This is a genomic window from Aestuariibacter sp. GS-14 (genome assembly GCF_006494365.1).
GTDB lineage: Bacteria > Pseudomonadota > Gammaproteobacteria > Enterobacterales > Alteromonadaceae > Alteromonas > Alteromonas mangrovi.
The window spans coordinates 1-57671 of the sequence record NZ_VHIP01000016.1 but is presented as its reverse complement, the minus strand read 5'-3'; the positions used below and the strand labels follow the sequence as shown (position 1 = coordinate 57671).

Annotated in this window: 50 protein-coding genes, 1 tRNA gene and 1 pseudogene (1 of these 52 running past the window's edge); 37 read left to right on the top strand and 15 right to left on the bottom strand. The window is 48.4% G+C overall.

Annotated features, from left to right (window positions below):
- The 6 genes from ubiG to FJ444_RS18685 form a co-directional block, all read left to right on the top strand.
- Positions 1–28: the 3' end of a bifunctional 2-polyprenyl-6-hydroxyphenol methylase/3-demethylubiquinol 3-O-methyltransferase UbiG gene (ubiG, locus tag FJ444_RS18710; RefSeq protein WP_140960983.1), read on the top strand. Its footprint begins 743 nt before the window's first position; 28 of the gene's 771 nt are visible here — the last part of the coding sequence; its start codon lies beyond the left edge, outside the window; the stop codon is at positions 26–28.
- Between the two features lie 57 nt (positions 29–85).
- Positions 86–700 (top strand): glutathione S-transferase family protein, encoded by a 615-nt coding sequence (locus FJ444_RS18705; protein ID WP_140960980.1) that lies wholly within the window; start codon positions 86–88, stop codon positions 698–700.
- Between the two features lie 397 nt (positions 701–1097).
- Positions 1098–2030, top strand: coding sequence for a triacylglycerol lipase (locus FJ444_RS18700; protein ID WP_140960977.1), 933 nt, complete (start codon positions 1098–1100; stop codon positions 2028–2030).
- A gap of 1 nt (position 2031) precedes the next feature.
- Complete coding sequence (locus tag FJ444_RS18695) at positions 2032–2991, top strand: lipase secretion chaperone (RefSeq protein WP_140960974.1); 960 nt, start codon at positions 2032–2034, stop codon at positions 2989–2991.
- A gap of 144 nt (positions 2992–3135) precedes the next feature.
- Positions 3136–3429, top strand: a complete 294-nt coding sequence (locus FJ444_RS18690) for a hypothetical protein (RefSeq protein ID WP_140960972.1) — start codon at positions 3136–3138, stop codon at positions 3427–3429.
- Between the two features lie 265 nt (positions 3430–3694).
- Complete coding sequence (locus FJ444_RS18685; protein ID WP_181405230.1) at positions 3695–4723, top strand: serine hydrolase; 1029 nt, start codon at positions 3695–3697, stop codon at positions 4721–4723.
- Between the two features lie 116 nt (positions 4724–4839).
- On the opposite strand, the gene FJ444_RS18680 is transcribed toward FJ444_RS18685, so the two are convergent.
- The 3 genes from FJ444_RS18680 to FJ444_RS18670 all read right to left on the bottom strand — a co-directional run bounded on the left by FJ444_RS18680 (position 4840) and on the right by FJ444_RS18670 (position 7843).
- On the bottom strand, positions 4840–6417 hold the full coding sequence (locus tag FJ444_RS18680) for a cisplatin damage response ATP-dependent DNA ligase (RefSeq protein WP_140960966.1): 1578 nt from the start codon (positions 6415–6417) through the stop codon (positions 4840–4842).
- Positions 6418–6419: 2 nt separating this feature from the next.
- Positions 6420–7442 carry a ligase-associated DNA damage response exonuclease gene (locus tag FJ444_RS18675; protein ID WP_140960964.1) on the bottom strand — a complete coding sequence of 341 codons (1023 nt, stop codon included), beginning with the start codon at positions 7440–7442 and terminating at the stop codon, positions 6420–6422.
- 77 nt (positions 7443–7519) lie between these two features.
- Positions 7520–7843 carry a hypothetical protein gene (locus tag FJ444_RS18670; RefSeq protein WP_140960961.1) on the bottom strand — a complete coding sequence of 108 codons (324 nt, stop codon included), beginning with the start codon at positions 7841–7843 and terminating at the stop codon, positions 7520–7522.
- Positions 7844–8043: 200 nt separating this feature from the next.
- Here FJ444_RS18670 and FJ444_RS18665 point away from each other — a divergent pair, with 200 nt between their 5' ends.
- From FJ444_RS18665 to pdeM, 3 genes are all read left to right on the top strand, one after another.
- Positions 8044–8946 (top strand): glycosyltransferase, encoded by a 903-nt coding sequence (locus tag FJ444_RS18665; protein WP_140960958.1) that lies wholly within the window; start codon positions 8044–8046, stop codon positions 8944–8946.
- A gap of 95 nt (positions 8947–9041) precedes the next feature.
- A complete protein-coding gene (locus FJ444_RS18660) occupies positions 9042–11519 on the top strand; it encodes a ligase-associated DNA damage response DEXH box helicase (protein WP_140960956.1) in 2478 nt (825 codons plus the stop codon).
- Positions 11516–12244: a ligase-associated DNA damage response endonuclease PdeM gene (pdeM, locus tag FJ444_RS18655; protein ID WP_140960953.1), complete on the top strand. Its 729-nt coding sequence runs from the start codon at positions 11516–11518 to the stop codon at positions 12242–12244. The genes FJ444_RS18660 and pdeM overlap by 4 nt, the downstream gene beginning before the upstream one ends.
- Positions 12245–12267: 23 nt before the next feature.
- Here the strand turns inward: pdeM and FJ444_RS18650 are convergent, their stop codons facing one another.
- Genes FJ444_RS18650 through folM form a run of 3 tightly spaced genes read right to left on the bottom strand, consistent with a single transcriptional unit; the run spans position 12268 to position 14974 of the window.
- The gene (locus FJ444_RS18650) at positions 12268–13161 is read right to left on the bottom strand and encodes a carbon-nitrogen hydrolase (RefSeq protein WP_140960951.1); all 894 of its coding nucleotides are present in this window, start codon (positions 13159–13161) and stop codon (positions 12268–12270) included.
- Positions 13154–14209, bottom strand: coding sequence for an agmatine deiminase family protein (locus FJ444_RS18645; protein ID WP_140960948.1), 1056 nt, complete (start codon positions 14207–14209; stop codon positions 13154–13156). The genes FJ444_RS18650 and FJ444_RS18645 overlap by 8 nt, the downstream gene beginning before the upstream one ends.
- A gap of 57 nt (positions 14210–14266) precedes the next feature.
- Positions 14267–14974 carry a dihydromonapterin reductase gene (folM, locus tag FJ444_RS18640; protein ID WP_140960945.1) on the bottom strand — a complete coding sequence of 236 codons (708 nt, stop codon included), beginning with the start codon at positions 14972–14974 and terminating at the stop codon, positions 14267–14269.
- Between the two features lie 143 nt (positions 14975–15117).
- On the opposite strand from folM, the gene folE reads away from it, so the two are divergent.
- Complete coding sequence (gene folE / locus FJ444_RS18635; protein WP_140960943.1) at positions 15118–15801, top strand: GTP cyclohydrolase I FolE; 684 nt, start codon at positions 15118–15120, stop codon at positions 15799–15801.
- A gap of 71 nt (positions 15802–15872) precedes the next feature.
- Here folE and FJ444_RS18630 read toward each other — a convergent pair whose 3' ends face one another.
- Positions 15873–16067: a hypothetical protein gene (locus FJ444_RS18630; protein WP_140960940.1), complete on the bottom strand. Its 195-nt coding sequence runs from the start codon at positions 16065–16067 to the stop codon at positions 15873–15875.
- A gap of 602 nt (positions 16068–16669) precedes the next feature.
- A complete protein-coding gene (locus FJ444_RS18625; RefSeq protein ID WP_140960938.1) occupies positions 16670–18622 on the bottom strand; it encodes an alpha-amylase family glycosyl hydrolase in 1953 nt (650 codons plus the stop codon).
- Between the two features lie 373 nt (positions 18623–18995).
- On the opposite strand from FJ444_RS18625, the gene FJ444_RS18620 reads away from it, so the two are divergent.
- Together FJ444_RS18620 and FJ444_RS18615 are read left to right on the top strand one after the other, a co-directional pair.
- Complete coding sequence (locus FJ444_RS18620; RefSeq protein WP_140961098.1) at positions 18996–20216, top strand: MFS transporter; 1221 nt, start codon at positions 18996–18998, stop codon at positions 20214–20216.
- A complete protein-coding gene (locus FJ444_RS18615) occupies positions 20203–21084 on the top strand; it encodes an ROK family protein (RefSeq protein ID WP_140960935.1) in 882 nt (293 codons plus the stop codon). Before FJ444_RS18620 ends, FJ444_RS18615 begins: the two co-directional genes overlap by 14 nt.
- On the opposite strand, the gene FJ444_RS18610 is transcribed toward FJ444_RS18615, so the two are convergent.
- Complete coding sequence (locus FJ444_RS18610; RefSeq protein ID WP_140961096.1) at positions 21081–21470, bottom strand: VOC family protein; 390 nt, start codon at positions 21468–21470, stop codon at positions 21081–21083. The two genes, FJ444_RS18615 and FJ444_RS18610, sit on opposite strands and share 4 nt — an antisense overlap.
- A gap of 46 nt (positions 21471–21516) precedes the next feature.
- Positions 21517–22458, bottom strand: a complete 942-nt coding sequence (locus FJ444_RS18605; RefSeq protein WP_140961094.1) for an aldo/keto reductase family oxidoreductase — start codon at positions 22456–22458, stop codon at positions 21517–21519.
- A 150-nt stretch (positions 22459–22608) separates the two neighbouring features.
- Between FJ444_RS18605 and FJ444_RS18600 the strand changes: the two genes are divergently transcribed.
- The 7 genes from FJ444_RS18600 (at position 22609) to FJ444_RS18570 (ending at position 29957) form a co-directional block, all read left to right on the top strand.
- Complete coding sequence (locus FJ444_RS18600) at positions 22609–23124, top strand: lipocalin family protein (RefSeq protein ID WP_140960933.1); 516 nt, start codon at positions 22609–22611, stop codon at positions 23122–23124.
- A 121-nt stretch (positions 23125–23245) separates the two neighbouring features.
- On the top strand, positions 23246–23809 hold the full coding sequence (locus FJ444_RS18595) for an alkylphosphonate utilization protein (protein WP_140960930.1): 564 nt from the start codon (positions 23246–23248) through the stop codon (positions 23807–23809).
- A 181-nt stretch (positions 23810–23990) separates the two neighbouring features.
- A complete protein-coding gene (gene fdhD / locus FJ444_RS18590; protein ID WP_140960928.1) occupies positions 23991–24776 on the top strand; it encodes a formate dehydrogenase accessory sulfurtransferase FdhD in 786 nt (261 codons plus the stop codon).
- Positions 24766–27027, top strand: a complete 2262-nt coding sequence (locus tag FJ444_RS18585) for an FdhF/YdeP family oxidoreductase (RefSeq protein WP_140960925.1) — start codon at positions 24766–24768, stop codon at positions 27025–27027. Before fdhD ends, FJ444_RS18585 begins: the two co-directional genes overlap by 11 nt.
- 88 nt (positions 27028–27115) lie before the next feature.
- Positions 27116–28147, top strand: a complete 1032-nt coding sequence (gene pyrC / locus FJ444_RS18580; protein ID WP_140960922.1) for a dihydroorotase — start codon at positions 27116–27118, stop codon at positions 28145–28147.
- 6 nt (positions 28148–28153) lie between these two features.
- Positions 28154–29527, top strand: a complete 1374-nt coding sequence (gene dbpA / locus FJ444_RS18575) for an ATP-dependent RNA helicase DbpA (RefSeq protein ID WP_140960920.1) — start codon at positions 28154–28156, stop codon at positions 29525–29527.
- Positions 29528–29543: 16 nt separating this feature from the next.
- Complete coding sequence (locus FJ444_RS18570) at positions 29544–29957, top strand: ACT domain-containing protein (protein ID WP_140960917.1); 414 nt, start codon at positions 29544–29546, stop codon at positions 29955–29957.
- Here FJ444_RS18570 and FJ444_RS18565 read toward each other — a convergent pair whose 3' ends face one another.
- Both FJ444_RS18565 and FJ444_RS18560 read right to left on the bottom strand, forming a co-directional pair.
- Positions 29958–30677, bottom strand: a complete 720-nt coding sequence (locus FJ444_RS18565; RefSeq protein WP_140960915.1) for a transporter substrate-binding domain-containing protein — start codon at positions 30675–30677, stop codon at positions 29958–29960.
- A gap of 90 nt (positions 30678–30767) precedes the next feature.
- Positions 30768–31742, bottom strand: coding sequence for a S9 family peptidase (locus FJ444_RS18560; protein WP_181405229.1), 975 nt, complete (start codon positions 31740–31742; stop codon positions 30768–30770).
- A 342-nt stretch (positions 31743–32084) separates the two neighbouring features.
- Between FJ444_RS18560 and FJ444_RS18555 the strand changes: the two genes are divergently transcribed.
- From FJ444_RS18555 to FJ444_RS18545, 3 genes are read left to right on the top strand one after another with little or no spacing between them, the layout of a single operon-like run.
- Positions 32085–33668, top strand: a complete 1584-nt coding sequence (locus FJ444_RS18555; protein ID WP_219993923.1) for an NAD(P)/FAD-dependent oxidoreductase — start codon at positions 32085–32087, stop codon at positions 33666–33668.
- 15 nt (positions 33669–33683) lie between these two features.
- Positions 33684–34082, top strand: coding sequence for a cytochrome c (locus FJ444_RS18550; RefSeq protein WP_140960910.1), 399 nt, complete (start codon positions 33684–33686; stop codon positions 34080–34082).
- 17 nt (positions 34083–34099) lie between these two features.
- The gene (locus FJ444_RS18545) at positions 34100–34624 is read left to right on the top strand and encodes a RidA family protein (RefSeq protein ID WP_140960908.1); all 525 of its coding nucleotides are present in this window, start codon (positions 34100–34102) and stop codon (positions 34622–34624) included.
- 10 nt (positions 34625–34634) lie between these two features.
- Here the strand turns inward: FJ444_RS18545 and FJ444_RS18540 are convergent, their stop codons facing one another.
- On the bottom strand, positions 34635–35480 hold the full coding sequence (locus FJ444_RS18540) for a CPBP family intramembrane glutamic endopeptidase (RefSeq protein ID WP_181405228.1): 846 nt from the start codon (positions 35478–35480) through the stop codon (positions 34635–34637).
- Between the two features lie 157 nt (positions 35481–35637).
- On the opposite strand from FJ444_RS18540, the gene FJ444_RS18535 reads away from it, so the two are divergent.
- The gene (locus tag FJ444_RS18535) at positions 35638–36255 is read left to right on the top strand and encodes an RraA family protein (RefSeq protein WP_140960903.1); all 618 of its coding nucleotides are present in this window, start codon (positions 35638–35640) and stop codon (positions 36253–36255) included.
- Between the two features lie 13 nt (positions 36256–36268).
- Positions 36269–38110 carry an ABC transporter ATP-binding protein gene (locus FJ444_RS18530; protein ID WP_140960902.1) on the top strand — a complete coding sequence of 614 codons (1842 nt, stop codon included), beginning with the start codon at positions 36269–36271 and terminating at the stop codon, positions 38108–38110.
- Between the two features lie 725 nt (positions 38111–38835).
- Here FJ444_RS18530 and FJ444_RS18525 read toward each other — a convergent pair.
- Both FJ444_RS18525 and FJ444_RS18520 read right to left on the bottom strand, forming a co-directional pair.
- A complete protein-coding gene (locus tag FJ444_RS18525) occupies positions 38836–40641 on the bottom strand; it encodes an acyl-CoA dehydrogenase (protein WP_140960901.1) in 1806 nt (601 codons plus the stop codon).
- 184 nt (positions 40642–40825) lie between these two features.
- On the bottom strand, positions 40826–41587 hold the full coding sequence (locus FJ444_RS18520; RefSeq protein ID WP_140960900.1) for a DUF6174 domain-containing protein: 762 nt from the start codon (positions 41585–41587) through the stop codon (positions 40826–40828).
- Positions 41588–41972: 385 nt separating this feature from the next.
- Here FJ444_RS18520 and FJ444_RS18515 point away from each other — a divergent pair.
- The 13 genes and pseudogenes from FJ444_RS18515 to FJ444_RS21515 all read left to right on the top strand — a co-directional run.
- Positions 41973–42049: transfer RNA gene (locus FJ444_RS18515), tRNA-Trp, on the top strand.
- A 56-nt stretch (positions 42050–42105) separates the two neighbouring features.
- On the top strand, positions 42106–42483 hold the full coding sequence (secE, locus tag FJ444_RS18510) for a preprotein translocase subunit SecE (protein WP_140960897.1): 378 nt from the start codon (positions 42106–42108) through the stop codon (positions 42481–42483).
- Positions 42484–42487: 4 nt separating this feature from the next.
- Positions 42488–43036 carry a transcription termination/antitermination protein NusG gene (gene nusG, locus FJ444_RS18505; protein WP_140960895.1) on the top strand — a complete coding sequence of 183 codons (549 nt, stop codon included), beginning with the start codon at positions 42488–42490 and terminating at the stop codon, positions 43034–43036.
- Between the two features lie 208 nt (positions 43037–43244).
- The gene (rplK, locus tag FJ444_RS18500) at positions 43245–43673 is read left to right on the top strand and encodes a 50S ribosomal protein L11 (RefSeq protein ID WP_140960892.1); all 429 of its coding nucleotides are present in this window, start codon (positions 43245–43247) and stop codon (positions 43671–43673) included.
- A 4-nt stretch (positions 43674–43677) separates the two neighbouring features.
- A complete protein-coding gene (gene rplA / locus FJ444_RS18495; protein ID WP_140960890.1) occupies positions 43678–44373 on the top strand; it encodes a 50S ribosomal protein L1 in 696 nt (231 codons plus the stop codon).
- Between the two features lie 311 nt (positions 44374–44684).
- The gene (gene rplJ, locus FJ444_RS18490) at positions 44685–45203 is read left to right on the top strand and encodes a 50S ribosomal protein L10 (protein WP_140960888.1); all 519 of its coding nucleotides are present in this window, start codon (positions 44685–44687) and stop codon (positions 45201–45203) included.
- A gap of 56 nt (positions 45204–45259) precedes the next feature.
- The gene (gene rplL / locus FJ444_RS18485; protein ID WP_140960885.1) at positions 45260–45634 is read left to right on the top strand and encodes a 50S ribosomal protein L7/L12; all 375 of its coding nucleotides are present in this window, start codon (positions 45260–45262) and stop codon (positions 45632–45634) included.
- Between the two features lie 284 nt (positions 45635–45918).
- On the top strand, positions 45919–49947 hold the full coding sequence (gene rpoB, locus FJ444_RS18480) for a DNA-directed RNA polymerase subunit beta (protein WP_140960882.1): 4029 nt from the start codon (positions 45919–45921) through the stop codon (positions 49945–49947).
- Positions 49948–50023: 76 nt separating this feature from the next.
- Positions 50024–54205, top strand: a complete 4182-nt coding sequence (gene rpoC / locus FJ444_RS18475; protein ID WP_140960879.1) for a DNA-directed RNA polymerase subunit beta' — start codon at positions 50024–50026, stop codon at positions 54203–54205.
- A gap of 288 nt (positions 54206–54493) precedes the next feature.
- On the top strand, positions 54494–54868 hold the full coding sequence (rpsL, locus tag FJ444_RS18470; RefSeq protein ID WP_140960877.1) for a 30S ribosomal protein S12: 375 nt from the start codon (positions 54494–54496) through the stop codon (positions 54866–54868).
- A gap of 74 nt (positions 54869–54942) precedes the next feature.
- The gene (gene rpsG / locus FJ444_RS18465) at positions 54943–55413 is read left to right on the top strand and encodes a 30S ribosomal protein S7 (RefSeq protein ID WP_140960874.1); all 471 of its coding nucleotides are present in this window, start codon (positions 54943–54945) and stop codon (positions 55411–55413) included.
- 26 nt (positions 55414–55439) lie between these two features.
- Positions 55440–57536 (top strand): elongation factor G, encoded by a 2097-nt coding sequence (gene fusA, locus FJ444_RS18460; protein WP_140960872.1) that lies wholly within the window; start codon positions 55440–55442, stop codon positions 57534–57536.
- A 61-nt stretch (positions 57537–57597) separates the two neighbouring features.
- Positions 57598–57671 (top strand): annotated as a pseudogene (locus FJ444_RS21515) (elongation factor Tu); the annotation flags it as partial.

Here is a 57671-nt window from a genome sequence, read left to right as displayed (position 1 = left end):
GCTTTATAAGCGTTACTTTAATGATTAATCTGATAGTAAATCAGATCAACAGACCTTAGGCTGTCAGATAACAGGGAGTCAAACTATGTCATACACCATTTACGATTCGTCCCGGGCGCCGAATCCGCGCAGGGTACGCATGTTCCTGGCGGAAAAAGGCATTGCGGCGAACTATGTGCAACTCGACATTCAAAAAGGGGAAAACCGCACACCCCAGATGCTGGCTAAGAATCCGATGGGAAAGTTACCCATTTTGGAATTGGCAGATGGCACCTGCATAAGTGAAACCGACGCCATTTGTACGTACATAGAAGCCATGCATCCCGAACCGCCGTTAATGGGAACGACACCGCTGGAAAAAGGCATTATTGGCATGTGGCAGCGGCGTGTTGATCAGAGCTTAATGTTACCGGTTACCCAGTGCTTTCAGCATACCACCGGCTATTTTAAGGATCGTATGACCCCTGTGCCTGCTTTTGGAGAGCAAGCGGGTAAAGATGTAGTGGCATTTCTGGATATTCTCGACGCTCGTTTGGGTGAGAGTGACTGCATTGCCGGCGATACCTTCACTATTGCCGATATTATTGCGCTATGTGCGATTGATTTTGCTCGCGTAGTTAAAATTAGAATGGCCGAGCATCAGGAAAATCTGAAGCGTTGGCATCAACAGGTTAGCGCAAGAGCCAGCGCATCAGCTTGAATTAAATACCCACAATTTTCCAGTCTGGTTTCAAAAGCCGGGTGCCCATTCCTAATAAAGAGACATCATTTATACCGATGTCTCGACGTATTTATTATCTCAAATGTATTTCTGCTATCCATGATGCGCATTCATATGGTGAATGATATGGCTAATGGGCCGTGCCACCCGCATATTTCGTGAATAATGCGCTAATTTATAAGGAAAATTCAATAAATACTACCAGTCTTGCCGCTATCGTGTAGCAAAAATGGCATGTCCCAAAAGTAATATTTCACTTGAAAGTTGCAAAAATTAATGGAATGTTAACAAAATAATAACAATGGTTAGACCTCTGATGAGATCCTAACGACAGAATATTAATGACAACTGAAAATATACAAGACAGGACACACACATGAAAAAAGCACTCTATTTCGCTTGTTTGGCATGGTTGTTTAACGCTGCAGTACCTGCCTACGCGGCCCCTGATACCTCAACCAAATATCCGATTGTGCTTGTGCACGGCTTGTTTGGATTTGATGACGCCCTGGGCGTTGATTACTTTTACAAGGTACCCAACAAACTGACACGCTACGGCGCGAAGGTATACACCGCTACAGTGTCACCTGCCAATTCCAGTGAAGTACGAGGCGAGCAGTTGTTGGCCTATGTGCAGGAGGTATTAGCACATTCAGGCGCTGAAAAGGTTAACCTGATTGGTCACAGTCATGGTGGTCCAACTATCCGATACGTCGCCAGTGTTGCGCCCGAGCTGGTTGCATCAGCCACCTCGGTTGCAGGTGTGAATCAGGGCAGTAAGGTGGCGGATATTGTTCGGGCAGGTTTGACTGAAGACTCTCCTCAGGAAGGCGTTGCCGCCACAGTATTTAATGCTTTTGCTAGTGTGATTGAGCTGGTCACGGGATCGGACCCGCGAGCGTTGCCAACAGACAGCGTAGCCGCACTGGACTCACTTACCACAGAAGGCGCTGCAAAGTTTAACGCTCGCTATCCAGAGGGCATGCCAAGCGGTTACTGTACAAATGACGGTGATATGCTGGCCGAGAATGGCGTTTACTATTTTTCATGGAGTGGTGGTAAAACGCTGACTAATGCACTGGATGTAAGCGACTCGTTTATGGTGTTAACCGGCTTAGCGTTTGATGAAACCAACGACGGCTTGGTGTCCAGTTGCAGTTCACAGTTAGGGTACGTTATTAATGACCGCTATCGCATGAATCACCTGGACGAGGTAAATCAGGTCTTTGGTATTCATCACTGGTTTGAAACCGATCCGGTACAGGTATTTGTAGAGCAGGCACAGCGCCTTAAGTCAATGGGCCTGTAACGTGCGAAAGAGCGTAATACTGATTGCGCTTTTGGTGCTGGTGGTGGGGTTAAAGCTCACCACCACGTCAAGGCAACAACAACTCGAAAACGATGTTGAAAGGGCAACATCGGATAACAATCTGGAGCCAACCGAATTGGTTGTTTCAGATGACACCACGCAACCTCACCATTCAATTAACCCTGTTCCCCCCGAGCGCCTGTTTACATTGCATGCGGGGCTAAAGGACGAGTTTGACGCTTTTATTTTTGCGCGAGAAGGTCTCGGACCAGACGCTATGCTGGCTGAATATCGGGAAAACAAAATTCAACAAGGTTACGACGGAGAACAGCTCGCCGCTTACATGGATTTGTTCACACGGTACGTGGAATACAAAGTGGCTTTGCTGGCCCTCGAACCAGAAGATGGCCTTGCTACACCGGACCTGGAAGCGATTACTGCAAGAATGGACGCGCTAACACAGATGCGCTACGACTACTTTTCGGAACCGGAGTATGAATGTCTGTTCGCCGAAGATGTTGCGTTTGATCTGGCTGCGTTTGAGCGCCTGAGAATATCTCAGGATCCTTATTATTCCGAAGCGCAAAAAGCGGCGCTTATTGAGCAGCAGTTGGCTGCGCTGCCCGAGTCTCAAAAGCAAGGTTTTACCGACTCGATGGAAGTCAAAGCATTGCGTGAACTAGCCATTCAATATGAAGGCGAAACTTTGTATAACGCCGCATCGGCAGAGTTCGGCGCCGAGGTGGCAGCTCGCCTGCAGGCAACTACGGAGAAACGTCAGGCCTGGCAGAAAAAGGTAAAGAGTTACAAGCAGTGGCACAATGCATTGCAACAAGACCAGCAAATGACTGATGCAGAGCAACAACAGGCTATTGAACAATACATGGCAACACATTTCAGTGACGCAGAGAAAAAGCGCTTGCGGGTTTTTCTGGAAAACCCCGACTTACTTGGCATATAACAAGTAAGAATAAGGGGGCTCGGTATTCCCAAACTTCCCAAGTGTGTACAAACGGGTAAAAAGTCCGGCGTATCAGCACTAAAATCCTGAATTAATACCATAAACTCACGGTGATACTATCTGGTACAACGTGGAGTGATGGTTTTGTTCAAATACACTGTTCTGACTGGCATTATTATTTTGCTGTTAGGTGGCTGTTCAACGAATTCTGCACCGCCTTATGAGCGAGGGAAAAGCCCCGAAAGCCGAACCGAATACAATGGAATAAAGGGTTTGGCACAAAAGCAAAAAGATCAGAACTACCTCATGTCTTTGGCGTTGCAGCGTCAATGCGACACTGCGCGCATCGATCTGGCTGTCGCAAAATCCACGGGTGATGAATATGGAGAACAAGCCAGTCAGGCAATTATTCAAAAGACGTGTGTGACGACCCCCTAGGCGTAAATCACAATCAGATATTCTGCTTAGATAGCGTATGTGATTCACTGGAAATACTTGTTTCAATTGCACTAAAACATCTTCAAGGCAAGTGGAGTAGGAGAGCATTAAAGCCTCATGCTTAACACCTCCCTTCTGGGTTAAAAGCAAAGGTTTCAAGGAGAGATTGATGTGTTATTCGACTATTTTAAAAAAACGTAAAAGACGGCGTCTTTTTACGATGTTCATAGCTTGCGTTTTCGTTTTGGGATGTTCAACGCCTAATATGACTGAGCAGGATAAACAGGTTGAAATAATCAATGAAGAAGTTGGTAAGCTCATTGCTGACACTAAGATTAGCGCAGTATCCGTAGCATTCGTAACAGAAGGCGCCGTGAGTACATATCATTACGGCGAATTTGTCGATGGTTCAATTCCATCCGACAATGCCCTGTACGACATAGGTTCTATTACCAAAACGCATGTTGGATTAATCTTAGCGCAAGCCGTATCTGATGAACTCATAGAACTTGATGCGCCAATCTCTCGATACCTCGAAAGGGTTAATAAAGACGCATTACAATATCAAGGCGTAGAAATCACAGTCAGGCATTTAGCGACACATATCTCTGGACTACCAACAGATCTATCGTGTGACGGGGCTAACCTCTTACCAGATGAAAGGTTGACATGTTTTATTGCCCACGATGATGAAAATCTAATCAACATATTAAACGGATATACACTTCAAGAAAAACCAGGAAGTAGATATCGTTATTCAAACGCAGGCGTTCGGCTCATCGGTATCGTACTGGAAGCGCTATACAATGCGCCGATAGAGCAACTTCTCAAGCGCTATGTCTTTAAGTTAACAGGGCAAATCGAGACTTATGCTCAATTTTCTGAAAGTGAACGTGCAAGGTGGAGACGTGGGATACATGAAAACGGTGTCCCTACACCTGACGCGTCTGACTACTTTAATGCAGCGGGAGGCCTAAAATCCACAGTGCCAGATATGGGCAGATACCTAAGTTATTATCTCAACAGCAACAATAAGATAGCTGAAAAGGCACTAACTTTGCTGGCTGGAGACGAAGACGGGTTAGGCAGAGCCTATATTTGGAATACGTTTAGATTAGATTCAGAGGGGCAGTATTATCACGGCGGTGGTACTTTCGGCACGTCAGCCTGGATATCCATTTATCCCAAAGAAGGACTAGGTATATTCCTTGTTACACCCTATGTATCTGAAACCGCACAAGAGCAGCTAAATATAACGGCCAATACAATCATCGAAAAGTATCGTCAGAGGTGAGCTTAACAAGCCCAAGCAGCGGACAAATTTCCGTTAGGCATTTTTGTGTTGGTTTACATCAAACTTCTCAAAGTTGTGTTTCTGTGTTTGGTTCGTAGCGCCTACCAATTCCAGCATCACCGAATCAACCGTTTCACTGCATCCAGGGTATCAGCTTCGCTGGCCGGTTTATCCCAGCGGATGCGGTGAACGCGAGGAAAGCGCAGGGCTACGCCGGATTTGTGGCGGCTTGATGGATGCACTGCGTCGAAGGCCACTTCCAAAACCAGGGCTTTCTCGACTTCACGTACCGGCCCGAATCGCCCGGTTGCGTGTCGCCGTATCCAGTTGTCGAGCTTTTTCAATTCTTCGTCTGTGAAGCCAGAATAGGCTTTGCCAATCGGCAGTAATTTGTCGCCTTCCCACACGCCAAACGTATAGTCGGAGTAAAAGCTTGAACGCTTGCCGTGACCGCGCTGGGCGTACATGACTACCGCATCTGCTAACAGCGCTTCGCGTTTCCATTTAAACCACTGACCAACGGGTCTGCCTGCGGTGTAAGGGCTAGCCAGGCGCTTTAGCATTAAGCCTTCAACGGAAGGATTGTCAGCGGCTTGCCGATACGCTGCTTCAAGCTGCTCTTCATCGTGAATCGCCATAATCGGCGACAGTTGAAAGGCCGGTTGTTGATTGTTGGCTACCCACTTTTCCAGGTACTCACGTCTCACATCGAGGGAATGCCGGGTAACGTCTGATTGCTGGTACTTCAAAATGTCGTAAAGCATGACGCCTGCTGGGTGGGATGCAAGCAATGCCTTGGTGGGTTTCTTGCGGTTGAGTCTCTGTTGCAACGCATTAAAGCTATCGATATTACCGTCTTTCATGATCAGTAATTCACCGTCTACCACGCCATGAAAATGCAGTTGTTCCAACACATCGGGAAAGGCGTGACTGATATCATCACCGGTGCGGCTGTATATGGCTTTTCCATTGGCATTGCATACCAACTGTACGCGAATACCGTCATATTTGTGCTCAATTTGCCATTCGTCAGGTTGGGCTTTAATAGCCTCAAGATCGTCATCTTGCACCGGGTGTGACAGCATCACCGGGTGAAACGTCACAGCGTTGGATATATCGGGTTTAGGTTGTTTGCCGTCCAGCCATGCAAACAATTCAGCGTAGGGGGGAGAAAGGGCGTGCCACAGTTGTTCGATATCTTCAACAGGTACATTGCCATAAGTCGCCAGGACTTTTTTCACACTGCGTGCCGACATACCGACGCGCAGTCCCCGGGTACCTAATTTGATAAGCGCCCATCGTTGCGGTGGCGTCATAATCGACAGGTAGTCGGCAAGTAGTGCACTGACTTTTTGTTTAGACACCTGTTGGAAGGCTGTTACCAGTTCGTTCAGCGTAGGCAAAGCTGCCGTTTGCTCGGTAGCATCAGGCCATAAGTGCGCTACCGTTTCACTGACTTCGCCCACGTAGTCATAACTCATCGCAAACAGATCCGGGTCAACCCGGCTTAACATGAGTTCTTTTACGGTATGTCGTTTAAAAAACTCAAAGCGCAGCGTGCTGGCCAGCGCAGCAATGGCCCAGCCGCGATCCGGGTCGGGTGTATTCTTTAAGTAAGCCAGTAGCAACCGCTGTTTCTCATTGCTGGCTGTGGTGTAGTAGAGGTTTTCGAGTAATTCACTGAATGCTTGCATGGCTAATCCTGCGTATCGGATTCATAACCCACCATACTCAGCGCCTGAGCGGTGCGGCCTTGCTGTGTTAACGCATGCAATAGCGCATCTTCACGGCCATGGGTGATCCACACTTCATTAGGGTTCACCTCTTCAATGGTGTCGAGTAGAGCTTGCCAGTCACAGTGGTCCGACACAACCAACGGAAGCTCAACCTGCCTTTGTTTGGCTCTGGCGCGAATTTGCATCCAGCCTGACGCCATGGCTCGCCTCACATTAGGCAGGGTACGTGACCAGCGGTCGCTCAATGCAGAAGGCGGTGCCAGCACAATGTTACCAGCCAGTGATTGCTTGTCGTTCACCTCGGCGACGTCAATTAACTCCCCCAGCTCAATGCCCTGGCGTTCATATAAATCACACAGTTTACGCTGTGCACCATGCAGATAAATGGGCGCGGTATAGCCTATCGCCCGCAATGCCAGTATGACTCGTTGACACTTACCCAAGGCATAAACACCAACAAGGTGACAACGTTTCGGAAAAACAGCTAATGAATCCAGCAGCTTCGACATTTCCTGCTCGATAGAGGGATGCTTAAACACCGGCAGTGCGAAAGTGGCTTCAGTTATGAATACATCACATTGCACGGGTTCAAACGGGAGGCAGGTAGGGTCTGACTGTCGCTTATAATCTCCTGATATCACCACCCGGGTGCCCCGATAGCATAGTAGGATTTGCGCGGAGCCCAGTATGTGGCCTGCCGGATAAAACACACAGGTAACTGGGTCGTGCGATGAACCCAACGAAATCTGTTCGCGGTAGTTTACCGCTTGAGTCGACCCAGCCATGCCTTCGCCATAGCGGCTCTGCATAATAGCCAGCGTACTTGCTGTGGCAGTTACCGACTTATGACCGCCAATGGCATGGTCCGCGTGCGCGTGGGTAATTAATGCGTGTTCTACGGGGTGAAGCGGGTCGATGTAGCAGTTGGCAGGTTCACAATAGAGTCCTTGTCGTTGTTTGTGTAACCACTGTGAAGCATCCAAAGTAAATTCTCTCCCAGTCTGGTGTTATCGTATATACAACGTTTATACGCCTGAGGAGATATTTGGATTGACGCGTGTTAGTAACCGCTTTTTACGATGTAATATTCGCCGTTGTACGTAAGTGACACGTGCAACGCTGCGACTTCCTCAGATGTCTTTCTGCCAATTTTCTTAGCACTTTCCAGGCAGGTGTCCCTGGGATACGCCATCCCGTCAGCAAAGGGGGCTTCAAACAACACATTCTGCGCAAAGCGATAGCACTTATTTTCACTGTCAAAATGCAATAAAGTCTGCATCGGGAAATCGCCCTGGGTACGGCCAATGGTAGGCAAACTGTTGTCATTACACGCAATGAGTGTAAAGGCCAGTAATGGTATCAGGGCGTATCGATGCTGCATCATTGTGGATTATTCTAATGTTATGGTTTGCCTGGAGTTTATCACAACACAGAGTGAGCGTTTAGTTTGAAAGCATCCTAACGATCCTTCAGAATTTCTTTTAAAATAGCTTGCATACACGCATAACTCGTTTAGTATGAAAAACGTACAGCAGTATAGTACTAAAGTATTATCCTGATAATAACAATAAATAAGGATGTTTTATGACTACATCATCGAACCGGCTCTGTGTCATTTCTGTATCAGATTATGAAGCAGGCGAGCAAAAAACCTGGCACGACGAACTGGCGTTGCTGGAGGCACTATCAAACCAAGATATAGAAGAAGGTTTTGATGTGGTGTTGGTAGAAAGTACTCAGGTGAAGGATCAGCCTGTCCCCGATCAGCTTTATGCTTTTGTTCCCCATCTTCAAATACTCTACTATGACTCCATTCAGTCAGCAGTGCTAAAAGACTACGGTGTTAGTCAGTGTAAGCATGAATATATAGCGGTACTGGAGTCAGATTGTACACCTACAAATAACTGGCTGCGCGAGTTAATGTCGGGTCTTTTATCCGGAGACTATGCGGCATCAAGTGGTCGAACTTATTATGGTGAATTCAGCAGCTATCGGCGGGTTTGCAATCTGTTGCACCGCGCATGGGACGACCCGGGTAAATCGGGGCCAACCAGTAAAGTGTCGAACAATGGTGCAATCTATCGCCGTGACATTTTAGAAGTATTTCCTTACCCGCATGCCGCGACCCCCTTTCTGTCGGCTGAGTTGCGCAACGATAAAATCAGAGCTGCAGGCCATGTGTTTTATATCGCTCGCGAGGGGGCTATGCAGCATGCTATTGGTGGGCTGGCTTTTTTATGGGATTTACAGCGCAATAAAGGACATCAGTGTATGTCGGTTAGCGCGCACAAAAGCCTATCGCTGTTAATGAAAGAAAAGCTAAAGTTGGATTGGTTCCACGCTAAACGTATTGGAAAACAATACTTACGCTGGTACGACTGGCCACTGTTTGTGTTTTTGTCTTTTTATGAAGTAGTGCCGCATCTGATTGGTGCGCGTTATGCCAGAGAAAACGTGCACGCGATCCCTGGGTCGTCGTATAGATAGTAACCGGCGCAGTAAAAGTTAGTTTTTCAATCTGTTGCTAAACCCAAAATCTGTTTTTGGCGTATTAACGAGTTTAAGTAAGCTCATTCAACATCATGTCGCTATCGCCTGCTTTTGAAAAATGGTTCAGCCAGCAAGGCTGGACTTTTCGAAGCTACCAATCTGAGATATTCGTTAAGGCGTTAGAGCAACAGTCTGTGTTACTTATTGCTCCTACTGGTGCAGGTAAAACCTTGTCGGGTTTCTTGCCCGTACTTCACCAATTGAGCAATGTTGAAAGTGAGTATTTGCATACGCTTTACATCTCTCCACTTAAAGCACTAACTCACGATATTCATCGAAATCTGCTGAAGCCCATTGAAGATATTGGCCTGCCAATCCGTGTTGAAACCCGTACTGGTGACACCCCCGCACATAAACGGCAACGACAGCGAAAAAAGCCGCCGCATATCCTGTTAACCACGCCGGAATCACTGATGTTAATGCTGTCGTATGCTGAAGCGCCGCAAATCTTTAGTAAATTAAAGTCGGTGATCATCGACGAAGTGCACAGCCTGACAGGGAACAAGCGCGGTGATTTTACGGCGTTAGCGCTGGCGCGACTGGAAACACTCGCGCCGGGCTTCTTGCGTATTGGACTCTCTGCTACGGTGGCAAATCCTGCGTTAATTGCCAGTTGGCTGGGGCCTACCGGAGCGCCGGTCGATATTATCAAAGTGGAAGAACAGCAACGCCCTGATATTCAGTTATTGGCGTCTGCGCAGCGCATGCCCTTCGGTGGCTTCATGGCAAAATACGCGGTTGGCGATATTTATAAGGCAATTTGCGACGCGCAAACAAGCCTGGTGTTCGTCAATACCCGGGCGCAAGCGGAGCTGCTATTTCAGATGCTGTGGTCTGAAAACACTCAGGCATTACCGATAGCGCTTTATCATGGTTCATTGAGTAAAGAGCAGCGCCGGAAAACAGAGAGTATGATGGCGAGTGGGATGTTGCGCGCTGTTGTAACAACTTCGGCACTTGAACTGGGTATTGACTGGGGAAACGTAGACCGTGTTATTCAAGTGGGTGCACCAAAGGGAGTAAGTCGGTTATTGCAACGAATCGGGCGATCTAACCATCGTTTTGAAGAACCGAGCAAGGCGTTGCTTGTACCTGCCAATCGCTTTGAAGCATTAGAGTGTCGGGCGGCTATGACAGCCATTGAAATGGGCGAGCGCGACGGCGATACGCCGCACATTGGTGCATTGGATATTTTGCCGCAATTTATTATGAACTGTTTGTGCTCACGTCCAGCTTCGCGGGATGAAATCTATCAGCAGGTGCTGAACGCTTTTCCTTATCAAAGCGTAGCGGATAACGAATTTAATCAGTTATGGCAGTTCACCGTAGATGGTGGATATGCCTTACAGGCATACGAACGCTATCAGCGTTTAATCAAGCTGGACGATGGACGCTATCAGCCGGCTAATCTGCGTGTTATTCAGCGCCACCGGCAAAATATCGGCACCATCGTGGAAGCCGGGAAATTAAAAGTAAAGCGTATACGGCGAGGTAATCAGGGCAAGATCATCGGCGAAGTGGAAGAGTATTTCGCGCAACAACTCACCCCGGGTGACACCTTTCTGTTTGCCGGAGAAATGCTGAAGTTTGAAGCCATTCGCGACATGCAGGTGCATGCCAAACCGGCCAAAGGCAAGGACCCCAAAATCCCCAGTTATGTGGGTGGGCAGTTACCACTCTCTACACACCTTGCAGATGGAGTAAGAGCGCTGCTTAACACGCCCAAAGCCTGGCGAGATCTACCCAAACAAGTTCAGGAATGGCTTAACCTGCAAAAGGCATTTTCGGTAATTCCTCAGCCAGACAAGGTGTTGATTGAGCAATTTCCATATCGCCAGGCGTATAGCACCTTGTATTACACTTTCGAGGGGCGCAAAGCGAATCAGACGCTAGGGATGCTGTTAACCCGCCGCATGGAAAAGATGGGGCTCAAACCCCTAAGCTTTAGTGTAACGGATTACGGGTTATCGGTGAGTGCGCTCAATGCAGTTGAGTCATCCCACATCGAACGTCTGTTTCAGCCAGATGTACTGGGTGACGAACTGGAAGACTGGATGCTTAATGCGCCCATGCTGAAGCGCTCGTTTCGACAGGTTGCGATTGTAAGCGGGCTCACTGAGCAGCGCTATCACAGTACCCATAAAACCATGAAACAAGTAACGTTTTCGACCGACCTGATTTACGATACATTACGGGAATATGAACCTGATCATATTTTGCTAAAGGTGGCTCGCGATGACGCGGAACGCGAGTTACTGGATCTGCGCCGCCTGGCAGACATGCTGATTCGCTTTGTAGGTAAAACAGAGTTTGTGAATTTGCCACGTGTCTCGCCCATGGCTATCCCTATTGTGCTGGATGTGCGTAGTGAGCAAATAAAAGGGGCCGGAGAGCAAGCGCTGTTGGATCAGGCGGCATTGTATGCAGAAGCAGAGTCGATGTTGGACGAAATAAGAGTGTTATTGGCAAATGGGCATACTTCGCTGCCATGCCCAAAGGAAACTGATTGATTAACCCGGATTCACTGGCCGAGCTGGTCAGGCTAAGATACGCAGGTCTATTTCGTTTTGCAGGCACCGTATGGATTCTGGATGGCAAAGGCGCACTGTATTGTCCGGCTAACGACACCTTGCTGGTGGCTGATTTACATTTCGAGAAAGGCAGCTATTTAAGTCAGTATGCCTCGCCTGTTCCCCGATACGATTCCCGGGCCACAATCACTGCATTATCCGCTTTAATCGACCGTTATCAGCCGGCTTCGGTAGTGTGCCTTGGTGATAGTTTTCACGATCGTGGCGCATTTTCCCGCATTACTTGTCAGGACAGCGAAGCCTTACTGGCACTCACAAAACGCGTATCTCAATGGGTGTGGGTTGTGGGTAATCACGATCCGGATATTCCCGCCAGTGTTGCTGGTAACGTGGTTGAGCACTGGCAAGTGGCCATTGCTGGCCATCAGATTATCGGTTGTCACGAACCGGACGCAACACTGACAACGCAATACCAGATAGTGGGGCATTTTCATCCCAAAGGGCAACTGGCTATGGGAAAAGGCGTCGTCAGAGGTAAGTGCCTGGTTGCTACCCCATCCCTGTTAGTGATGCCTGCTTTGGGGCAGTTTACCGGTGGATTGTCTGTTCAGGATCCGGCGATGTTGTCACTGGCGCCCGTTAAGGAACGCCAGTGTTGGATGCTGTATCGTGGCAGAGTTTACCCGTTGCCGTCAGGCAGTTGAGCAGCTGGTCAGCCAGATAGTAATTAATCGCGCCAGCGTTTGGTGAGGTCTTCGTAAGCATCGATACGACGGTCGCGGAAATAAGGCCAAATACGTTTTACTTGCTCAGTGCGTGACATATCCAAATCTACCAACAGGATAGTTTCTTCATCAACGCCTGCCTGAGCCAGCAATTCGCCCTGTGGGCCTGCAATAAAGCTCTGGCCCCAGAATTTAATACCCGGATCGCCTTTAACGGGAGAGGCTTCAAACCCGGCGCGGTTGGCAACAATCACGGGTACCGAGTTGGCTACCGCGTGCGCGCGCTGAATAGTGTGCCAGGCCCCGTGTTGACGCGCTCGCTCGTCATCGGTGTCGGTCATATCCCAGCCAATGGCGGTGGGGTAAAACAATAAATCCGCGCCTCTCATTGCCATTAGTCGAGCGGCTTCCGGGTACCATTGATCCCAGCACACCAGTACACCCAGTTTACCTACGCTGGTTTGAATCGGTTCAAAACCGATGTCTCCGGGGGTGAAGTAAAACTTCTCGTAAAAACCCGGATCGTCCGGAATGTGCATTTTACGGTATTTTCCGGCAATCTCTTTACTGCGATCAAATACTACAGCGGTATTGTGGTACAAACCTGAGCCACGCTTTTCGAACAGCGAGGTTACCAGCACTATGTTGTGTTTTTCAGCCAGTTCGCCAAAAAACGCCGTTGCCGGGCCTGGAATGGGCTCCGCCAAATCAAAGGCGTTGGTGTCTTCTTCCTGACAAAAGTACAGGGTGCTATGGAGTTCCTGCAGCAAAATACATTCTGCACCCTGGGCTGCCAGTTTGGCGATTTGCTCAGCGCTCTTATTCCAGTTGGTGGCTTTGTTGTTGTCGGCAACGGATTGTTGAACCAGACCCACTTTTAAGGTGCGCTTAGACATATCGCGTCACTCCTTTATTCAGTTGTTTAACGACTTCAGGTTTGAATGTGTTGCAGGGGACTTGCATGGTGATGCAATGCAAGCTGCCGTATTGTTGTACCAGCGAAGCACAGTTAACCGGCACAATGTTGTGATGCGGGAACGCGCGTTGCAGCACAGCAATGGCGTCTGCGTCTTCGGGCTGCTGATACACAGGTAACAACACTGCGCGATTGCAAATCAGGTAGTTGGCATACGATGCCGGCAGCCGGTCTCCCTCGGCACTATAAATGGCAGGCAGCGGAAGTAAAAACTGCTCTCTGCCGGGCAGTTTGGCCAGACATTCCTGTACCAATGCCTGAAGACCGTCATAGTGGCTGTCTTCAGGGCGGTTTTGGGCTGCCTGGATCACCAGATTGCCTTCAGGTGTGAATCTGACCAGTGTATCAATATGACCGTCTGTGTCGTCGCCCTCGAGATGACCGTGCTCCAGCACAGTAAATTCACTGTAACCGAGCATATCAGAAAATGCCGTCTGATATTCCTCCAGCGACATGTTGCCATTGCGTTCAGGGTTATACATGCATGAAGCGGTAGACAGCAAATGACCTGTAGCATCAATTTCCAGTGCGCCGCCTTCTGCTACTACCTGGCTTGAACGCAACGGTTGCTGGCACAAGGGCGCGAGATAAGTCTGGTTAAGCTTATTATCCTGACTGGCGTCAAACTTGTTACCCCAACCGTTAAAGGTAAATTCAACCGGAAACGGAGCGTCCAGAGGCCCACAGGTTAAAAATGCAAAGTCTCTGGCCCAGGTATCATCGTATTGGGCTGCAACCAGCAGCACCTTGGCATCGGCGGGCAATCTGGCTTCAATATCGGGCATATCCTGTTCGCGGCACAATAAAACAATACCAGCCTGATTCGCATTCACGGTGCGGATAACGGATAAATAGGTGTCCCGCACTTCGTTGATCCACGGCGCCCAGTCGGTACCGTCGTTCGGCCAGGCGAGGATCACCGCCTCGGTTGCCTGCCATTCGGGTATTAACGTGTTAGTCACAGTCATTCCTGAATTAAATAAATTACACTCGCCGATTATACCCAGTCTCGGAGTCGCGACCAGTTATTTCAGGTTTCGCCCGCCGTTTAAATGCAGGGTTTGTCCGGTAACAAATTCAGAATCCAGCAGATAATTCACCGCTTTAACTGCTTCCTGCGCGCCGGGTACTGAGCCGAGCAAATTCTTGGTGAGGGCTTCAGCCCGATAGGCATCACTGTCATTGTCGTTAAACATCAGTAGTGATGGCGCAATACTGTTTACTTTCACACGTGGCGCAAATACGCGGGCAAACGAAAGCGTTAGGTTGTGTAGCGCCGCTTTGCTCGCAGCATAAGCAATGTGATTCTGACTACCCGTTTCCTGCACATAATCGGTCATGTGAATAATGTCGGTGAGCCCGCTGTGTTGTGTCAGCAGGTGGTGTAACGCCAAATTCAGCTGATAGGGTGCACTGGTGTGAACCATCATCATGTCGTGCATTAGCTCTCCTGAGTCGTGCTCGGGTGATTCAGGTGCCCAGTCAGATGCATTGTGAATTATGCCTCTCAAGCCGGTACAAATGCGTTTTATTTCGTCAATTGCTCGCGAAATGCCTGCCTGAGTGCTAAAATCCGCCTCCAACACGGTTGCACCAGCTTGCTTTAGCTGGTCTACGGCAGGCTTATGCCGACGGTAGGTAATGATCACCGGTTGGTCCCTGGAGAGTAAATCCTGCGCAATGGCAAGGCCAAGGCGCTGACTGCCTCCGGTAATAAGAATAGGTAAAGACAAAAATACCTCCGATTATTTTTGGTACTGAATACGACTTTACCGTGTTTGCAGATCGTTTTAATGACATTTTTTTCAGTCATTGTAATCCCGATTAGCGGTCCGAGTCGTATAAGGTGTGTAAGTCGTCATTACGGAATGGGTGAATGTTAGCAAAAGAAGCGGTAATTGTACGCGACGCTGTGAAGCTGGGAATGTCTAAAGAGGCATTGATGGTCCATGAGGCATTGGTTGCCAAAGGGCTTGAGACTCCAATGGTTGAAACAGGGTTGAGCGACGAAGCCAAAAGACAGCGCATTGAAGGTGCGATGCGGGATATTATGCAAACCCTGGGGTTGGACTTGTCTGACGACAGTTTGGCAGATACGCCTTTGCGTATTGCAAAAATGTATGTCGATGAAATTTTTTCGGGATTGGATTACCGCAAGTTTCCCAAAATCACACAGATCGAAAACAAAATGCAGTTGGGTCAGCCGGTTCAGGTATCAGGTATTAGTCTTACCAGCACCTGCGAACATCATTTTGTGACAATTGATGGCACTGCATCTGTTGCTTATATTCCAAAAAATACTGTTATTGGCTTGTCAAAAATCAATCGCCTTGTTGGCTTCTTTGCGCAGCGCCCGCAGGTACAGGAACGTCTTACCCAACAGGTATTGGTAGCATTGCAAACCTTAACTGGCACCGACGATGTGGCTGTGTCGATAAATGCTACGCACTACTGCGTGAAGGCTCGGGGCATAAGAGACAGCTTGTCGTATACCAAAACATCGGCGCTGGGCGGAAAGTTCCTTGCTGATGCCGAATTAAGAAGAGAGTTTTTTTCTTAACAGGCAATAAATTGAATAAATAACGAAGGCCAGCATTGATGCTGGCCTTTCGTTTTTTAAGATTTAAAAAATCAGGCTTCCGACACAATCAGATTAATTTGGTCGTTAACGCCATTGGCGGGAATAATTTCCAGCATCTGATGACACTGCTGGCAGGGCTCCCGTTGTTCCTTGTACATATCTTTTACTGTGTCGAGTGAAATGGCGTTGACGTGACCACATAAGGGACACCTGAACTCCAGTAATGTATTACTATAAATTCCCATGTGCTCTATTCCTTTCTTTGCCTCAGCAGATAAAATCCTTGTACAGCCCACCTGGTTTACAACTGCGCTGATCTGCTGTTAATGATGCCTGGGGATATTCCATGCAGGCACAGCTCCCCATAAAGTAAGTGAACCGACTTACGCGTATCTCTCACCGTGCTGAAAATTATTAACTCCAACCGGTTTTTCTGTTAATACCAATTCACATAGAAGTTTGCCCTCTCAGAGTGAGTCAAAACGACTTAGATCACGACGCGCACTCTGAGGCATAGTCACTCTATGTCCAGAGGGCGCAACACAGATATAAGTCGTTTTGGCCACTCCCTTTGGGCAACACTGGCAGACTTTTTAGCGTTGTTACGCTTGCTTGATTTGGAACCACCAAACCTGTGCAACCAAGCCTAGCTAAAAAGTCTGCCAGTGCTGCTGAGTGAGCACACTTCTATGTGAATTGGTATTAGTATAGCAGTCGCTGAAAAAAGCGAGGGAATATTGGTTATTTGTCAGACAAATTTTACGAGGGAAGCACAAATGAGCAAACGCTAGGGGATTGCATTTGAAATGCAATCCACCTAGCGCGGTGTTAACCGAGCGTGCAGTAGTTACTTGGTTGCTAACCAACGCTGTTGGTAAGGGGCCAGCACAATGGGCAACTCGCTGGTAAACTGTTGTGCTGATAGCAGGTCTTTGGTGTGTTCGCCATTGAACACGCTAAGCACACTGGCGTTGACTGATTGAGCGTGTTCACTGAAGTTACACAGTACCAACAGTTTGTCGCCATTATCTGCTTCACGACAGAAGGCAAAACAATGCTGGTTATCCGTTTGCAAAATGCGCGTAGGCGCAGCACCTAACACGGGCAACTGCTTGCGCAATTGGATGAGTTGCTGTAAACCTGCAAAGATGCGTTTCTGCACTCTGCGCTGCATACTGTCTTGTGCCGCGATGGGCGCATCAACACCGTCTAAATCGTCTGGTGTGACTGCTATGCGATGCACCCAGCGGTCATCATGAGCCTTGGCTGGGTCCTGGCGATAGTGATAGTCATTTAACAGGCCCAATTCATCACCTGAATAGAGCAGAGGAATACCACCAATACTCATGATTACGCCATGTACCAGCATAATGCGTTGGATAGCGGTATTAATAGCGTCTTCATCGTTGTTCGTCAGTGCGCCTTCCAAACCGCAAAGCGAGGCAAGTGAACCACAAACCCGACAATCACCGTTAGACGGGTTTTCAGCGAAGGGCACGCCGTTAGCATATGAGCCGTTAAACCGCCCGGTAAAAAACTGGTTCAGGAAAAAGCGGTGATCATAAGGATTGATGCCTAATTGGTGCGCAATGGCATCGTCAAAGGTCCAGCCAATGTCGTCGTGGCAGCGCACATAGTTAACCCAGGTACAGTCTTGCGGAATGCTGAAGCTTTTTTGCATCGACGCAGTAAGCAAACGGGTTTTGCGGGTTGCCAGTGAGTTCCAGATGAGTGCCATTAACAACGGGTTGTACGATAACTGACATTCATTTTTGTGAACGTACTTCACCACTTCATCCGGGTGAACAATCGCTTCAGACTTAAATACAACCGCAGGAGCGGCGATTTGCAAACAGCAGTTGAATGCCTGAATGAGCGTATGAGCATTTTGCTGATTCTCACAGTTGGTGCCCATTTCTTTCCATATAAAAGCCAGCGCATCCAAACGTAACGCGGCACTGCCAATGTTGGCTAAAAACAGCATTTCGTCGGTAATGGCATTAAACACAGCCGGGTTCGAATAATTTAAGTCCCACTGGAAGCTGTTAAACGTAGTCCACACCCATTTTTGCATGGTGTCGTTCCACGTAAAACTGCCGCGGCGCACCTGAGGGAAGATCTCGCGCAACGTCTGTTCGTACTGATCCGGCACAGTGCGGTCGTCAAATAAGTAGTAATAATCCTGATACGTTTTATCACCCGCCAGTGCAGCTTCTGCCCAGCGGTGTTCATCTGACGTATGGTTGAATACAAAATCCAGTACCAGATTAATACCCGCTTCCCGTAATGCTTTGGATAACGATTCAAGATCCTTCATGTCACCCAGAACAGGATTCACCTTGCGATAATCTGACACCGCGTAGCCGCCATCGCTGTCTCCCTTTGGGGCGTCGTAAAGTGGCATCAGGTGCAGGTAGGTTAAACCGAGTTTCTGGAAATAGGGGATCTTCTTTTCCAGCTCGCGTAAGGATGGTCCCAGCAAGTCAACATAGCACGCCATACCAATTTGATTTTCGCCTTTGTACCAGGCTTGCTGCTCATCGATTCGTTGTTTGTCGAGACGCTTTAAATCGGCCGAACGCTGCTTCAGCCCTTTTGCCAGGGTGAGTACTAACTGTTCCAGATGGTAATAACAATCGTATTGATGGCCATACACATTCACATAGCGCGCAAATAGTTCATCAAAGTGGAGTGCCAGTCGCTCGTTGAATAACTTTTTGTCTCGTTGTGACAAAAAGGAAAGATCGAGTCCAGCCAAAATACGTTGCAGGCATTGTTCACTCGAAGCGGCGTAATTCATTGCGATCTCCACAAAGCGTCGGTCTATATTGGAATAGCTGTAAGTAGTTTTACAAAAGTTTCACAAACTGGTTTACAGCATTTATCAGTTTTGCTACGTTTAATCTTAAACGATTAAGATGTTTTTTCAAGAAATTTACATGGAATTATTCTTGTTTGTTCAGTGTTTGATTGGGATGGGACTGAATTTAAACATAATTTCTTAAAAAAAGTTAATTGATTAAGTCAGTGTGTAATGTTGCTGATTTGTAAATGGTAATAATGGGTTAAACTTTGGTATATGCAGCCGTAAACCGCTCGTACCTGACAAAGAGATAAATAGTATGACTGAACCAAGCACCAGCAGCCGCTACATTCGTTGGTTGACCTATATGATGTTTATGATGTTTGCGATGACATCAGATTCTGTTGGCGAAATTATAAAAGAGGTAAAGGTAGCGTTTTCGGTAACTAATGCGCAGGCCAGTTTAATGCACTCATTACCCATGTTGGGTATTGCTTTGTCGGGGCTGTTTCTGGGATTTCTTGCCGACCGTTTTGGCCGCAAAAACACCATTATTCTTGGCTTGGCTGTGTTTGGTGTGGCCTGTTACAGCTTTATGGCAGCTAACGATTTTGTACTCATTGTGAGCCTGATGACGTTGTCGGGTATTGCGGTTGGGATATTTAAAACCGGTGCGCTGGCACTGATTGGTGATATTTCATCGTCTACCAAACAGCACACCGCTACCATGAATGGCGCGGAAGCTTTCTTTGGGGTAGGGGCGATTATTGGCCCGTTGATTGTTGCGTATCTTATTCACTCAGGCGTTGCCTGGCAGTGGTTGTACGTGATTGCAGGTGGTGTATGTACGCTGCTTATTACCATTGCCTTGTTTGTAAAATACCCGTCTTACCAGCACACGCATGCCGCTGAAGCTGAAAAAGTATCCTTGCTTCAGAGCCTGAAACTAATTAAAAACCCGTATGCCCTGGGTTTCTCGATTGGTGCATTTTTATACGTTGCGGCAGAAAGTGCAATTTACGTATGGATGCCGAGCTATCTGGTATGTGACGTAACCAGCCTTAAAGCTACCTACGAGTGTTATTCGGCAGGCAGTGCGCAAACGTTGGCTATTTATTCGGTTACCGCCTTTTTCGTACTCAGAGCACTTGGCCGCTTTGTAGGTATTTGGATGATGAGCCATTTTAACTGGGCACTGGTACTTACGCTATTCAGTGGTGCAATAGTAGTGTGCTTTGCTGGTGGCCTAATGGGGGGCAAACAGGTTGCGCTGTACTTATTCCCGTTAACCGGTATTTTTATGTCAGTGATTTACCCTACGTTTAACTCTAAAGGGATCAGCTGTTTTCCCAAACATCAACATGGCAGTGTAGCTGGCGTAATTTTGTTTTTCACCGCAGCGGGCGCAGCGGCAGGCCCATTCATCATGGGGCTGGTGAGTGATGCCAATGGCGGCGATGCAAAGTACGGTTTTATGGTAGCCACAGTATTCGCAACTATTCTATTTGCAGGACTGCTACTTAATTATATTTTTAACCCAACACAACAACGATTAGCAGAGATTGAGGCAAGCGAATATGGCGTTAACTGATCCGTACTATGCAGTGATTGAAGCGGGTGGCACTAAGTTTAATTGTGCCATTGTTACGCCAGATCGCGACATTGTGGCCGAAGTTCGTATACCTACTACCACGCCGGAGGAAACACTGTCTGCCACAGTGGACTTTTTCAACACGCAGCGCGAGGCGGGTTACACATTCAATAAATTAGGCATTGCCAGTTTCGGGCCGTTAGATTTAAACAAAGCGTCGGCTACGTATGGTTTTATAACCAAAACCCCCAAACCAAACTGGAGCAATACGGATTTGGCAAACGCATTGGGTAGCGCACTGGATTGCGAGGTTGTTATTGATACCGATGTGAATGGCGCCGCATTAGGAGAGTATCGCTGGGGCGCAGCCCAGGGCGCAGGTGTTGCCGTGTATGTTACGGTGGGTACCGGTGTGGGTGGCGGCATTGTGGTGAACGGCAAGCCCCTGCATGGTTTGGTTCACCCTGAAGTTGGCCATATGCTGGTGGAGCCGCCTGCCGGGATTACTGGCACCTGTCCTTTTCATGCTAACTGTGTGGAAGGATTGGCATCGGGTACTGCACTTGGCAAGATTTGGTCTCAACCATCACATACTTTCGACGATGACCACCCGGCATGGGATGGGCTTGTGGAAGTGTTAGGGAAGATGTGTCACAACCTGATGGTATTGCTAAGTGCCGAGAAAATTATTTTAGGCGGTGGCGTAATGCAAAAGCCGGGGATCGTGGATAAGGTTATTGCAACGACCGAACACACGTTAAATGGTTATATTGTGTTCCCAGAAGGCGTGTCGATGCGCGATGTGATTTGCACACCAGGGCTTGGCACACGTTCTGGCATGCTGGGTGCCCTGGCTCTGCTTGATTAACCCGCGCGTTCGTATAGTTCCAGCGGTAAATTATCGGGATCCGAAAAAAACGTAAAGCGCCGACCCGTATAAGGGTCGGTGCGTACCGGTTCACATTCGATACCGTGGCTGTTGAGGTGGGCAATGACCTTATCTATATCGTCCACATTGAAAGCGAGATGTCGCAGCCCCTGGGCTTCAGGGCGAGTTGGCCTTGCTGGTGCGCCGGGAAACGAAAACAATTCGATTTGCGTGCCGTCAGGTAAACCAATGTCGCATTTGTATGAATCACGCTCAGCCCGGTAGTTTTCATCTACCACAGAAAATCCCAGTATTTCTGTGTAAAAATGCTTGGATTGCTGGTAATCGTTACAAATGATCGCGACGTGATGAATACCGTTTAACATCTGTTCTACCTTCATTCGTTCAACTGCTTAATGTCAGTATAGCGCATCAGGGCACTTCCTGGCCGCGCGCAGATTCCAGTAATGCGTACCAGTGCTCTCTGGATAGTTGTGTATGCATAGCCTGGGCGCAGGCTGCGATTCGCGCAGGATTAGTGGTACCGATCACCGGTTGAATGTTAGCCGGATGGCGCATTAACCATCCAAGCACGATGGCTTCAGGGCTCACGCCATATTCTGCTGCCAGCTTACTTACCAGTGCCGATGTGGAACAATCTGCCGGGCCTCGACCTGAATATTTACCCTGAGCTAACGGTGCCCATGCCTGCAATTGCACGTTTTTGCGCTGGCAATATTCCAGCGTACCAGCGGTATATCCTGAGTGTCGATTCAGTGCGCTGTTAGCCATCATGCCGTCTTCAACCCAATCCCTGTAAGCCAGGCTCATTTCCAGCTGGTTCGCAATAATGGGAAACGACACTACCTCCTGTAAGGCTTCAATTTGATACCAGTGCATGTTCGATACGCCCAAATAGCGGAACTTGCCCTGGGCGTGCAAGTTGGAAAGGCATTCGCCCAAGGCCGGTAAATCGGCCAGCGGATCCGGACGATGCAGCAGCAATACATCAATGCTTTCCATATTCAGGCGTTGTAAAATACCATCGACTGACTGAGCAATGTAAGCTGGCGAAAAGTCATAGCGTTTGGGGCCGGTTGCATCTTCAAAGCGGATACCGCACTTGGATTGGATGATCATGTTTTCACGCCAACTTGGGTTAGCTTTTAATACATCGGCAAATACCCTTTCTGCCTTGCCAAGGGTATAAATGTCAGCGTGATCAAATACTGTTATACCAGCCTCTAATGCAGCTTCTACCGCGATGGTGGCTTGTTTTACGTGTTCTGCGGTATAAGCGTCGGCTGCCCATTCGCCACCCAGACCCATACACCCGAATACCACGGAGGAAGCATGTTCAAAATAGTGTTTCATCATTGTATTTTTCTTCTTTTATGCAATGCAGTTACTGTAAGTGATACCAGTTTATCTGGCGAATGAATACGTATGCTAACAGGTAAGGCAAGTGATACAAATTAAAGTAAATTTCGTAATACCTGTAATTATAAAAACATAGGGTAAAACATGAAACGCATAGCAGCACTTTTATTGTTGATTGGCCTAGCTGGCTGTACCAGTGTGCCGGAGGGGGTAACACCGGTAACCGGCTTTGAAGCTGACAGGTATTTAGGTACCTGGTACGAAATAGCGCGCTTTGATCATAGTTTTGAACAAGGGCTAAGCCGGGTGTCTGCTACTTACAGCAAGCGCGATGATGGGGGCATCAAGGTACTGAATAAGGGATACGACGCCGCTAGCGGAGAATGGGATGAAGCTGAAGGTAAAGCCTATTTTGTAGGCGAGGAAACAACAGGCCATTTGAAGGTGTCGTTTTTCGGCCCGTTTTACGCCAGCTACGTTATAGCTGAACTCGACAAAGACAATTACCAGTATTCGCTGGTAACCGGGCCGGACCGTTCGTATTTGTGGATATTGGCCAGACAACCCGAACTCTCCGACGAAGTGCGCTCCTATCTGATAGAAAAAGCAACGTCATTGGGCTATGCCACTGATTCATTTATTTGGGTTGAACACCAATAGGCATCCTGATGTTGTGCATAACAGCATAGTCAAAGGTAAATGCCATGATAGCTTATGGTAAACCAGTAAGGCGTGCTATACTCGCGCCTTTCTTGAAATGAATCTATCCGGGGCAGTAACCATGGCAAATCAACAAGCGGTATTTACCCGCGCTAACAATGTATGTGAATTATGTGGGAGTGATCAGGGCCTTGCCTTATACATGGTGCCCGAATCACCAAACGATTCCGACAACTGTGCAATTGCCACCTGCGCTACGTGCACCAGTCAGTTAAACGGTGAAACCGATACCGATGTAAATCACTGGCGTTGTTTGAATGAAGCGGTATGGTCGCCATTGCCTGCTGCGCAAGTGGTAGCCTGGCGTAAGCTTAAACAGCTGGAAAGCGAAACCTGGGTACAGGACTTACTGGAAATGGTCTACCTGGACGAAGACACCCAGGCCTGGGCCAAAGCTGGCTTGCCAGAAGATCGCGAGCCAACATTAGACAGCAACGGTGAAGCCCTTCAGGCCGGTGATAACGTTCACTTGATTAAAGATTTGAACGTAAAAGGCGCAAACTTTACTGCCAAGCGTGGTACGCCAGTGCGCAACATCCGCCTCACGCAAAATCCGCTTCATATTGAAGGCAAAATCAACGGTCAAACTATTGTGATCATTGCTGCCTATACTAAGAAAGGCTAGTTGAGCGACAAACGCGTTGTCCGGTGATTATTCAGTATCCGGACAACGCTTTTTTCAACGAGTGTTCTTCATCATATACAAATCTACCGCTAAAAACCGCATAGTTAAGGCATCACACCAGCGTAGTGAAATAACCTGTGGTAATCTTGAAACATGTCATGTTTAGCTTAGTGATTCCTCCATGCCTGTAATGGGTAACAAGGTAAATCTGTCTGCACAGCATCCCCCTCGTCATTACGACGACCTGGCTGAAGAAGTGCCGCTTGCTATTGTAATAAACGGCATGGTGCTGTCTGTCATGATGGTCTCGCCGTTTGATTTTGACGACTTTATTACCGGTCACTTTCTTACCGAAGGGATTGTAAAGTCGGTAGTAGAAATCAAAGATATTCAGATCGAACCCATGCCTCCGGGATTTGAAGCCCGGGTAACCGTTACCGGTCGTCGCGAGCGGGAAATAAAGCAGCGACGTTATAGTTTGGTGAGCGCTGGGTGTGGTCTTTGCAATAAAACCGCTATGGATCAGGCGTTCCCGCCGAATGAAGCGCAGACCGATAAACGGCCATTGGCGGAATGTGATGTCAGTCAGTTACGTTCATTGTTTGAAGCAAACCAAACATACAATCAAAAAGCCGGCGCCATGCATGCCGCCATGTTTGTGTGTGCGGCATCGAATACCGTACTGTGCAGTGAAGACATTGGTCGCCACAACGCACTGGATAAAGTGATTGGCAAAGCCTTACGCGCAGGTTTCCATCCTGGAAAGGGCTATTTGGCAGTGACGAGCCGTTGCGGTGTGGAGCTGGTGCAAAAAGCCTCAGTCTGTGGTTTTACCACGCTGTATTGTTTGTCTTCTCCCACCACTATGGCGGTGGATTTAGCGCATCAAACCGGGCTGAATCTGGTGTATGTGCCGCGAAATAACCAACTCATTATGTATGATGCAAAGGAAAATTATGCCGAATAAATCGTCTAAAGCCGGGGGCATGGCGTCCGTTAAATCTACGGTGAATCAGCTGATTAAAAGTAAGCAGGTACGCCGAAACATGCTGAATTTGTATCATGCTAACAAACATGAAGGGTTTGATTGCCCTGGATGTGCCTGGGGCGATGACAAGCGCGGCGCGTTTCGCTTTTGTGAGAATGGCGCTAAGGCTATAGCCTGGGAATCAACCTCTGAAAAAGTGGATGCTCCGTTCTTTGCGCAACACACCGTTAGCGAACTGCGCAAGCAAAGCGATCACTGGCTGGAAAGCCAGGGCAGGCTGGTGGAACCGCTTCGCTACAATTCGCAAACCGACAAGTACGAACCGGTGAGTTGGGAGCAGGCATTCACGCACATTGCTGATGGTATTAATGCCCTGCAATCCCCAAATGAGCTTGAGTTATATACGTCTGGCAGAGCGAGCAACGAAGCGTCATTTTTGTATCAGGTGTTTGGTCGGGCACTGGGGACCAATAACTTTCCTGATTGTTCCAATATGTGTCATGAAGCCAGCGGTATTGCGCTCAAGCGCGCAATCGGTGTGGGCAAAGGCACAGTGACGCTTAAGGACTTTGATGCGGCCGATACTATCTTTGTGTTTGGTCAGAATCCGGGTACCAATCACCCGCGAATGTTAAATGCGCTGCGCAGTGCAGCAAAGCGCGGTGGGACTATTGTGTCGTTCAATAATCTCATCGAGGTTGGGTTACAGCGCTTCGCTAGCCCACAAAAGCCTGCCGAATTATTGGGCTTGCAAGCGGTTGATATCAGTGCACGGTACTACACACCCAAACTCGGCGGTGATTTTGCCGTAGCACGAGGCATGGCCAAGGTTATTATTGAAGAGCTGACTGAACATCTGAATCAGGATTTTATCGGTGAGCACACGCATGGCTTTGACGCTTACATCGAGCAAGTAAAAAGCACGCAGTGGCAGGATATTGAAACGCGCAGTGGGTTAACTCGCGCCGACATCACCGAAGCAGCCAATGTGTTCGTGCGTAGCAAGAAAGCCATTACCTGTTGGGCAATGGGGATCACTCAGCATTTACATTCGGTGGATACCATTCATGAACTTACGTCGTTGCATCTGCTAACAGGTGCAATAGGTTTACCCGGTGCGGGTATGTGCCCGGTTCGAGGCCACAGTAACGTGCAGGGCAACCGAACCATGGGCATTCTGGAAGCGCCAACGCCCGCGTTTAATCAGGCTATGCAGGCAGTATTTAATTTTACGCCACCGGAAAAGCCGGGGCATAGAGTCTACGACGCGATTAAAGCCCTGCATGCCGGGCAAAGTAAAATGCTAATTTGTTTGGGCGGCAATATTGCGGCCGCGTCGGCTGATACCGTTTATACAGAGCAAGCGCTCAGACGAACAACACTGATGGTTAATATCGCCACCAAGCTCAACCGCACGCATCTGGCCGTAGGACAAGACGCCTTGATACTGCCATGCTTAGGACGAACCGAAGCCGACACCACCGGCGGAAAGAACCAGGCAATTACGGTTGAAGACACCTTTAGCATGGTGCATGCGTCCAGTGGCAATACACCGCCAGCCAGTGAATTATTGAAGTCTGAAACAGAAATCATCGCGCGTATTGCACAGTACACATTAAAAGATCGTATTGCGTTGGATTGGGAGTCACTCATTGCTGATTACAGCAACATACGGGAGCTCATTGCCAAAGTGATCCCCGGCTTTGATAATTTTAATGCCCAAATACAGCAGCCAGGAGGTTTTCACTTGTACAACAGCGCGGCAAATTTGCAGTGGAATACAGCGTCCGGGAAGGCCGAATTTAACGCAGTGGCGTTACCTGATGCGTTATTTCCCGATCGCGTTCAGGCCAAAATTGCTCAGCAAGACTCGCCGGTATTCACCCTGCAAACCCTGCGCTCCCACGATCAGTACAACACCACCGTGTATGGCATGAACGACCGCTATCGCGGGGTATTTGGTGAACGCCAACTGGTGTTTATGCATGCCGAAGATATGCGTCTGCTCGGATTAACCGATAACTCGCTGGTGGATATTAGTACCATTTGGGATGACGACACAGAACGTAAAGTGACCCAATTTCGCGCTATGCGTTACGATATTCCGCAAGGTAATGTGGCGTGTTATTACCCGGAAACGAACCCGCTCATTCCGTTTGAAAGTGTCGGGTTGGCATCGGCAACGCCAACATCAAAATCGGTGCCGGTAGTGATAAATCATTCTGCGTAATAAGCGGTCTGAATAAAAAGCAAAAGCGGAGGGTTTCTTGCTATAATGCGCGCGTTTCTTGAATTAACCTGTATTTGAGGCCGGTGCAATGCAATCAATTACCCTTCGTCAGCCAGATGACTGGCATCTTCATTTTCGCGACAACGATATGCTGGCTGAAACTGTGCCAGCCACGGCGCGCTGTTTTGCCCGCGCGATTGTGATGCCCAATCTGGTGCCGCCGGTAACCAATGCTGAACTGGCGATGGCGTACAAAGCGCGTATCGAAGCGGCACGTCCTGCCGGAAGTCAGTTCGAGCCATTGATGACCTTGTATCTGACCAACCAAACCACACCCGCTGACATCACAGCTGCCAAGGCTGCGGGCGTAGTAGCGTGCAAGCTGTACCCGGCTGGCGCAACCACCAACTCAGATGCTGCAGTAAAAGGCATTAATGCGTTGTATCCGGTGTTTGAGCAAATGGAAAAAGACGGCGTGTTGCTGTTGATCCATGGTGAAGTGACCGAGTCGCATGTGGATATTTTCGATCGCGAAAAAGTGTTTATCGACCAGTACATGGCGAAGATTGTAAAAGACTTTCCGGGTTTGAAAGTAGTATTCGAGCATATCACTACTGCCGATGCTGCGGATTTCGTTCTGGGTAACGGTGATAACATTGCCGCTACCATCACGCCTCAACATTTGTTGCTAAACCGCAATGACTTACTGGTAGGCGGCGTGCGTCCGCACAACTACTGCTTACCCGTTTTAAAACGCAATACCCATCAGCAGCGTCTTCGCGAAGTGGTTGCACAAGGCTCCACGAAGTTCTTCCTGGGTACCGATTCAGCACCGCACGCCAAGCACCGCAAAGAAAACGCCTGTGGTTGCGCGGGTTGTTACAGTGCGTGGAGTGCTATTGAGCTGTACGCCGAGGTCTTCGAGCAACTGGGCGCGATGGATAAATTTGAAGCATTCGCCAGCGAGAATGGCCCGGATTTTTACGGTTTACCACGCAATACGGGCACGATTACCCTGGTGAAAGAAAGCTGGCAGGTGCCTGACTTGGTAACGCTGGCGGATGGCACTGAAATGGTCCCGTTTTTTGCGGGTCAAACACTAAACTGGAAACTGGCGTAATTATTTATGAGTGAGTTGTTTTCTGCATTCGGGTTACGCCCAGAGTTGTTACTGGCTATTGAAAAGGCCGGATTTAACGCGCCACGCCCCATACAACAGGCTGCATTGCCAGCTATTGTTCAGGGCAAAGACGTACTGGCTCAGGCGCAGACCGGCTCGGGCAAAACCCTGGCATTTGCTGCTGGTAGCCTGCAAAAATTGGATGTTAGCCTGAATGCGCTGCAAACCCTGGTACTGTGTCCTACCCGCGAATTGGCTGAGCAGGTAGCAGAGCAATACCGTCTGCTGGCCAAGGATTTACCTAACGTGAAGGTATTAACCTTGTGTGGCGGGCTGCCAATGGGGCCGCAAATCAACTCACTTAAACACGGCTGCCACATTATTGTGGGTACGCCAGGGCGCGTGATGGATCACGTGCAAAAGAACCGAGTTTCGCTGGATGAGCTACGCGTTCGGGTATTTGATGAAGCAGACCGCATGCTGGACATGGGTTTTACGGATGATCTGGCCACTATTTTTAGTGGCTTGCGCGCACCGGTACAAACGCTGATGTTCTCGGCTACCTTTACCGATGCTACTACTCAGCTGGCAAAGCAGTATTTAACCTCCCCTGAAACCATTGAAGTTGACTCTGCGGCCCGGGCCAAAGTGTCGCAACTGGTTTACGAAGTGGAAGACAAGCAACGCTTTAATGCACTCAAAGCCTTGTTAACCACGGAGCAACCTAAGAGTGCTATCGTGTTCTGTCGCATGCGCAAAACAACGCAGGAAGTGGCCGATAAACTGGCTGAGGAAGGTTTTGTGGCTGCTGCTATTCAGGGCGACATGGAGCAAAGCGAACGCAATCAGGTGCTTATGCAGTTTGCCAGTGACTGCCTGAACATTCTGGTTGCAACGGATGTTGCTGCACGAGGGCTGGATATTCCAGCGGTAGATTGTGTGGTGAATTACGAAGTAAGCGAAAACCCCGACGCACACATTCACCGAATTGGCCGAACGGGTCGTGCTGAACAACCGGGAATGGCTTATACGCTGATGAGTGAGAATGAAGGCGCGTTGCTGGCCGCTATCGAGATCCATACCGGTGAAGATCTGAAACGCAAAGGCGCTCAAGGCCTGCGCTTTCATGCCAACCGCATTATCGAGCCTGAGTTTAAATGCCTGCGCATTGGCGCCGGTAAAAAAGCCAAGCTTCGCCCAGGTGATATTTTAGGCGCATTAACTCAGGAGGGTGATGTACCCGCCGACGACATTGGTAAAATAAAAGTGCAGGCTAATGAAAGCTTCGTGGCGGTTAAAACCCGCAGTGTAAAGCGCGCATTGGCCTTGTTCCGCGAGGGCAAAATTAAAGGCAAGCGCGTACGGGCTTTTAAGCTTTAAATAACGGGAGCGTATAATGGGTGGCGAAACAGATTTAAACAGCTTGCTCAAAGGCCTGTCACCTGAACTGCTCCCGGAAAATTATGTGTTTGTGACTCTCCCTGGTTTTAGCTCAGAGTTGTTCGACTCACTAAAACCAATAGGCATGTTCCAGGAAGTCGAAGGTACCACACTGATCCTGACTGAGAACGCCGCACTTAATGCGAGATTGGTGTATAACGGCGTATTTCGCTGCATAACCTGTAAGGTGCATTCCAGTCTGGAGGCGGTGGGTATGACTGCGGCAATGAGTGCGGCGTTGACCGCAAAAGGCATAAGTGCAAATGTGGTGGCAGCGTATTATCACGATCACATTTTTGTGCCTGCTGCTTATGCTGAATTGGCAATGGTAACGCTGTTGGCGTTATCCTCTCCAGTGATGGCCAACTAATTACTGGGACTGGATATTGCCAAATAGCGCAACTAAGTCGTTGTAGTGTTTGCATTGGGTATTCAGGTGGGCACCCACATGCGTTTCGAAGTAAACATATTCAGAGCGTTCCATCACCGGCATATTATCAAGTTTATTCAGTGCTTCTGACACACCAACCTCATCGGCAAGAATGTGATCTACCCGACCAAACTTTAGTAATTCCAATCCTTGCGCAACCGACTCTGTCATCACTAATTCAGCACCAGCATCCAGCAGAGGTTGATGAAATGTACCAAGCTTTTTAACCCGGAGCACAGCAACACGTTGCCCTGCTAATGTGTCAAGGTTTGAAATAGTGGGTGCGTTACTGGCGGCCCGATAAAACGCAAGTTCAACGCGCTGCTCAGACAAAGGGAAAAAGCGTACTGTATCGTCCATGCCTTTCGGTGGATAAAAGCTGATGCACCATGGCTCATGGCGCAATATTTCTCCTGCTCGGGCAGGGGGCACAAAGCGGGGGGATATCGTGAATTTATGCCCAATCGTTTTGGCAAGTAGCTGAAAATTAATGCCCCGATCTGCTGCTTCCATCGTAGTAAACGGGGGATATTCAACGGCGAAAACGGCCACTTCCGCTTTTGCCAGTTCAGGTTGATTTGCTATGCCAACCTGTGTAAATAAAATTAGCACAACAGCAAAAATAGCTCGCTTACAGCGCAGACTCGATGTGTTTAACATAATGCCAGCCGGGGTTAGTGCGTAGTAACTCTCTGTTACATCAGTTTACGACAAACCCGATTTTTTGCCACCAACCGCAGTATTGTGTCCTTACAGATATTGGTTTAGCCAGGTTTTGATTTCAGTAAAGGCCTGGATACGGTTGTTCGACAAGCTATGGTTATCGCCATCGTAAAGTATTAATTTATTCTTATGACCTGCTCCATTTAAAGCCTTGGCAAGTAATACGGATTGTTCGGCGCTAACGCGTTCGTCGGCAGTGCCATGAAGCATTAAGATTGGCGCAGGAGGCAATTTATCCAACCAATTGATCACCGAACGCTCCGCAAGCCGCTGGTGTTTTTGGGTGGCGTAATCTGGTATTCGGGCCGCGTATACTTTTTCCATTGCCGGGCGCCAAACTACGGCTTGGGTAAGATCGGCATTGCCGGCTATCGATACTATCGCTTTTAGCTTCGGTAACTGTTTGGCAGAGAGGTAGCTTTGCATCACACCGCGACTCCAACCAACCAGCGCAATGCGCGATGTATCGGCTTGTGGCAGTGTTTTGGCGATGTCAATTAACGCCAGTACATCATTTACGTCCGCACCGCCAAATTCATCATTGCCGTTATTGCTTAAGTGGCGACTGGCACCGCGATACTGGCTACCCAGTACAATATCCCCCTCGCTGGCAAGCTCCGCTGGTAAATCCATCTTTGTGCCGAAGACTATATAACCGAAACCTGCATTGCCACCGCGATTAAATATAACCACAGGAAGCTGCTTTTCTGGCGATTTTGGAGCCAGGTAAAAACCTTCTACATTGAATTGATCTGACTGATAGGTGAAGTCTGTGCAGTCCAATTCTGCTTTGCGCTGGTTAAATTTCTCAGCGGGGAAAGCGCGATGGAAAGCCTCAATATCAAAACCCGGCTTTTTCTTGTTCATTACGGTCTCCCACTTCTCGTAGCTTTCGAAAGGCCCTCGGAAGCAATTTTGGGGCTCGTCCATGGTTGAGTCTGCAAAGGCGTTAGCACCAAGCAGTACTGAAAAACTGATCAGTAAAAGACCGAATCGATTCATCCGAAACATCCTGTTGATAAAAATAAGAAGCCTTACACGCTTATAAACGCTGAGCAAATTTTTGAAGTAAGCAAATGTTATCGCCGTCCTGGTAAAGCCGAGGTGAAAAATCCTCACTGATGCATGTTGATAGTGCATTTTGTGCACTATTGGTGAGCGCGTTGGCGAGCGCATTGGCGAGCGTAGAGAACGCCGGAATTCAGTTTTTAGTGCATATCGGGGCAGTTTATTGGTGTTGTCGTATATATTATACACTTTGCCGTAAGTGCGGCACCGATGGCACCGCTACTGCATAGTCAGGCCACCCAACCATTTTCACTCTCAAATAAAGGGGGGCTTTTCTTGAATCACCTATCAATGAGCCGACGAGCGTTATTGAGCTGGATCGGCAAGACCGCAGGTGCGGGTGCCATGTATCAGGCTATGACATCGCTTGGGTTTGCAGCGGAATCGACACATCCCGGCACACTTAATCTGGGCAGCACCCCAAAAGGTGCATCAGTGTTGGTACTGGGTGCCGGGCTGGCGGGAATGACAGCGGCATATGAACTGCGTAAGGCCGGATACACGGTTACTATTCTTGAGTTTAATCAGCGGGCTGGTGGTCGCTGCTGGACACTTCGTGGCGGTGATTCCTACACCGAACTTGGCGGCGCAACGCAACAGTGCCAGTTCGCCGAAGGGAACTACATTAACCCGGGCCCTTGGCGTGTGCCATACCATCATCATCATGTGATGTCGTATATCAACGAGTTCAACATTCCCATTGAGCCGTTTATCCAGGTGAATTACAACGCATTGGTTCACTCTACCCACGCGTTTGATGGTAAGCCTCAGCGTTATCGCGAAGTACAGGCCGACTATCAGGGCTATGCTGCAGAGCTGCTCGCCAAAGTAACGAATCAAAGTGGGCTGGATAAAGCACTCTCTGTGGAAGACAGGGAAAAGCTCTTTGAATCGATGCGTCATTGGGGCGCACTGAATGAAAACGCAGAATACAAAAAGTCTTACGAAGTGAGCTTACGGCGCGGATTTGCCATTCCTCCTGGCGGCGGTTTATCGCCCAAGCCGCAACCCAGCGAACTGATGGACAGAAGCGCCCTGCTGCAATCTGAACTTTGGAAGTACATTGTTAATGGTCAGGATATTGAGTTTCAGAGCAGCATTTTCCAACCGGTAGGCGGCATGGACAATATTGCCAAGGCGTTTGAAAAGCGCGTAGGTGATACCATTCATTACGGCGCCAAAGTCACCAGAATTAACCAAAGTGACAAAGGCGTTAGCGTAGAGTATGAGCAGCAAGGCGTTGCTAAAACCGCTCAGGCGGATTGGTGTGTATGTACCATTCCACTGTCTATTCTCAGCCAAATTCCCGTTAAGGCGAGTTCTGGCATGCAGGCCGCAATTCGCGCAGTGCCTTATGCGGCATCGGTGAAAGTAGGTCTCGAATTCAAACGTCGCTTCTGGGAGCAAGACGATGCCATTTATGGCGGCGTAAGCTATACCAATCTGCCTATTACCAATATCAGTTATCCCAGCACCAAATTCTGTGACAAAGGCAAAGGTGTATTGCTGGGCGCTTATGTGTGGGGAGCCAACGCGTTTGAATTTACTTCTTTGACACCTGAGGAGCGAGTGAAAAAAGCGGTGGAATACGGCAAAAAAATACACCCTCAATATGCAGACGAGTTCGACAATGGTATTTCAGTAGGCTGGCACCGGGTGCCATGGACTCAGGGATGTTATGGCATGTGGACAGAGGCATCACGTGAGCAACACTACGAGAACCTGTGTCAGGTTGATGGACGGTTGGTGCTGGCAGGTGAACACGCATCCAATCTTCCTGCCTGGCAGGAAGGAGCTATATCGTCTGCGCATGATGCCATTAAGCGATTACATCAAAAAGTGTTAAGCACGGCAGTTTAACCCGGAGGATAGGCAATGAAATTATCATTAAAACTATTATTTTTAGTAAATATGCTGTGTGTAAGCACTTACATTTATGCAACAGATGACGCGGGCTTTTCCGAAGGTGCGAACTTTGAGGAAGTGACTGGTGAGGCGCTGTATCACGCCATTTGCCAGGGCTGCCATATGCCAATGGCACAGGGAGCTAAAGGCGCGGGAGCGTATCCTGCATTGGCGCAAAACCCTAAACTCGCCGCCGCGTCCTATGTGATTTACATGGTAAGCAACGGCATGGGCGGCATGCCTCCGCTGAAACAGTATCTGTCAGATGAACAAATCGCCGAAGTGGTGAATTACACACGCAGTCATTTTGGTAATCACTTTACCGACGCCGTTAGTGCTAACGACGTAAAAACCATTGCTCAACGATAAAATACAGGAACGCAAACATGAAAAAACGAATTATTGCCCCACTTTTGCTCAGTGCCTTGGTCTCCATGACGGGATGTAACGATGCCGATGCCACCCCTCCCGCCAAAGAAACCGTGATCCGTCATGGGTTGATTGGTTCAGACTTCCCCATTTTACGTGCATCGGAAGTACCGGCTACCAGCACTATTGTGTTTTTAAGCGGTGCAGTCCCAGGCGTGAGTAATCCGGATGCGCCTGCAAATAGCGCGGAAGCATACGGTGATACTGAAATGCAAACCGTGAGCGTGTTAAATCGCATTGACGAAAACCTGAAAAGTCTGGGATTAACCATGGGCGATGTGATTAAGATGCAAGCCTTTCTGGTAGGCGATCCGGCAATGGATGGCAAGATGGACTTCGCCGGTTTTATGCGCGGATACACGCAGTTCTTCGGCACAGAAGCCCAGCCAAATCTGCCTTCGCGTTCAGCGTTACAGATTGCAGGTTTAGCAAACCCGCATTATCTGGTTGAAATTGAAGTCACTGCCGTTCGGCCAGAATAAGACGATATTGTTAACCTGGCTTAACTACGGGCCAGGTTAACAGAAGTACATGCGCGCTATTCAACATCCAGTGACACATAACAGACCAAATAAGACGTCCACTTAGCACATATATCAGCCCGTACAGGAGTCCCGCCATAATGGCCAGGCAGACGTAGAGATATCCCCCTGTAAAATGGGCGAGTCCAAATAACATGCCGGTAATCAAAAGCCCACCAACCACGCCCAACTTTGTGGATAACCATGATTGCATTAAGCCTCTGAACAGTAACTCTTCGGTAAAACAGGTGTTGAGGAGGTTTGAAATCACGATAATAACAATAAGGTTGTTCAGTTCGGGCTGCCATTGAATCAACCCCAATTGCGTTGCTAAAAACAAAATTGCCGGGATGCCCGTAATGGCGATGAGAAAAGGCAGCCATTTTGGCGAATGTGAGTGTGTGAACGTTGCACAGCGTTGCCAAATCGGAATCCACAACAGTAAAGACCAGGCAATCAATACTTTATCTGTATTCAGGTAAACAATAGTAGCTAAGCTATTGGCTTTTACCGACTCAAGGACAGTGAGCTGAATACCGCTGTAGCCTGGTAATGTGTGCGTTAGCAGGCCGACGCTGAGAATTCCCCAAACGGCCCATAGAAAGTACTTTAGCCAATCTGGCAATCCTTTTTGCGTTTTCAGTAAAAAAGTGACGCCAATATAACCAACTGCCTGCATGACAAAGACAACATCGGTATCAATGGCGACGGATAGCAAAATCGAGAGTAGTGGAATGCCGTAGCGCAGGATTTTATTTGCAGAAAGTGCACTTAACAGCACAAGGCCGGAATAGATCAGCGCAGCAATTACATGCAAATTAATGAATTCCATAGCAGGCAATGAATTCCATGCGAAATAAAAGGGCCAAGATAACACAGCTGGTTATATTGAAAATACACCTTATCTACTCCCCAAATGAAACGGGGTTGATATAGTGAGGAACAAGCAAACCTTCGACTCAAAGGATTACACCATGAGCATCAATTTTAATGACGTATCGGTATGCGAGTACGCGGATGCACTGCCGCGTGAACAGTTTATGGACTACGCAATACATTCACTATGGAAACCGGCACCTAAAATATTTGGCCCTGCGTTTACCGTTAAGTGTCAGCCAGGCGACCATTTGATGTTGCATGCTGCCATATATCGCGCAAATCCCGGTGATGTCATTGTGGTTGAAGCCGATGACCAGTTTGCTGTTGCGGGTGGTAATGTATGTGCTATCGCGCAAAAACGCGGCATTGCAGGGTTTGTGGTGGACGGGGTGATCCGCGATATCGGTGAAGTCGAAGCAATGGGCTTTGCTGTGTATGCTCGTGGTGTTGTGCCTAAGCCGGGCGCCAAAAAGTGCGTTGATCCGTTAAATCAACCGGTCCAGTGCGGTGGTGTTACTGTGCATCCCGGTGATATCATAGTGGCTGATCAAGAAGGTATTGCTGTTATCCCACAAGCGTCAGCCGCCGAAGCATTTCAAATTGCCTGGCAGCGCGCCGAGAAAGACGGTGGAATGACACTGGATGAATGGCAAGCCAAACACCATGAAAATGTCGAAGGCATCCTGGCGAAACTGGGATACCGCGACGCCTGATGTTGAGTAATGCATGTTTTCATTTTTTGAGAAACTGACAAACCCGTTTCCTGCTTCACACCCCACACAGCCACCAAAAAACATGGTGGCTTTTTGTAAACACTACACTCAGGGCATGTGGCCCGTTCTGTTATGCGTATCGGCATTGAGCGCGATTGTGGCGATGCTGGAAGTGACCTTGTTTGGCTTTATGGGACAACTGGTTGACTGGTTTACCGAACAGGATCGCAGTACCTTTATTGAAAATGAAGGCAATCGTCTGGTTGTGATGGGGCTGGTAGTGGTTGTGCTCATTCCCGGTTTTATTTTGTTGCGTTCACTTTTTTCCCGCCAGTCGTTGCTTGGCAATTACCCTATGCGCATACGCTGGCAGGCGCACCGTTACCTGCTCAGTCAAAGCCTCACGTTCTTTCAGAATGAGTTTGCAGGCAGGGTTGCCACCAAGGTAATGCAAACGGCATTGTCGGTGCGTGAAACCGTAATGAAGTTGCTTGATCTGATGGTGTACATCAGTGTGTACTTTATTTCCATGGTGGTGCTGATATTTACTGCCGACTGGCGATTGGCGTTGCCATTACTGATTTGGTTAACGGTGTACAGCGTAATTCTGCGAATTCTGGTACCTAAATTAAAACAGGTTTCACAGCATCAGGCCGATGCCCGCTCACTGATGACCGGCCGCATCGTTGACAGCTACACTAATATCACCACGGTAAAACTATTTTCGCACAGTCAGCGTGAAGCCGAATATGCGAAGGACAGCATGGATAAATTCCTGCAAACCGTTTACCCGCAAATGCGGTTGGTAACGATTCTGGAGTTTTGTGTTGAACTGAGTAACGCACTGCTGATTTTCAGCGTTGGCGCACTGTCGGTGTATCTGTGGTTACAGCAAATGGTCACGCCCGGCGAAATTGCTTTGGCTGTGAGTTTGTGTTTGCGCTTAAACGGCATGTCGCACTGGGTTATGTGGGAAGTGGCATCACTGTTTGAAAACCTCGGCACCGTACAGGATGGTATCAATACGCTTGCACAGTCTATTGCTGTCGAAGATAAACAGCACGCGCAACCGCTCAAAGTGAACGGTGGGCAGATTGAATTTAAGCAGGTTAACTTCGCTTATCCGGGTCACAATAACCACCCTGTGCCGGTGTTTCAAAACCTCGATTTAACCATCAAACCCGGTGAAAAAGTGGGCTTGGTAGGACGGTCCGGTGCCGGTAAATCAACGCTGGTTAACTTATTGCTGCGGTTTTACGACACTACAGGCGGCAAAATATTGATCGATGGCCAGGATATCAGTAGTGTCGGGCAGGAATCGCTGCGCGCACAAATCAGTATGGTTACCCAGGATACATCGTTAATGCACCGCTCGGTCCGCGACAACATTGTTTATGGGCGTAGCGATGCTAACGAAGACTCGATGATCACTGCTGCTAAACAAGCTGAAGCGTTTGAGTTTATTCAGCAGCTCTCCGACAAAGACGGCAGAACCGGATTTGATGCTCAGGTTGGGGAACGTGGCGTGAAGTTGTCTGGTGGACAGCGTCAACGCATTGCTATTGCGCGGGTATTGCTAAAAGATGCGCCTGTATTAATTTTGGACGAAGCCACCTCTGCGCTAGATTCAGAAGTAGAATCAGCGATTCAGGAGTGCCTGAACAAAGTGATGGAAAACAAAACGGTATTAGCTATTGCTCACCGCTTATCTACAATTGCGCAGATGGATCGCTTGTTAGTACTTGATAACGGCGAGATTGTGGAGCAAGGCACACATCAGGAGTTGCTCGATAAAGGCGGTATCTACGCCAAACTGTGGGCACACCAGACAGGTGGATTTCTTGGTCTTGAATAAGCACGCTTGCGCGCTTATTCAGACCATAGAAATCCCCTGTCCCAGCCTCGAGCCGGGACCTAATCGAGCAGACTGACTCCTTCGATACTTCCTGTATTTGTCCTGTCCCGGCCTCGAGCCGGGACCTACTGAAACAGGCTTACTTCTCCAATACAACCCTTCACCGAGTTTTGCGCACCGCTTGTTGAATTGGTTAGATCCCCGCCTTCGCGGGGATGACGAAGAGTAGCGTGGGGATGGCAAATAGTAGCGTGGGGATGGCAAATAGTAGCGCGGGGATGACGAGTAGGTTGCGGGATGACGAGTAGGAGCGGGGATAGCCTTCCAATACGTTGTCGTCCCGGCCTCGAGCCGGGACCTACTGAAACAGGCTTACTTCCCCAATACAACCCTTCACCGAGTTTTGCGCGCCGCTTGTTGAATTGGTTAGATCCCCGCCTTCGCGGGGATGACGAAGAGTAGCGTGGGGATGGCAAATAGTAGCGTGGGGATGACGAGTAGGTTGCGGGATGACGAGTAGGTTGCTGGATGCGAAAAGGGACGGGGATGACTTGGAGCCGCGGGGCTGACAACGAGATAGGCGGAAATAGCGTACATGTGGTGCAGGAAAGACCATTCAATCTCCCGTCGTCCCGGTCTCGAGCCGGGACCTGGCAAAACAGGCGGACTACCTCAAATCAACCTGAATTCGGGAAACACAGTTGATGCACAAACGTAAGTTGTTTTTATAAACAACTCGACTCGAGTTCATAACAGGTATCGTCAAGTGATTGCACTAATTCAAGTGCAGCATCTACCTGGGGCAGCTCATATCGGAAAAAGTAACGGCATGCGGCCAGCTTTCCCTGAAGCAATAGCGTTCTATCAGAGCCGGTTTCAGTATTGATTGCCAGTACTGCAACCCGAGCTTGTCTTAACCACAGCCAGGCCATTACGATATGGCCGAAGGCGTGCAGGTAGGGTGTCGCATTGGCCAGAGCCAGATTTGACTTCGCCGCCTGCATCGCAGCCACTATAGTTTGGGTAGTGGCGTTGAGTTTGGCTTTGCGTTGAAGCAGGGCGTTGGCAAATTCGGCAAGCTGTGGCTCAGCTTGACAAGCCTGGACGGTGCTAAGGATTTCCTCGCCAAGCAGGGTATAAGGAAGTCCGTCTTGCATGCTCACTTTTCTGCCCAGCAAATCCATGGCCTGAATGCCTTCGGTTCCCTCGTGTATTGGGTTGAGCCGGTTGTCGCGATAGAAGCGTTCTACCGGGTATTCACGGGTATAGCCATAGCCTCCGTGTACCTGAATGGCAATGGAATTAGCTTCAAGACAATATTTCGACGGCCAGGATTTCAGTATTGGCGTTAAAATATCCAGTAAGGTGCCTGCACGCTTTGCCGCTTCGGGATCAGCGCAGTGCGCATGTGTATCCGCCAGCGTTGCGCCATACAACGATAAAAACAAGCCACCTTCTGCGTAGCTTTTGGCTGCCAGTAACATGCGCTTAATATCGGCATGTTCAGTGAGGGGGACCTGCGGTGACTGCGGATCCTTTTCGTGGGGATGACGCCCTTGCGGGCGATTTCGGGCGTAATCCAGGGCATGAAGATAAGACGTGTATCCCTGGGATACCGCTCCCACGCCTACGCCAATTCTGGCCTCGTTCATCATTTGAAACATATACAACAAGCCGCGATTGGGTTCGCCGATCAGGTATCCCACAGCGCCGTCTTTCTCACCAAAGTTGAGCATGGTAGAGGTTGTGCCGCGCCACCCCATTTTATGAATAAGCCCGGCGAGGCTTACGTCGTTGTGTTCACCTAATGAACCATCATCGTTAACCAGAAACTTGGGCACAATAAACAACGAGAGCCCCTTTACTCCGGCGGGAGCGCCCTGAATGCGCGCCAATACCAAATGAATAATGTTTTCAGACAGTTCGTGATCGCCACCAGAAATGAAAATCTTATTGCCTTTGAGGCGATAAGTGCCATCTTCTGCGTGAGTAGCCTGAGTCTTTATGTCGGACAGCGACGAGCCTGCCTGGGGTTCGGTTAACGCCATCGTACCCATAAATCGACCATTAAGCAGGGGCTGCAGGTACAGGCGCTTTTGCTCATCTGAACCAAAGTTGCGGATCACATTCGCATTAGCGTTGGTTAGTGAAGGATAAGAGAGAACCGGCATATTTGCCGCGCCAAATATAGCCTTGCATGCTACTGAAACCGAAAAGGGCAATTGCATGCCGCCTAGTTCGTAGTCATGGGTAGCGGCGCCAAACCCGGCGTCGTAGTATTGCTGAAGTGCGGCAGCCACTTCTGGGATCATGGTTACTTTACCATCGACAAATTCAGGTTCATTCTCGTCTAACTTCGCTGCGCACGGTGCAAACCAGTCGCTGGCAATAGAATAAGCCGTTTCAATTGTTGCGTCGAAAGTTTCACGACCGTGTTCGTTAAACCTTGGGAATTTACAGAGTTCATCAACCTTTAATACGTCATAAAGTAAAAAGTTAAGATCCGCTGGATTGATTAATCTGCTGTGCATTGTTATTCCCATTTTTTATTGATTGATGCGAAATATATATCCGCTATGCGGAATTGGTCAAGTCGTTTTAAATTACTGAGTTAATGGAATGAGCACCAGGCGGTCCAGTAAGGTAGCGCTTTGTAAGGCGGTTTAATGAGGGCGCAGGGCGCTTGTAGAAGCGCCCTGTAAGATTGGAGGAAATTTATTCAGGGAGAAGTGTTACGTCCAGCTGACGGGGTAGCACATGGCATATGTCTCTGCCGATGCCAAAATCATCTGCCTGAAAAGCCTGATACCCAGACTTTTGGATCGATATGGAATAAAACCCTGGGCGTTCAGAGAGCATGGAAATGGCATCGCTGTCGTCGCAGGCTGCATCGCTATTGGTGAACGTTTCAGAGTAATTGCCGTCTGTTACCGTAACAGTAACACCGCATGCAGCAGGTAACTGAGTTGAGTCATCCGTTACTTTAATGGACAGGCCGTTAACCACTGATGCGGTGCAACCTACATCATCAGCATTCACCACATTACTCACATAAAGCGTGTACTCGTCGTCGGCGCTCTGCTTATTTTCATCAACCTGAATTAAGGTTGGGTAGCCAAGTTCTGGATCGTATTCAACGTAAAGGGATTCAGCCCGACTCTCTTCCAGCGCAATGCGTTCAAACAGCGCCGTGATGCTCATTGCGTTGTTGTCATCCAACGGTAGCGCAACATGCGTATCGATAACTGCTTGAGAGACTACCTGATCACCATCAACAAAAACCAGGCGGGGCAGGGTATATTCATCCAGGCAGAAACAAGAAACCCGGTATTCAAACTGGTAAGTCTGTATGTTGGTACTTTCCCATTTAGCGCGGTTTCGGTTTAATTCATCGAGGGTCTTATTGGCACCGTTACCACAACCCGAAAGCACACCAGAAAAAATGAAAAGCGTTAACACTTTTTTGTATCGAAACATAAAAATCCTTTAGACGTTTCTGTTACTGCTTACCTGCGTGGTGGATATCACTGCGGTTTTAGATTTACGACAGTCGCTATAAACACGAAGGAGGCTCATGAGCACGCCCAGTGTACTCTTGTCAGCCAGTGAAAAGAAGTGGTGGTAAGCGCATTGGCATAAACACCTGGTCTGTAATAAGCGCGGTTATTGAAAAGCAAAAAACGATTGTTATTGCTTCTACCGAGGGGCCTGTTTCGCATAATGTGAGTTGCTTAACAAAGCGCTTGTATCTGAAGTCTTGTTAAGTATAATACGCGTCCCTCCCTTACGAATCCGCACTTTTCCAAAAAAGACGCAAACATTCACAAGGGTAGTGTAAGTAAAATCAGCCAAAAGCTGTTTTAGGGGTGTAGTTCGAATTGGTAGAACAGCGGTCTCCAAAACCGATGGTTGGGGGTTCGAGTCCCTCCACCCCTGCCAGATAATGGTGTAGTGCAGGTGCACTGCATAACAAGCCGTATTGCTAGGGTCGTGAAATGAGCGAAAAAACGGAAAATTCATCCAACTCAATGGACATGCTGAAGTGGTTGATTGTATTTGCCTTGCTTGCAGGTGTAATTACTACCAATTATGTTTATGGTGAAGTGTCGATTTTATATCGTGCTATTGGTGCGTTAGTGGGTGTGGCTGTTGCAGGCTTTATTGCTGCCACCACAATGAAAGGCGTGGCGTTTTTAACGTTTGCCAAAGAAGCGCGTTTAGAAGTACGCAAAGTGGTATGGCCCACCCGTCAAGAGTTAAACCAAACTACACTCATCGTGCTAGGTGCTACGTTTGTAGCGTCACTGTTATTGTGGGGTATTGACGGTGTCCTGGTTTGGCTTGTTTCATTAGTGACAGGTATTGGAGCATAAGCGAATGACTGAAGAAAAAAAGAAAAAGCGTTGGTACGTTGTTCAGGCATACTCTCAGTACGAATCACGTGTAAAGAAAACATTACTTGAATACATCAAGATGCACGAGATGGAAGAATACTTTGGTCAGGTACTGGTACCTACCGAAGAAGTTATTGAAATGCGTGCTGGACAAAAGCGTAAATCTGAGCGTAAGTTTTACCCGGGTTACGTACTGGTAGAAATGGAAATGAACGAAGACTCATGGCACCTGGTTAAAAGTGTTCCGCGTGTGCTTGGTTTCATTGGTGGTACCTCAGATCGCCCAATGCCTATTTCTCAGCGTGAAGCAGACGCGATCCTGAATCGTCTTGAAGAGTCTGTTGATAAGCCTAAGCCGAAAACATTGTTCGAGCCGGGCGAAGTGGTTCGCGTTATCGAAGGTCCGTTTGCAGACTTCAACGGTGTGGTAGAAGAAGTGGATTACGAGAAGAACCGGGTAAAAGTATCGGTGCTTATTTTCGGTCGCTCTACACCAGTAGAACTGGAATTCAGCCAGGTCGAAAAAGGCTAAAAGCCAAAGAAATAAAAAAAGTGCCCTGTGTCCTGCGCATGGCACTTTTTTGTTTTTTAAGATTTATCTAAAAAACAAAAAATATAAGGTTGCGTCGGGCTATTTGTTAGCCTATAATTCGCGCCCCTTTTATTGGAACCGGGAAGCCGATTGAGCAAGTAATCTCGATACTTGCGAGGCGTCAGACCCATTAACGAGAGCATGTAAAATGGCTAAAAAAGTAACAGGCTTAATTAAGCTTCAGGTTGCAGCTGGTGCTGCTAACCCATCTCCACCTGTTGGTCCAGCACTGGGTCAAAAAGGTGTGAACATCATGGAATTCTGTAAGGCTTTCAACGCTAAAACAGAAAGTCTTGAGAAAGGCGCTCCAGTACCAGTAGAAATTACTGTGTACGAAGACCGTTCTTTTACATTCATTACCAAAACTCCTCCTGCGTCTTACCTGCTGAAAAAAGCGGCTGGCATCAAGAGCGGTTCAGGCCGTCCTAACACTGTAAAAGTGGGTACGGTAACTGTTGCTCAGTTGGAAGAAATTGCCAAGGTAAAAGAGCCAGATCTGACTGCAGCTTCATTAGAAGCCGCTGTTCGTACTATCGCGGGCTCTGCTCGTGCAATGGGTCTGAAGGTAGAGGGTTAATCGAATGGCTAAATTAACTAAACGCGCACGTTTGATCCGTGAAAAAGTAGATTCAAACAAAGAATACCAAATTGCTGACGCAGTTGCCCTGTTAAAAGAACTGGCGACCGCTAAATTCCCAGAAAGCGTTGATGTTGCCATCAACCTGGGTATTGATGCGAAGAAATCTGACCAAAACGTTCGTGGTGCAACTGTACTGCCAAACGGTACTGGTAAAGACGTTCGCGTTGCAGTATTCACTCAGGGCGCAAATGCTGAAGCAGCAAAAGCTGCAGGTGCAGACATCGTAGGTATGGACGACCTGGCTGAGCTGGTTAAGAAAGGCGAAATGAACTTTGACGTAGTGGTAGCCAGCCCTGACGCAATGCGCGTAGTTGGTCAGTTAGGTCAAATCTTAGGTCCACGCGGCCTGATGCCTAACCCTAAGACGGGTACTGTTACACCAGACGTAGCGACTGCAGTTAAGAATGCTAAAGCGGGTCAGGTTCGTTACCGCAACGACAAGAACGGTATCATCCACGCCAGCATTGGTAAGATCGCGTTTGAAGCAGACAAGATCAAAGAAAACTTAGAAGCATTATTAGACGCTCTGAAGAAGGCCAAGCCTTCTACGTCAAAAGGTACTTACATCAAGAAAGTAAGCCTGAGCACCACAATGGGTGCTGGCGTATCTATCGACAAAGCGTCAGTAGGTCAGTAATGCTTTGCGTTAGCCCAGGCTAACGCTTCTCTTAAAGGTTATGGGTTGGAGCTGTTGAATATCGCCAAAAGCGAATATCGGTAGCTCCCGTCCAAGACCGCAGGTGTATTACAGCAAAAGAGGTAAGAGAACTTTTGTATTCAATGTACTACTTAATCACGACAGCCTGCGCAGACGGTGGTTTCGACTCAGACTCTCTGGGATAACGAACACCGTAGAGCGGTGCCGTTGGCGGGTAACCAATAATGGCATCAATCTGTGAACCCTGATCACTCTAATTGCAGATGATCAGATTTGAAGAGGTGAACTCAGTGGCACTAGGTTTAGCAGCAAAAAAAGAGATCGTAGCAGAAGTTTCTGAAGTTGCGTCTCGCGCTCTATCCGTAGCCGTTGCTGAATACCGTGGGATGGGAGTTGCAGAACTGACAGCTCTGCGTGTTAAAGCCCGTGAGCAAGGCGTATACCTGAAGGTTGTACGTAATACTCTGGCTAGACGTGCATTGGCTGACAGCAAATTTGCAGACTTAGATAGCGCCTTAACCGGTCCGCTTATCTATGGTTTCTCTTTAGACGCACCAGGCGGCGCAGCTCGTCTGTTTAAAGATTTCGTCAAAGAAAACAAAAAACTGCAAGTAACTGCACTTTCAATTGGTAGTGGTTTACTGGGTCCAGACAAACTGGATGCAGTAGCAGCTCTGCCTACCCGCGACGAAGCGCTTGCGAAATTGCTTGCGACCTTCAAAGCACCAGTTGGCAAGTTCGTTCAAACAATCAACGAAGTTCCTGCCAAGTTTGTGCGTGTATTGGCGGCGGTCAAAGACACCAAGTAATTGGCGTTTTTGGCATATTGATTTTTTTAACATTTTAATCCCAGGAGTTTAGAGAAATGGCTCTGACTAAAGAAGATATTTTAAACGCGATCGCTGAAATGCCAGTAATGGAACTGGTTGAACTGATCGAAGCAGCTGAAGAGAAATTCGGTGTATCTGCAGCGGCTGTTGCTGTTGCTGGTCCTGCTGTAGCTGGTGAAGCTGCTGCTGTTGAAGAAAAGACTGAGTTTGACGTTGTAATGACTTCATTCGGCGCAAACAAAGTTGCAGTAATCAAAGCAGTTCGCGGCGCGACTGGCTTAGGTCTGAAAGAAGCTAAGGACGTAGTAGAAGCTGCTCCTAAAGCAATCAAAGAAGGCGTAAGCAAAGATGAAGCTGAAGCACTGAAGAAAGAGCTTGAAGAAGCTGGTGCAACAGTTGAAATCAAGTAATCTGAATTAACAGATTGCTCGCCAGAAATGGCCTGGGCTGGTGGTTTTTTAGACCACCAGCCTTTTTGCGCTGTAGGGTGTATGGTTTATTACCCTTGACCATATACATCATGCGTTACCACGCGGAACAAAAAAATTGGCAATAAACCAACCAGTTAACTAACCATTTGGTTAATTTTTGGTGTATGCTGTCGGATTGTTCCCTGTGCAAGGGTACTGGAAGTTTGTTGTCTGGTCGTTTACAGGCAACAGGTTGGGTCTAAAATCAGCAGGCTGAGGAACCCATGGTTTACTCTTATAGCGAAAAGAAACGTATCCGTAAGGATTTTGGCAAACGCCCACAGGTATTGGAAATTCCATACCTTCTTTCAATCCAGCTAGATTCTTTCAAGAAATTTATTGATATCGATCCCGATGGTCAATATGGTTTGGAAGCAGCATTCCGTTCTGTTTTTCCAATAAAAAGTTACTCTGGCAATTCAGAATTACAATATGTGAGTTATCGTCTTGGCGAACCGGTATTCGACGTTAAAGAATGTCAGATTCGCGGCGTAACTTATTCAGCTCCTTTAAGAGTGAAACTTCGTCTCGTATTATTCGATAAAGAAGCGGCACCCGGTACTGTAAAAGATATTAAAGAACAAGAAGTGTACATGGGTGAAATCCCATTAATGACAGAGAACGGTACGTTCGTCATTAATGGTACCGAGCGCGTTATCGTTTCTCAGCTGCATCGTTCTCCTGGTGTGTTCTTTGATCACGACAAAGGTAAAACACACTCGTCTGGTAAGGTGTTGTACAACGCACGTGTTATTCCTTACCGTGGTTCGTGGCTTGATTTCGAGTTTGACCCGAAAGATAACCTGTTCGTACGTATCGACCGTCGCCGTAAGTTGCCTGCAACGATAATCTTACGTGCTCTGGAAATGGGTACTGAAGAAATCCTTGATACTTTCTTCGACAAAGTTCAGGTGCGTATTGCTGACGGCAAGCTGATGATGGAAATCGTAGCAGACCGTTTGCGTGGTGAAACTGCACAATTCGACATTCTGGATGGCGAAGGAAACGTGCTGGTTGAACATGGCCGCCGTATTTCTGCGCGTCACACCCGTGCACTTGAAAAAGCGGGCATTACTGAGCTTGAAGTGCCTGTTGAGTATTTGGTTGGCCGCGTATACGGTGATACCTACGTCAACGAAGAAACAGGTGAAGTACTGGTAAGTGCTAACGACGAAGTGACCATGGAAAACATGGCGTCGTTGAGCAAAGCCGGTATTACTGAATTTACTACGCTGTACATAAACGAACTGGATCACGGTTCGTATATCTCTGATACCCTGCGTATCGACAGCTCAACTAACCGCCTTGAAGCGTTAGTTGAAATTTATCGCATGATGCGTCCTGGTGAACCACCAACGAAAGACGCAGCAGAAACCTTGTTCGATAACCTGTTCTTCTCTGAAGAGCGTTATGACTTGTCTTCTGTTGGTCGCATGAAGTTCAACCGCCGCTTAGGCCGTGAAGAACTGACTGGTTCAGGTACACTGGACAAGGGCGACATCATTGCTGTGATGAAACAACTGATCGAAATCCGTGACGGTAAAGATGAAGTGGACGATATCGACCACTTGGGTAACCGTCGTATTCGTTCAGTAGGCGAAATGGCAGAGAACCAGTTCCGAGTTGGTTTAGTGCGTGTTGAGCGTGCGGTTAAAGAACGTCTGTCTTTGGGTGACCTGGACAACGTTATGCCACAGGATCTGATCAACGCTAAGCCTATTTCTGCAGCCGTTAAAGAATTCTTTGGTTCTTCGCAGCTGTCGCAGTTTATGGATCAGAACAACCCGCTGTCAGAAGTTACGCACAAGCGTCGTATTTCTGCCTTAGGCCCGGGTGGTCTGACACGTGAACGTGCAGGCTTTGAGGTTCGTGACGTACACCCGACTCACTATGGTCGTTTGTGTCCAATCGAAACCCCTGAAGGTCCAAACATCGGTTTGATTAACTCATTGGCAAGCTTTGCGCGTACCAATGATTTCGGTTTCCTAGAAACGCCTTTCCGTCGCATTGTAGACGGTGTGGTAACAGAAGAAATCGATTATTTATCGGCTATCGAAGAAGGTCAGTATGCAATCGCACAGGCGAACATTGCATTGACTGAAGAAGGCGGGCTGGTAGATGAACTGATTCCATGTCGCTACCGCGGTGAAACCACGCTGATGCCTAAAGAAGACATCACGTACATGGACGTTTCACCACAGCAAATCGTATCGATTGCGGCAAGCATTATCCCGTTCCTTGAGCACGATGACGCCAACCGTGCACTGATGGGTGCGAACATGCAACGTCAGGCTGTACCTACATTACGTGCTGATAAGCCATTAGTTGGTACGGGTATGGAACGCACTATCGCTGTTGACTCCGGTGTAACCGTTGTCGCTAAGCGTGGTGGTGTGGTTGATTACGTTGATGCCAGCCGTATCGTTATTAAAGTTGACGAAGATGAGATGTTCGCTGGTGAAGCGGGTATCGATATCTACAACCTGACTAAATACACGCGTTCTAACCAGAACACCTGTATCAATCAGCGTCCTACGTGTAACGTTGGCGACCCGATTGTAGCCGGCGATGTACTGGCTGATGGTCCGTCTACTGACTTAGGCGATCTGGCACTGGGTCAGAACATGCGTATCGCGTTCATGCCTTGGAATGGTTACAACTTCGAAGACTCGATTCTGATTTCAGAGCGCGTTGCACAGGAAGACCGTTTCACTACCATTCACATTCAGGAATTAAGCTGTATCGCTCGTGATACTAAGCTTGGGCCAGAAGAAATTTCTGCCGATATCCCGAACGTGGGTGAATCTGCACTGAGCAAGCTGGATGAGTCTGGCGTTGTTTACATTGGTGCGGAAGTGAAAGGCGGCGACATTCTGGTAGGTAAAGTAACGCCTAAAGGCGAAACGCAACTTACCCCAGAAGAAAAGCTGTTACGTGCGATCTTCGGTGAAAAAGCGTCTGACGTTAAAGATACCTCTTTACGTGTACCTAACTCTGTACACGGAACGGTTATCGACGTACAAGTATTTACCCGTGATGGCGTAGAGAAAGATAAACGCGCACTTGAAATTGAAGATATGCAATTGCGTCAGGTTAAGAAAGACCTGGGCGATGAGTTCTCAATTCTTGCTGACGGTATCTTCGCACGTGCGCAAAACCTGCTGTTAAAAGCGGGCGTTGATCAGGCTAAACTTGACAGTCTGCCGCGTGAAAAATGGTTTGATATCCCGTTGAAAGACGAAGATGCGCAGCTGGATTTAGACCAAATTGGTCAGCAGCACGACGAAATCAAAGCAGACTTCGATAAGAAATTTGAAGCTAAGCGTCGTAAGATCACACAAGGTGATGATCTGGCACCTGGCGTACTGAAAATCGTTAAAGTTTACCTGGCTGTTAAGCGTCACATTCAGCCTGGTGACAAGATGGCAGGTCGTCACGGTAACAAGGGTGTTATCTCTACTGTAATCCCGGTAGAAGACATGCCTTACGACGAGAACGGCACGCCGGTAGACATCGTTCTGAACCCGCTGGGTGTACCTTCGCGTATGAACATCGGTCAGATCCTTGAAACTCACTTAGGTATGGCGGCTCACGGCTTAGGCGTGAAGATTGATCGCATGCTGAAAGAACAGGAAGAAATGGCTAAACTGCGCAACTTCCTGCAAGAAATCTACTCACTGGGTGACAACCCACAACAGGTAGACATCAGCACGTTCAGCGACGACGAAGTAGTGCGTCTGGCTAACAACCTGCGTAAGGGTGTACCAGTAGCAACGCCTGTATTCGACGGTGCGCGTGAATCTGAGATTAAAGCCATGCTGAAGCTGGCTGATATCCCAGAAAGCGGTCAGATTACGTTGTTCGACGGTCGTACCGGTCGTGAGTTTGAACGTCCGGTAACGGTTGGTTACATGTACATGCTGAAACTGAACCACTTGGTTGACGACAAAATGCACGCGCGTTCAACCGGTTCATACAGCCTGGTTACACAGCAGCCTCTGGGTGGTAAAGCACAGTTCGGTGGTCAGCGCTTCGGTGAGATGGAAGTGTGGGCACTGGAAGCATACGGTGCTGCTTATACCCTGCAGGAAATGCTAACTGTTAAGTCGGATGACGTTAACGGTCGTACCAAAATGTACAAGAACATCGTTGATGGCGATCACAGAATGGAACCAGGCATGCCTGAATCCTTCAACGTATTGCTTAAAGAAATCCGCTCACTCGGTATCAATATCGAGCTGGAAGAGAAATAAGCAGGCATTCGCCATAATTGATTGAGTTGGCCCGGTTCGCCGGGCCATAGAGACTGACTCCGCCGGGAGAGTATTTGTGAAAGACTTATTAAAGTTTCTAAAACAACAAAACAAGACTGAAGAATTCGATAATATTCGTATCGGTCTTGCTTCACCAGACATGATCCGTTCGTGGTCATACGGTGAAGTTAAAAAGCCAGAAACCATCAACTATCGTACGTTCAAACCTGAGCGTGACGGTTTGTTCTGTGCGCGTATCTTTGGTCCGGTTAAGGACTATGAGTGTTTGTGCGGTAAGTACAAGCGTCTGAAGCACCGTGGTGTAATCTGTGAAAAATGTGGCGTTGAAGTAACGCTGACCAAAGTACGTCGTGAGCGTATGGGTCACATTGAGCTGGCGAGTCCGGTAGCGCACATTTGGTTCCTGAAATCACTGCCGTCTCGTATTGGTTTGATGCTGGATATGACACTGCGTGATATCGAGCGCGTACTGTACTTCGAATCATTCGTTGTAACCGAGCCTGGCATGACCACGCTTGAGCGCAGCCAATTGCTGAGCGAAGAAGAATACCTGGATGCACTTGAAGAGCATGGCGACGAATTCGAAGCCAAAATGGGTGCGGAAGCTATTTTTGATCTGCTGAAACACCTGGATGTTGATGCGGATGTTGCGTCTATGCGTGAAGAGTTGCCTTCTATCAACTCTGAAACCAAGCGTAAGAAAGTAACCAAGCGTCTGAAATTGCTTGAATCATTCCAACAGTCTGGCAACAAGCCAGAGTGGATGATCATGACTGTTCTTCCAGTTCTGCCACCCGATTTACGTCCGTTGGTACCGCTGGATGGTGGTCGTTTTGCTACGTCTGACCTGAACGATTTATACCGTCGCGTAATCAACCGTAACAACCGTTTGAAGCGTCTTCTTGACCTGGCGGCACCTGACATCATCGTACGCAACGAAAAGCGTATGTTGCAGGAAGCGGTAGATGCGTTGCTGGACAACGGCCGTCGTGGTCGTGCAATCACCGGTTCTAACAAGCGTCCTCTGAAATCACTTGCCGACATGATCAAAGGTAAGCAAGGTCGTTTCCGTCAGAACCTGCTTGGTAAACGTGTTGATTACTCAGGCCGTTCGGTAATCACCGTTGGTCCTACTCTGCGTTTGCACCAGTGTGGTCTGCCTAAGAAAATGGCACTGGAGCTGTTCAAGCCATTCATCTATGGCAAATTAGAAGCTCGTGGTCTGGCTACTACTATCAAAGCTGCTAAGAAGCTGGTAGAGCGCGAAGCGCCGGAAGTATGGGATGTGCTTGACGAGGTAATCCGTGAACACCCTGTACTGCTTAACCGTGCACCAACGCTGCACAGATTGGGTATCCAGGCGTTTGAACCTACCCTGATCGAAGGTAAAGCGATTCAGTTGCACCCATTGGTGTGTGCGGCTTATAACGCCGACTTCGACGGTGACCAAATGGCGGTTCACGTTCCGTTGACTATCGAAGCACAGCTAGAAGCGCGTGCGCTGATGATGTCAACCAACAACATCCTTTCTCCAGCGAACGGTGAGCCGATCATCGTACCCTCACAGGACGTTGTATTGGGTCTGTATTATCTGACCCGTGACAAGATTAACGGTCAGGGCGAAGGCATGGTATTTACCAGCCCGCACGAAGCCGAGAAAGCTTACCGTACCGGTAACGCAGAACTGCACTCACGTGTAAAAGTTCGTATTACTGAATACGATGTTGCAGAAGATGGTACTAAAACAGAAAAAGTAACACTAACTGATACTACAGTTGGTCGCGCGATTTTCTCGTTGATTCTGCCAAAAGGCCTGCCGTTTGAAATTATCAACCAGGCAATGGGCAAGAAGCAGATCTCTAAACTGTTGAACGAGTGTTACCGTACGCTTGGTCTGAAAGATACTGTTATTGCAGCAGACCAAATCATGTATACCGGTTTCCACTACGCGATGATCGCGGGTGCGTCTGTTGGTATCGATGACATGGTAATTCCAGATGCCAAGAAAGATATTATCGAGGCAGCAGAAGCAGAAGTAATCGAGATCCAGGAACAGTTCCAGAGCGGTTTGGTTACAGCGGGTGAGCGTTACAACAAAGTTATCGATATTTGGTCAAACGCTAACGAAAAAGTAGCTAAGGCCATGATGGATAACCTGAAAACTGACGTTGTGATCAACGCCAAAGGCGAAGAAGAAGAGCAGGCATCATTCAACTCTGTGTTCATGATGGCTGACTCCGGTGCTCGTGGTAGTGCCGCCCAGATTCGTCAGTTGGCTGGTATGCGTGGTCTGATGGCGAAGCCGGATGGCTCAATCATCGAAACCCCTATCACGGCAAACTTCCGTGAAGGTCTGAACGTACTTCAGTACTTTATTTCTACGCACGGTGCGCGTAAAGGTTTGGCCGATACCGCATTGAAGACAGCGAACTCAGGTTACCTGACTCGTCGTCTGGTAGATGTTGCGCAGGATTTGGTTATCACTAACTCTGACTGTGGCACATTCGAAGGTGTGTTAATGACACCTCTGATCGAAGGTGGTGACGTCGTAGAACCATTGCGTGAACGCGTACTGGGTCGTGTTGTAGCAGAAGACGTGTATAAGCCAGGCAGTGATGAAATGCTGGTTGAGCGTAATACGCTGCTGGACGAAGCACTGGTAGACATGCTGGAAGCGAACTCTGTTGATCAGATTCGAGTGCGCTCAGTAATCACTTGTGACAACGACTATGGCGTGTGTGCAAGCTGTTACGGACGTGACCTTGCCCGTGGTCATATCGTGGGTAAAGGTGAATCTGTTGGTGTTATCGCTGCTCAGTCAATCGGTGAGCCGGGTACACAGCTGACGATGCGTACGTTCCACATCGGTGGTGCAGCATCGCGGGCCTCTGCAGAAAACAGTGTTCAGGTTAAAACAGCAGGTAACCTCAAGTTACACAACGCTAAATACGTGCGTAATACTGACGGCAAGGTTGTCATCGTATCTCGTTCTACCGAACTGACCATGATTGATGACCAGGGTCGTGAGAAAGAGCGTTATAAAGTACCTTACGGTGCGGTATTAACCGTAGATGATGGTGCAAGCGTATCTGCTGGCGATGTTGTCGCTAACTGGGATCCGCATAGTCACCCAATTATCGTTGAGCGTGATGCGAAGATTACCTTTGCTGACATCGATGATTCAAACACTGAAATGCAGCAGGATGAGCTGACTGGTTTGACCCGTATCGTGGTGAAAGACCTGTCTAAGGTTAACGCGAAAGAACCTAAACTGATCCTGGAAAGCGATGAAACCGGACTTCAGGAAATCCGTCTGCCAAGCTTCACTACCATCGAAGCATCTGAAGGCAAGCTGGCTAAGGCCGGTGACGTATTGGCCCGTATTCCTCAGGAAAGCTCGAAGACTCGTGACATCACGGGTGGTCTGCCTCGCGTAGCTGACTTGTTCGAAGCGCGTAAGCCGAAAGAGCCTGCGATCCTGGCCGAGGTGTCTGGTACCATTGGTTTCGGTAAAGAAACTAAAGGCAAGAAACGCCTGGTAATTACTCCAAAAGACGGTGATCCGTATGAAGAGATGATTCCTAAGTGGCGTCAGCTGAACGTGTTTGAAGGTGAAACTGTTGAGCGCGGCGAAGTTATCGCTGACGGTCCTGAGTCTCCACACGACATTCTGCGTTTACGTGGCGTAAGTGCAGTTTCTAACTACATCGTGAACGAAGTTCAGGAAGTTTACCGCTTACAGGGTGTAAAAATTAACGATAAGCACATCGAGGTAGTTATCCGTCAGATGCTGCGTAAGTGTATGATTACTGCCCCGGGTGACACACAGTTCCTGGAAGGCGAACAGGTTGAAGTGGCAGCAGTGAAAATTGCTAACCGCGAAATGGAACGTCAGGGCAAATTGCCAGCGCTTTACGAAATCCAGTTACTGGGTATCACCAAAGCGTCACTGTCTACAGAGTCTTTCATCTCTGCAGCATCGTTCCAGGAAACAACCCGCGTACTGACAGAAGCAGCAGTACAAGGCAAAGAAGACGACTTACGTGGTCTGAAAGAGAACGTTATTGTGGGTCGCCTGATTCCGGCTGGTACCGGTTTCGCATACCACGAAAAACGCGCTCAGCGCCGCCAACAGGCAATGGCAGAATTGTCAGTGTCTGCGGCTGAAGCAGAACAAGCGCTTACCGAAGCATTGAATGCAGAAGTAACGTCTGGAGATTCAGCCTCCGAAGAATAAGCAGAATCTGGTGATTGTTCTGCAATCACCAGAGGTCCGGCTGGCAGGGGGAATTCACAGTTAATCCTGTGGTTAACCTTTGTACAGCTTGACAGCTTGGGCTTTGATCATTAATATTCCGCGACCCGAAATAGGCGGTAGGCTAAAAGCCAACCTACACAGGGCGCGGTTTTTTATTTTTAGAGCCGCAAAAGGTTACGACGAGCACGTAATCTTTGGTGCGAAAGCGCCAATCATTCTACCCGGATACATCCCGGGTTTTTATAGTTATTAATCAGGAGCTTGTTAATGGCAACAGTTAACCAGTTAGTGCGCAAGCCTCGCAGAAAGCCCGTTGAAAAAAGCAACGTTGCTGCCCTGCAAGCTTGTCCACAAAGACGTGGTGTATGTACTCGTGTATATACTACTACGCCTAAAAAACCAAACTCAGCACTGCGTAAAGTATGTCGTGTGCGTTTAACCAACGGTTTTGAAGTTTCTTCATACATCGGCGGTGAAGGCCACAACCTGCAAGAGCACAGCGTTGTTCTTATTCGCGGTGGTCGTGTTAAAGACTTACCAGGTGTTCGTTATCACACTGTTCGCGGTACTCTGGACTGCGCAGGTGTTAACTCACGTAAACAAGCGCGCTCTAAATACGGCGCGAAGCGGCCCAAGTCTTAACGGTTCTCCGTTAGTAAGGCCAAACTTAAATTTAAGAGTTTTGGGTTATCCCTGAATTCCACGGAGAATAGAAGATGCCAAGAAGAAGAGTCGTAGGTCAACGTAAAGTCCTACCAGATCCTAAGTTCGGATCACAGTTACTTGCTAAATTCATGAATGTCGTAATGCTCGACGGCAAGAAATCTGTAGCAGAGAGAATCGTTTACGGTGCGCTTGATATTGTTGCTGAAAAAACCGGCAAGGCACACTTGGATGTATTCGAAGAAGCCCTGGACAACATTCGTCCTACTGTAGAGGTTAAGTCACGCCGCGTTGGTGGTTCAACTTACCAGGTTCCAGTAGAAGTGCGTCCGGTTCGTCGTAATGCATTAGGTATGCGTTGGATGGTAGAAGCTGCACGTAAACGTGGCGAGAAGTCAATGGCTCAGCGCCTGGCTGCAGAAATGATGGATGCGGCAGATAACAAAGGTTCTGCGGTTAAGAAACGTGAAGACGTGCACCGTATGGCCGAAGCGAACAAAGCGTTCGCTCACTATCGTTGGTAATCAACGGAATAATCTGAGAGAGATGTATGCCTCGTAAGACCCCAATTGAACGTTATCGTAATATTGGAATTGTGGCGCACGTAGACGCGGGTAAAACCACGACTACGGAGCGCGTACTATTTTATACCGGTTTATCGCATAAAATTGGTGAAGTGCACGATGGTGCGGCAACCATGGACTGGATGGAGCAGGAGCAGGAGCGGGGAATTACTATTACCTCTGCTGCAACTACTTGTTTCTGGGCGGGTATGCAACAGCAATTCGAACAGCACCGTATCAATATTATTGATACGCCCGGACACGTTGACTTTACTATTGAAGTTGAGCGCTCTTTGCGCGTACTTGATGGTGCCGTTGTGGTCTTTTGTGGGTCTTCAGGTGTAGAACCTCAATCAGAAACCGTCTGGCGACAGGCGGACAAATATCACGTTCCTCGCATGGTCTTCGTCAATAAGATGGACCGTGCAGGAGCGGATTTTGAGCGGGTTGTTGGTCAAATCCGTAAGCGTTTGGGTGCCAATTGCGTGCCTATCCAGCTTAACATCGGCGCGGAAGAAGAATTCCGCGGCGTTATCGACCTGGTAAAAATGAAGTCCATTAACTGGAATGCAGAAGATCAGGGTATGACTTTTACCTATGAAGATGTTCCTGCAGAACTGATGGCTAAGGCAGAAAAATACCGCACCGAAATGATTGAAGCGGCAGCCGAAGCAAATGAAGAGTTAATGGAAAAGTATTTGGAAAATGGCGAACTGAGTGAAGAAGAGATTCACGAAGGTCTGCGCATCCGTACACTGAACAACGAAATTGTACTGGCTACTTGTGGCAGTGCATTTAAAAACAAGGGTGTACAGGCGGTATTGGACTCGGTAGTTCGTTATTTGCCCTCACCGCCGGATGTGCCGGCCATTAAGGGTATTTTGCCGGATGATTCTGAAGGTGAGCGTCATGCTGATGACAGCGAGCCCTTTTCAGCGCTGGCGTTTAAGATTGCAACCGACCCATTTGTGGGCACATTGACGTTCTTCCGTTGTTACTCCGGTGTGGTAAATACTGGTGACACCGTTTTTAACCCAGTGAAGGGCAAGCGCGAACGCTTTGGTCGTATTGTACAAATGCACGCTAAAGATCGCGAAGAAATTAAAGAAGTCCGGGCAGGTGATATTGCCGCGGCTATCGGACTTAAAGATGTCACTACCGGTGACACGCTGTGTGATCCAAACCACGTGATAACACTGGAACGCATGGAGTTCCCAGAGCCTGTTATCTCGATTGCTGTAGAGCCAAAATCTACAGCAGATCAGGAAAAAATGGGTATTGCGCTGAGTAAGCTCGCTGCTGAGGATCCATCTTTCCGCGTAAATACAGATGATGAAACCGGCCAGACAATCATATCTGGTATGGGTGAGTTGCACCTCGACATTATCGTTGACCGCATGAAGCGCGAGTTCAAGGTTGAGTGTAACGTAGGTAAGCCACAAGTGGCTTATCGTGAAACGCTCCGCAAATCTGTGGAAGTGGAAGGCAAGTTTGTCCGTCAGTCAGGTGGCCGGGGTCAGTTTGGTCACGTTTGGCTGCGCATCGAACCGCAGGAAGAAGGCAAAGGCTACGCGTTTGTTAACGCAATTGTAGGCGGCGTGATACCTAAAGAGTATATTCCGGCGGTAGACAAAGGTATTCAGGAGCAAATGCAAAATGGTGTGTTGGCAGGGTATCCGGTACTGGATGTAAAGGTTACGTTGTTCGACGGTTCTTACCATGATGTTGACTCTTCTGAAATGGCGTTTAAGATCGCCGGTTCAATGGGCTTTAAAAAAGGTGCCGCCGACGCGAATCCTGTCTTGCTTGAGCCCACTATGAAAGTTGAAGTAACCACTCCGGAAGACTGGATGGGTGACGTTGTTGGCGACTTAAATCGTCGTCGCGGTTTGATCGAAGGTATGGAAGATGGCGTTGGCGGCATAAAAATTGTTCGCGCAAAGGTGCCACTTTCCGAAATGTTCGGTTATGCTACTGACCTGCGTTCAGCTACGCAGGGGCGCGCCTCCTATTCAATGGAGTTTTTCAACTATGCAGAAGCCCCAAGCAATGTTGCGAAAGTAATCATTGAGGCACGAAACTAAATTTTGAAGGTTCGGTCCGGTCTTCTATTGGGTCGGACTTTTAACTTAGGAAACGAGAAAAATGGCAAAAGAAAAGTTTGAACGTAAGAAACCCCACGTAAACGTTGGTACTATCGGCCACGTTGACCACGGTAA

What these genes read in the sequence shown, in the direction of transcription:
- FJ444_RS18565 (WP_140960915.1), bottom strand. Translation starts at nt 30,677, where the DNA reads ATGTTAAACACATCGAGTCTGCGCTGTAAGCGAGCTATTTTTGCTGTT.
- FJ444_RS18665 (WP_140960958.1), top strand. Translation starts at nt 8,044, where the DNA reads ATGACTACATCATCGAACCGGCTCTGTGTCATTTCTGTATCAGATTAT.
- rpsL (WP_140960877.1), top strand. Translation starts at nt 54,494, where the DNA reads ATGGCAACAGTTAACCAGTTAGTGCGCAAGCCTCGCAGAAAGCCCGTT.
- FJ444_RS18560 (WP_181405229.1), bottom strand. Translation starts at nt 31,742, where the DNA reads ATGAATCGATTCGGTCTTTTACTGATCAGTTTTTCAGTACTGCTTGGT.
- FJ444_RS18610 (WP_140961096.1), bottom strand. Translation starts at nt 21,470, where the DNA reads ATGTTAAACGGTATTCATCACGTCGCGATCATTTGTAACGATTACCAG.
- FJ444_RS18660 (WP_140960956.1), top strand. Translation starts at nt 9,042, where the DNA reads ATGTCGCTATCGCCTGCTTTTGAAAAATGGTTCAGCCAGCAAGGCTGG.
- FJ444_RS18605 (WP_140961094.1), bottom strand. Translation starts at nt 22,458, where the DNA reads ATGAAACACTATTTTGAACATGCTTCCTCCGTGGTATTCGGGTGTATG.
- FJ444_RS18705 (WP_140960980.1), top strand. Translation starts at nt 86, where the DNA reads ATGTCATACACCATTTACGATTCGTCCCGGGCGCCGAATCCGCGCAGG.
- folE (WP_140960943.1), top strand. Translation starts at nt 15,118, where the DNA reads ATGTTAGCAAAAGAAGCGGTAATTGTACGCGACGCTGTGAAGCTGGGA.
- FJ444_RS18620 (WP_140961098.1), top strand. Translation starts at nt 18,996, where the DNA reads ATGTTTATGATGTTTGCGATGACATCAGATTCTGTTGGCGAAATTATA.
- FJ444_RS18615 (WP_140960935.1), top strand. Translation starts at nt 20,203, where the DNA reads ATGGCGTTAACTGATCCGTACTATGCAGTGATTGAAGCGGGTGGCACT.
- FJ444_RS18685 (WP_181405230.1), top strand. Translation starts at nt 3,695, where the DNA reads ATGACTGAGCAGGATAAACAGGTTGAAATAATCAATGAAGAAGTTGGT.
- FJ444_RS18535 (WP_140960903.1), top strand. Translation starts at nt 35,638, where the DNA reads ATGAGCATCAATTTTAATGACGTATCGGTATGCGAGTACGCGGATGCA.
- FJ444_RS18550 (WP_140960910.1), top strand. Translation starts at nt 33,684, where the DNA reads ATGAAATTATCATTAAAACTATTATTTTTAGTAAATATGCTGTGTGTA.
- rplL (WP_140960885.1), top strand. Translation starts at nt 45,260, where the DNA reads ATGGCTCTGACTAAAGAAGATATTTTAAACGCGATCGCTGAAATGCCA.
- FJ444_RS18670 (WP_140960961.1), bottom strand. Translation starts at nt 7,843, where the DNA reads ATGATGCAGCATCGATACGCCCTGATACCATTACTGGCCTTTACACTC.
- FJ444_RS18700 (WP_140960977.1), top strand. Translation starts at nt 1,098, where the DNA reads ATGAAAAAAGCACTCTATTTCGCTTGTTTGGCATGGTTGTTTAACGCT.
- FJ444_RS18595 (WP_140960930.1), top strand. Translation starts at nt 23,246, where the DNA reads ATGGCAAATCAACAAGCGGTATTTACCCGCGCTAACAATGTATGTGAA.
- pyrC (WP_140960922.1), top strand. Translation starts at nt 27,116, where the DNA reads ATGCAATCAATTACCCTTCGTCAGCCAGATGACTGGCATCTTCATTTT.
- FJ444_RS18525 (WP_140960901.1), bottom strand. Translation starts at nt 40,641, where the DNA reads ATGCACAGCAGATTAATCAATCCAGCGGATCTTAACTTTTTACTTTAT.
- rpsG (WP_140960874.1), top strand. Translation starts at nt 54,943, where the DNA reads ATGCCAAGAAGAAGAGTCGTAGGTCAACGTAAAGTCCTACCAGATCCT.
- FJ444_RS18520 (WP_140960900.1), bottom strand. Translation starts at nt 41,587, where the DNA reads ATGTTTCGATACAAAAAAGTGTTAACGCTTTTCATTTTTTCTGGTGTG.
- FJ444_RS18570 (WP_140960917.1), top strand. Translation starts at nt 29,544, where the DNA reads ATGGGTGGCGAAACAGATTTAAACAGCTTGCTCAAAGGCCTGTCACCT.
- FJ444_RS18600 (WP_140960933.1), top strand. Translation starts at nt 22,609, where the DNA reads ATGAAACGCATAGCAGCACTTTTATTGTTGATTGGCCTAGCTGGCTGT.
- fdhD (WP_140960928.1), top strand. Translation starts at nt 23,991, where the DNA reads ATGCCTGTAATGGGTAACAAGGTAAATCTGTCTGCACAGCATCCCCCT.
- FJ444_RS18530 (WP_140960902.1), top strand. Translation starts at nt 36,269, where the DNA reads ATGTTTTCATTTTTTGAGAAACTGACAAACCCGTTTCCTGCTTCACAC.
- FJ444_RS18650 (WP_140960951.1), bottom strand. Translation starts at nt 13,161, where the DNA reads ATGTCTAAGCGCACCTTAAAAGTGGGTCTGGTTCAACAATCCGTTGCC.
- fusA (WP_140960872.1), top strand. Translation starts at nt 55,440, where the DNA reads ATGCCTCGTAAGACCCCAATTGAACGTTATCGTAATATTGGAATTGTG.
- FJ444_RS18545 (WP_140960908.1), top strand. Translation starts at nt 34,100, where the DNA reads ATGAAAAAACGAATTATTGCCCCACTTTTGCTCAGTGCCTTGGTCTCC.
- rpoB (WP_140960882.1), top strand. Translation starts at nt 45,919, where the DNA reads ATGGTTTACTCTTATAGCGAAAAGAAACGTATCCGTAAGGATTTTGGC.
- dbpA (WP_140960920.1), top strand. Translation starts at nt 28,154, where the DNA reads ATGAGTGAGTTGTTTTCTGCATTCGGGTTACGCCCAGAGTTGTTACTG.
- FJ444_RS18625 (WP_140960938.1), bottom strand. Translation starts at nt 18,622, where the DNA reads ATGAATTACGCCGCTTCGAGTGAACAATGCCTGCAACGTATTTTGGCT.
- nusG (WP_140960895.1), top strand. Translation starts at nt 42,488, where the DNA reads ATGACTGAAGAAAAAAAGAAAAAGCGTTGGTACGTTGTTCAGGCATAC.
- secE (WP_140960897.1), top strand. Translation starts at nt 42,106, where the DNA reads ATGAGCGAAAAAACGGAAAATTCATCCAACTCAATGGACATGCTGAAG.
- rplA (WP_140960890.1), top strand. Translation starts at nt 43,678, where the DNA reads ATGGCTAAATTAACTAAACGCGCACGTTTGATCCGTGAAAAAGTAGAT.
- FJ444_RS18680 (WP_140960966.1), bottom strand. Translation starts at nt 6,417, where the DNA reads ATGCAAGCATTCAGTGAATTACTCGAAAACCTCTACTACACCACAGCC.
- FJ444_RS18585 (WP_140960925.1), top strand. Translation starts at nt 24,766, where the DNA reads ATGCCGAATAAATCGTCTAAAGCCGGGGGCATGGCGTCCGTTAAATCT.
- FJ444_RS18645 (WP_140960948.1), bottom strand. Translation starts at nt 14,209, where the DNA reads ATGACTGTGACTAACACGTTAATACCCGAATGGCAGGCAACCGAGGCG.
- FJ444_RS18630 (WP_140960940.1), bottom strand. Translation starts at nt 16,067, where the DNA reads ATGGGAATTTATAGTAATACATTACTGGAGTTCAGGTGTCCCTTATGT.
- rplK (WP_140960892.1), top strand. Translation starts at nt 43,245, where the DNA reads ATGGCTAAAAAAGTAACAGGCTTAATTAAGCTTCAGGTTGCAGCTGGT.